Source organism: Bordetella tumbae (assembly GCF_054780995.1).
On sequence record NZ_BAAGVG010000018.1, the window covers coordinates 346,030 to 403,430 of the forward strand.

Genomic DNA, 57,401 nt, shown 5'->3' on the forward strand with positions numbered 1-57,401 from the left:
GACGGCGTGTCGGTATCAAGCCCGAGTGAGGAACTGGCCATGTGGAATCTTTCTTTTTCGCCGCCGGTCGTCATCGAGGCTGAAGTCATCGCCTCTGTGCCGCAGGAGCTGCGTTTGCAGCGCCGTAGTGCGTGGGCGGACGCCAACAAGGCGGGACATATTGTCGACTGCTTTCTGGAGGGGCCTGTCTTTGACAAGACGGGAGCGCTATATGTGACCGATATTCCTCATGGCCGCATATTCCGGGTGGACGGTGCGGATAGCTGGCATCTCGTTGCCGAAACTGGCGGATGGCCGAATGGGCTGGCGCTGCATGACGATGGCAGCTTGTGGGTGGCAGACTACCGCAAAGGCATTCTGCGTTGCGATCCCGCGACCGGCGCTGTCACGACAGTGCTTGGCCACCGCAATAGCGAGTCGTTCAAGGGCGTCAACGACCTGGTGTTTGATCGCGAGGGACGGCTGTACTTTACTGATCAAGGTCAGACCGGTTTGCATGACCCTCAAGGCCGAGTCTATCGATACGACGAGCGTAGCGGGCGACTGGACCTGTTGCTCAGTAATGCGCCCAGTCCTAACGGCATCGCATTGGATGCTGCACAAAAGGTGTTGTTCGTCGCCGTGACGCGCGCCAATCAGGTGTGGCGGGCTCCGATTCTGGATGACGGTTCGATCAGCAAAATGGGCGCCTTCCAGACATTTTTCGGCACCAGCGGACCGGACGGACTGGCGACATTGCCAAGCGGCGAATTGCTGGTCGCACATGCGAGTCTAGGTGGTGTTTTTGTCCTGAACTCGCGTGGCGAGATTACGCATTATCTGAAAAGTCCGATCGACGGCAGCACCGTGACCAATATCGCCGTGTGCCCCGAGGGCAAGCGCGTGGTGTTCACGGAGTCTGCGTCGGGTTCGATTTTGCAGGCGGAGCTGCCATAGGGCGCTATAGCCTGGCTCTCGATCACGTTGGGCAGAGACGTTTATCGTACTTTTCTTGAATGGCCCGCAGTCGCTTCGACAACGGTGTTGAGGGTGTCTGCCGGAACGGCTGCGGTGACTTTCTCGTGATGTCTTACAACCGGGTGACGTCGATAATCGCCTGGGCGAATTCCTTGGGCGCTTCTTGAGGCAGGTTGTGCCCAATGCCGCCATTGACGTTGCGATGCTGGTATTTGCCGGTGAATTTTTTCGCATAGGCTGCCGGCTGTGGATGCGGGGCGCCGTTAGCGTCGCCTTCCATCGTGATTGATGGGATGGTGATGACCGGTCCCTTTGCGAGTTGTTGTTCCAGATCGTCGTAGCGCGATTCGCCTTGAGCCAGGCCCAAGCGCCAACGATAGTTATGAATCACGATGGCGACATGGTCAGGGTTCTGGAAAGACTGGGCCGTGCGGTCAAAGGTCGCATCGTCGAAATCCCAATGGGGCGAGGCGAGTTTCCAGATGAGCTTGTTGAACGAATCACGGTTTGCATCGTAGCCGGCTTGGCCGCGCTCGGTGGCAAAGTAGAACTGATACCACCACGCCAATTCTGCCTCGGGGGGCAGGGGAGCTTTGTTGGCGGTTTGGCTGCCGATCAGATAGCCGCTGACCGACACCATGCCGGTGAATCGCTTTGGCCACAGCGCCGCCATGATGTTGACGGTGCGTGCACCCCAGTCGAACCCACCCAGGACGGCGGACTCAATTTTCAATGCGTCCAGTAATCCAATCAGATCCAGCGCAAACACGGCCTGCTGGCCATTTCGGGCCGTATCCGCCGACAGGAACGTGGTCGAACCCGAGCCGCGCAGATAGGGCACGATGACACGATAGCCAGCAGCCACGAGCCGCGGAGTGACTTCGGCAAAGCTGTAAATGTCGTAAGGCCAGCCATGCACCAAGAGGGCAACGGGGCCATTTCGCGGACCGGTATCTACGTAGCCGATGTTCAGCGGCCCGACCTGGATCTGCTTGATCTCGTCGAACGTCGCGCTTGGGTGCCCCGCGGCTGCGCCGGCTTTGGCGGCATGTGTTTGGGCTTGGGCCAGACTGCTCATGGTCAGTTCCATGAGGCCCAGACCGGCCACGGTGGTCTGGATCAGGCGGCGACGGCGGATATTGATGGGCTCCGACATGACTTTCACTCCTCAAAAAGTTGGTAGGAGCATTGAAAGCCTTGGGTGTATCTGCCTTGTGTCGCGTCCGAATGGGCTGAGAAACGTTGAGTATCCGTGTAGAGAAACGGATACAGTGCGGTACATAGTCGCTGCGCAGCTTGTCCTCAGATGGAAATCCTAGCCAGTCAGAGGAAAGGGATCAGCCCCATATAGCGAGGGCGAGGTGGACATGGAATGCAGCCGGGAGGGCGGTCCATGTCCATTCATACTGATCGATAAGCCTTATTTTTTCAGGGCCTCGTCGGCGCATTGTGCATCGAGATGTCCACCGGGCGCGCCAGCCACGCCAATGGCGCCGATGACCTCGTCACCTTGCTTCAGCGGGACTCCGCCGCCTAGCAACAGGAATCCCGGGATATCTTTCAGATTGGCTGCACCAGGGTTTTTCTGGGAATTTTCCATCATGGCCAGCGTGGGTTGCTTGGCCGATGCAGAGGTAAAGGCTTTGGCGCGGCTGGCTTCAATAGTGTGAGGACCAGCTTTATCGGCGCGTGCAAAGGCTTGCAATTGGCCACTGCCATCGACGACTGCGGCGCTCACGGCGTAGCCTTTGGCCTGGCAGACGGCTACGGTGTCAGCGGCGAGTTTCTGGGCATCTGCGAGCGCGAGTTTGTGCGTGGTGACCACGGCAGCGCTAGCGGCTTGGGACAGCGCGGCGAGGCAGAGCAGGGCGAGGGTTTTGCGGATCATGGTGGTGTCCTTGGTCTGTGTAGTTACGACAAGGACAGTGTATTGAGATACGCTGTGCACCGGTATGCGCACGAGCACGCTCCGGTCTCCGTAGCACTACGGAGCCTCAGGCGAGCAAAGCGGCATACTGACGTATCAATTGCGCCAGAGATTGCGCTTCGAGCTTGGTGAAGACATTCGCTCGATAGGTCTCTACGGTGCGGGGCGACAGGCCCAGTTCGCGCGCGATCTGTTTATTGCTGACACCTTCGACGACACGCCGCAGGACTTCTTCTTCGCGGCCGGATAATGTGCCCAGGCGCTCTGTGGCCTCGAGCGTGGCTGCGAGTTTTTCGCGGCTGGCGATGTGTTGACGTACGGCAGCCTGTACGGCATCCAGAAACACATCGTCGTCCACCGGCTTTTGCAGGAATTCGACAGCGCCGGTTTTGAATGCCCGCCGGCACAGATCGACGTTGGCATGGCCCGTCAGGATGATAGTCGGCAGGTCAGAGTGAGCGACGACTTGTTCGAGCACCTGCAGGCCGCTGATGCTGGGCATACGGATATCGAGAACCAGACAGCCGATTGCGTATTGATGGCCTTGGGCGAGAAAGGCTTGCGGGTCGCCGAACCCCTCACTGCGCAGCCCGACGCTCGAGAGCAGCATCGACAGGCCATCGCGCACGGCCTCGTCATCATCCACGATATATACGAGCGGTGATTGATTCGAATAGTCGTCCATGGCGTAGTCGCGTGGCTGCCTTAACCGTGAGCCTCGTGTTTTTGAGGAGAGGCGGGGGTGTCCTCACTCTGGCGTTCAGAATACAGTGGGAGTGCCAGTGTCGCACAGACTCCGCCTGCTGCGTGATTCTCAAGGTGCAGGTGCGCATCCATCGTGCCGGCCAGGGTCTCGCATAGTGTCAGGCCTAGTCCCATGCCTTGAGCTCGGGTAGTGTAGAACGGCTCGAAGATTCTCGGTAACTTGTCGGCAGGTATGCCAGGGCCGTTGTCACGAACGATGAATTCATAGCGTGATTCGCGTACACGGCCACGAATATCCAGCAGGCGAGGCCCCGTTTGTGAAGCGAGCGCGTCTGCGGCATTTTGCACCAGATTGTGCAGAATCTGTTCCAGGGCGACCCGATCACCCAGCGCACGTACGTCGGGGGCGTCGTTAGTCCAGCTGATTCGTATGCCGGCTCGCGCCAGTTCACTTTCTCGTAAAAAGCGCAGCGAAGCGATCAGCTCATCCGGGTTCAGTACCGAGCGTTGAGCGGGTTCGCCATGGGCCATCAGGGCGCGCAGGCGTTCGAGTATCTCGGCTGCCCGACGCGCCTGACCGGCCGTCGCCTGCAGGGCTCGACGCACCTGGGGCTGCTCGTCGGGATCGTCCAGCAAACGCTGGGCGGCGCCGGTTTGTGCCAGGATGGCGGTCAACGGTTGATTGAGTTCATGCGCGATACCCGCCGCCATTTCTCCCAGGGTGTTGAGCCGCCCGATCGCGGCCAGGCGCGACTGCTCCCGTTCGCGCAAAGCATAGGCTCGCGCGCGTTGCCACAATGTCCATCCGGCAACAAGCGCTGCGCTGGCCAACGCCCAGGTGAGCCAGGCCGTCCATGGCCAGGACACTGGCGTCAAGACCTGGACAGTACGCAAGGTAAACGGCTGACTCGCCGCGCCTAGTGGTTTGCTGCGGTGTAGCACCAAGCCCGTTGGATTTTGCGGCAACGCTGAACCCAGTAGATGGAGCTGCCCAGCGGGCAATGATAGTTCGACGGCGTTGAGCGTATGAGGGATGTCTTCGCGCGCGAGCCATTTCTGCGCATTGAGCAGGATGCTCCACCCCGATGGGTCCACGAGCCAATAGGATGCGGCGGCCGTTGCTGGTAATACGACAGGGCGATTGACTTGGCGGGCCTGTGCCAAGGCATCCGACATCCCCATAGGTGACGGGGAACTGCCATGCCATGTGCCGTCATCCAGGCCGATGGCCTCTAGTTGTGGCAATGCCGGCTGTAGGCTGGGAAACAGACGCTCAGGAGCGGGAGGATGCGATAGCGCTGCCAAGGTCGCGAGCACGGCTTCGTGTTGCACGGCCTTTTGGCTGAGCATGCGGTGCACGATGCTCGTATCCTGGACGAACCGATCGCGCTGGCTGGCGTAGTCTTGCAAACCAATGCCGACGACGCCGAAAATGAGGAGCAGCAGCCATATCAGGATCGGCCGCATGAGAGATCGGGGCATAGTGCACAGCATTATGGCACTGGAATCCGGGTCTTACACTCCGTAGTGCTACGGAATGGCGGCGTCTCGACTAAGATGCTGTCCAGGAATTAATCAGCAGGAGTCTCGCGATGACCAGTCATATTTCACCGGTGCCGTTAGCAAAAGCCTCGCGCCTGCTTCATCATGGTCCTACGGTCCTCGTCTCGGCTCACCATGAGGGGGTGAGCAACGTCATGGCGGTAGGCTGGGCATGCGCATTGGATTTTGCGCCGCCCAAGCTGACTGTGGTCTTGGACAAGATCACCAAGACGCGCCAGTTGGTCGAGCAAAGCGGGATATTTGTGGTTCAGGTGCCGACGGTGCCGCAGCTGCGTCTGACTCATGAGGTCGGCAATCGCAGCCTGATCAGCGATCCCGACAAGCTGGCCGAGAGCGGCGTAGAACTCTTTCATATGGATGGCTACGGCGATTTGCCCTTTGTGCAGGGCTGTTCGGCATGGATGGCATGCAAGCTTATTTCCGAGCCTCATAATCAGCAGACCTACGATTTGTTCATCGGCGAGGTTGTGGGTGCCTGGGCGGATGACCGCGTATTCAAGGATGGCCATTGGCATTTTGAATCTGCAGACCCCGCATGGCGTAGTCTGCACTACATCGCGGGCGGGCAGTTCTATGCCACAGGAGAGTCCATGGTCTATGGTGAGGAGCCCTGACCGCCGTGGAGAATTATGTCTACGTGCTGGTCGTTGCGCTGATTGCCGGTGCGTTCAGTGGCGTGGTGGGCACGGGATCGTCTCTGATGCTGTTGCCGGTATTGGTGCAGTCGTATGGGCCGAAGGCCGCCATGCCGATCATGGCGATGGCAGCCATCATGGGCAATCTGTCGCGCGTCATGGTCTGGTTCAAACAGATCGACTGGCGGGCGACGTTTGCCTATGGTTTGCCTGGTATTCCCGCTGCAGCGTTGGGCGCCCATACACTGTTAGCCTTGCCTGCGTGGGTGATCGACGCGACTCTCGGGTTTTTCTTTTGGTGCATGATCCCTATTCGGCACAAGCTGCGGCAATTGCAGTACCAAATGTCGTTGTTTCAGTTGGGTGTATGCGGTGTCGTGATTGGCTTTTTGACGGGCTTGGTGCTTTCTACCGGGCCCTTGAGTATTCCCGCATTCACTGCCTACGGGCTTAGCGGCGGGGCATTTCTGGGAACAGATGGCGCAACGTCAGTGCTGCTGTATATCAGCAAAGTGAGTACGTTTTTCGCTCAGGATGCTTTGTCAATGCAAACGGCGCTTCAGGGTGTGTTGGTGGGGGCGGGCATCATGCTCGGGACCTTTGCCAGCAAACCGCTGGTGCTGCGGCTTTCGTCAAACGCCTTTGCCGTCATGGTCGACGTGCTGCTCTTCGTCTCGGGGGCTGCGCTGCTGTACAGTGCGTGGTCGCACGGGTAAAACCATGCGGCGGTCCTTGATCGGTATGTGGTGGTCGGCCAGCGAGTCAGAGGATAAGCTCCCGGGACGTAGGTTAGGCACACGAATGCCATCGACTAACGTCCCGAGGCGTTACGTGCCTTAATCCGTCGACAATACGCCGCGGCGCACTTGATCGCGTTCGATGGATTCAAACAGCGCTTTGAAGTTGCCCTCGCCAAAACCGCTATCGCCCTTGCGCTGGATGAACTCAAAGAACACCGGGCCTAGCAGGGTCTCGGAGAAAATCTGGAGCAGCAAACGACGCTCTCCGCCCTCGGACGTACCGTCGAGCAAGATGCCGCGCGATTGCAACTCTGTGGTGGGCTCGCCGTGTGCTGGCAGACGACCCTCCAGCATCTCGTAGTAGGTTTCAGGCGGTGCAGTCATGAACTTCGTGCCTTGGGCTTTCAATGCATCCCAAGTCTTGATCAGATCATCGGTCAGAAACGCTACGTGTTGGATGCCTTCGCCGTTGAACTGCATCAGGAATTCTTCGATCTGGCCGGCGCCCTTTGAGGATTCTTCGTTCAGAGGGATGCGGATCATGCCATCGGGTGCCGTCATGGCCTTTGAGGTCAGGCCGGTATATTCACCCTTGATGTCGAAATAGCGAATCTCGCGAAAATTGAAGAGTTTTTCGTAGAAGTCGGCCCAATACGCCATGCGGCCACGATAGACGTTATGGGTCAGGTGATCGATGATCTTCAGGCCCGCGCCCACAGGGTGACGGTCCACGCCGTCGATGAATACGAAATCGATGTCGTAGATCGACGAGCCTTCGTCGAAACGGTCGATCAGGTAGAGCGGCGCGCCACCAATGCCCTTGATGGCAGGCAGGCGCAGTTCCATGAAACCGGTATGAATCTCGACCGGTTGCGCACCGAGTTCCAGGGCGCGCTGATGAGCTTCTTGCGCATTGCGCACGCGAAACGCCAGGCCGCATACAGAGGGGCCGTGCTCGGCCGCGAAGTACGCTGCGGGGCTCTGGGGCTCGTTATTGACGATGGCGTTGATGCCGCCTTGGCGAAACAGAGAGACGGCCTTGGAACGATGGTTCGCGACTTTGGTGAACCCCATGCTTTCGAGCACCGGCTCGATGACGTTGGGCGTGGGCGAGGCGAACTCAATGAACTCAAAACCCATGAGGCCCATGGGATTGTCGAAAAGGTCTGCCATTTTCTGGCTCCTGAATGTGCAAATGGTGAATGTGAAGCTTGCGAAGCAGCCAATTCACATTGGGGGCGCACAGGGGCGGCCCCGCACGCTGCGTGCCAGGTAGTCGCCAATCAGGAGTTGAAAACCCAGAATTTTCATAATGGTAGGGTCAGACGGGGTTGCCGCAGAGTTTCTTTGCTCTCGAACGGAAGAAACGCTGCTCTTCAGAGCATGGCATGCATGATCCCGCGGCGTCAAGCTAGCTCACCTGCTCAGGTGTATCTGACTATACTCCACCTGTGTTATCTCCACTATCCGGTATCGTCTTTGTACCTTGCCCTGTGCCTGATGCCGCTTCAGATTTATTACTTATCTAAGAAAATTTCCAGTCCATGACTAGCAGCAATCCTCAACCCCAAGCCGTTACCTGTCCTCTCACACGTAGTGCGATTTTCCTTGTTGCGACGTTGGGTGAGGACAGTCAAGCCGACAAGATCCGTGCCTTGTGCGGGAATCTCGCCGCGTTGGTGCGTTCCGTAGGCAAGCGCGTGCCAGATGGCAAATTGTCCTGTGTGCTGGGATTCAGCGCGCATGCCTGGGACACCTTGTTTGGTCATCCGCGTCCAGCACACCTGCATCCATTTCGTGAGTTTCACGCCGACAATCGCCATGCACCCGCGACGCCAGGAGATCTGCTGTTCCATATTCGCGCCGAGCAGATGGATTTGTGCTTCGAGCTGGAGACGCAGATTCTCAATCAGTTGGACGCGGCGGTGACCGTGGTAGATGAAGTCCAGGGCTTCCGCTATTTCGATATGCGCAGCATGGTGGGCTTTGTCGACGGCACCGAAAATCCAGAAGGCCAGGACGCCGTGGATTTTGCTTTGATCGGTGATGAAGATCCCGAGTTTGCCAATGGCAGCTATGTCCTCGTGCAGAAATACCTGCATGACATGGCAGGCTGGAATGCACTGCCTGTTGAGACTCAGGAACGCATTATCGGGCGCACCAAGCTATCGGATATCGAATTGGACGACTCGGTCAAGCCCTCGTCGTCTCATAGTTCACTGACCACGCTGACCGAGAACGGTGAAGAAGTCAAAATCTTGCGCGAAAACATGCCGTTCGGGCGGCCTGGCGCAGGCGAGTTTGGCACTTACTTTATTGGATATGCCAAATCCCCAGCCCCTATTGAGCAAATGTTGGAGAACATGATTGTCGGCCGGCCTGTAGGTAATTACGACCGTCTGCTGGACTTCAGCCGCGCTGTCACGGGCGGGTTGTTCTTTGTGCCCTCGGCAGCACTGTTGGAGGAATTGGAGGAGCGGCAAAAATAAAGGAGACGAACCGTCGTCTCCTTTATGACTGATCCCGTCGTTGTTGACGGGGTGGGTATTTGCACGTTTTGCTGTTACTTCATTGGATAGGCCAAGTCATCCGCCAACAGCGCGATGCAACACGCAGCCGAAGCCTGTACTGCCCGCGCGGGATCTGTCGCCAGGGTCAACGCTTGTGCGGCGGCTTGGGCCTGTTCGGCGCCGTAGTGGCTTTGCACCCAATTTACCAACAGCGCCGATAATGGCAGGCGCTCGGTGAGCGCCTGCGGCGCCAAGCGTTCAATGGCTTGCTGTGCGGCGTCGCTCCCGGTGATAGCGGCCAGCGCATCTGAACAACCCTCGGAGAATACGACTTCGTACAGTGAATCTATGTGTGCCTGCATGCGCGAGGTATGGATTTGCAGGCCCTCTGCGCTGTGCCGCAGCGCGGCCGCAGCGGCATAGACGTGACGCCATAGCGGCGCCCACATGGACAGCTCTGCCTGCCATTCTCCCATAGCCCGTTCGTGAGCCTGAGGCATTGCCGAAAGCAGATTTGCGGCGAGGCCTGGCACGGGCTGTGTTTGTGCAATGGCCTGCATGCAATAGACGGCATTGCGTTTATGCGGCATCGCACTGGACGTTCTGCCGCGAGGAGCTTCGGTCAGCTCTCCCACCTCGAACTGCGACATCAACGACCAGTCTTTCGCGAGCTTTGCCAGGCTGCCTGCGCAGACTGCCGCCTCCATGGCGAGTCGCATCCAGGTGTCGCGTTGGGTGTGCCAACTATGGCCGCAAGCCGTCAAGCCGAGTTCGGAGGCGAGTTCACGTTCCACGCGCAGGCCTTGCTCGCCTAACGTAGCGCGATTGCCTACAGCCCCGCCCAGTTGCACACACAGCGCGTGCTCGGACAGAACGCGTAGTTGTTCGATGCTGCGCTGTATGGCGCAGGCAGATTGCGCACATTTCAATCCGAAACTTGTGACTTGAGCTGGTTGCAGCAGGCTGCGCGCCAGAATCGGCGTGTGTGCATGGTTGCGAGCCAACGTGCACAAGGCAGCATGTAACCCGGTCAATTCCTGCAACAGCGCTGACACTGCTGTCTTGGTCAATAGGGCATGTGCCGTGTCGACGGCGTCCTGAGTTGTGGTGCCCCAATGCAAATAGGGCAAAGCATCCTTGGCATGCTGCGCCAAGAATGCCCGTAACGGGGCCACCAACCCTATGCCGAGTGCGCCCGTACGCTGTGCTCGTTCGATGAAGGCCGCGCGCTCCAGTTCGACATTGGCACATGCGTGAGAAATGGCCGCTGCCGCGCTGGTGGGAATGAGCCCGCAAGCCGCCTGTGCGTTGGCCAGCCCTGATTCAAAACGCAGCAGCGCATCGAACCACTGTGTATCCGTGAACAGTGCAGCGCTGCCGCTCGGGGTCAGACTTTCGTCGATCAGGGAAACCATCATGACAGGCTGACCCGCGGTCATACGGTGGCGCCAGAGGTGGTCACGACCTTGCCCCACTTGCGGCTTTCTTCCTGGATTTTTGCGCTGTATTCTTTTGCATTGCCCAGCAGCGGTTCGGCCCCTTCGACTTCGAGTTTGGATTGGAACCCGGGTTCGGCGGCGACTTTCAGGATTTCCGCTTCCAGCTGGCGTACTGTCTCGGCCGGTATGGTTTTAGGAGCCAATATCCCGTAGGTCAGGGTACTGTCGAAGTCCTTCAGCGCAGGAACACCCGATTCGGTCATGGTTGGAACGTCGGGCAGCAGTGCCATGCGTTTGGTGCTGGTGATGGCCAAGGCGCGCAGCTTTCCCGATTTGATCATGGGCATGGCAGCCGGAATCACGCTGAAGCTAAAGTCCACCAAGCCAGCTGCTACATCGGCGACTGCTGGTGCTGTGCCTTTGTAGGGGACATGTACGGCTTGCGCGCCCAGTGTCTGCAGGAACATTTCCCCAGTCAGATGGCCGCCCGTGCCGTTGCCGCTGGATGCATAATCCATATCGGAGTCTTTGCTCGATAGGGCCTTGGCCAACTCTGCGACGCTCTGAATAGGGGAACTGGCCGGTACAACCAGCAACAGCGCCGAGGAGGCAAACATCGCGACCGGCTGCAAATCGGTCGACGCATTAAACTTCAGGTTCTTGTACAGCGCCGGGTTGATAGAGATGGTGCCGGTATGCCCGAGCAAAAAAGTATTGCTTTGCGCGGATGCGCGCACGACCTGCTCGGTACCCAAGTTTCCGCCCGCGCCGGGTTTGTTTTCGACGATCACATCGCGCTTGAATGTCTCGGTCAGACCATGCGCCAGCTGCCGTGCAAGTACATCGTTCCCGCCGCCCGGCGAAAAGGGGACAATGATACGCATGACGGGGTTGCTTTGGGCCCAGGCGGGCGTCAAGGAGACGACCGTCAGCCCTAATGCCGTCGCCAGCGCGTGGCGACGGGAAGGGGAACGCAGGATAGGCGGGTGCATGGTGTCTCCTGGATTGGAATAGTTGGATTCACGGGTATTGTCGCTGTTAAGGGCTACCCGAATACAGTACGTGTTGCTTTCATCAATTAAAAGAAAATGCAGGCTTATGGATATCCGTTACCTACATAATTTTCTGAAAGTCGTCGACCTGGGCTCCATGTCCGAGGCCGCTCGTCAGTTGGACGTGAGCCCTGCTGCGATCGCACAACAGATGCGTACGCTTGAGCGCGAACTAGGAGCGTCGCTATTGGTGCGGCAGGGGCGCAGTGTGCAACCGACCGCCGCTGGGCAGCGCCTGCTGGAGCGGGGCCGCATCTTGGTGCAGGATGCCGATGCCTTGCGAGATTGGGTTGCGACCGACGAGGACGAGGGCGAATTGCGGCTGGGGACGGTCAATACGGCATTACATAGTTTCCTGCCCGATATTTTGCAGTCCTTTGCCGAGCATTATCCAGGTGTACGAATTGCACTGCGCAGTGCGATTACGCCTGCCTTGTATGGGGCGCTGACGCAATTCGAACTCGACGCGGCCTTGTGTTTGAAGTTGCCTTTTGAGCTGCCCAAGACGGTGTGCTGGGCGTCTCTGCGTCAAGAACCGCTGGTCGTGTTGGCGCACGTGCGCGACGCACAGCGTGATCCATTGGAATTACTGCGTACCGAGCCGTTGGTGCGTTACGACCGGCAATTGGCCGGTGGCAGTTTGGCTGATCGCTATTTGCAAGCTCAACGAATACAACCGCATGAGCGGGTAGAGCTGAACTCCATTATGGCCATCGCGCTACTGGTGCAACGCGGGTTGGGTGTGGGCTTGGTGCCTGATATTGGCCGGGGCCTGGAGGGGCCTGATTTGTGCAAATTGGCCGTCCCTGCGGTATCGGTGCCAGAGGATGGGCCGCCGTTGCCAGCACGTGAGCTGGGGTTGTTGTGGCGTCATCAGTCTCCACGGGGACATTGGGTGCAGACGCTGTTGCGGTGCGCGCGGGAAGTGATTGAGGCTTGACGCGTCAATTGACTCAGCCGATCTGTTAATGACGGTCTTTCCTGCTGATAAGTCATCGCAATAAAAAAATGCCCCACGCTGCGCCTCCGGCTTGCTGCCCCCTAAGGGGGCGTTTTTGTTTTGGGACGGCCGGCAAGAAAAAATGCCCCCACGCTGCGCCTGCGGCTTGCTGCCCCCAAGGGGGCGTTTTTGCCTTGGGACGGCCCGGCGGCAAAAAAAACGCGCCGGGATAACTCGGCGCGCTTTTTTTAGTGCAACATCAACGTGTGTCAGCGAACCGGCTGCGGCTTCGCGCCCACTTCCTCACGCACCTTTGCCACCTGATCTGCCGTCACTGCAGGTGCTTTATTGCCCCAGTTGGAGCGTACAAAGGTGAGCACCGAGGCGACTTCTTTATCGGTCAAGCGCCAATCAAACGCCGGCATGCCGTACTGCGTCGGCGCAGCAGTCGTACCCGGCAATTGCGCGCCCTTGAGCACGATGTGGATCAAGGAGGTCGGATCCTCCGAGTTCACGGTCGAGCTCAGTGCCAACTGCGGGAAGGTTTGCTCGTAACCCTTGCCGGTCGTACGGTGGCAGGCTGCGCAGTTGTTCAAGAAGTCCAGTGCACCTTCGCTGTTGGCTTTGCCGGAACGGAACGCCACGGAGGCGGTCTCGTCATAGGCCAAGGCTTGCGTCGCGTCCTTGTTCAACGGTGAGAGTGTTTTCAGGTAGGCCGCGATGGCGTTCAGATCGGCATCGTTCAGATGCTGGGTACTGTCGGCCACAACTTGTGACATGCCGCCAAACGTCGCAGAGTGCTTGTTCATGCCTCCCTTGAGAAAGGCGACGATGTCTTCTTTGGACCAACTGCCCAGACCGTCCGTGGCGTCGCCACGCAAGTTCTTGGCCAACCAGCCCTCGACGACGCCGCCCGACAGGAACTCCGACCCATCGGCGTCGGTGAGAGCCTTTTCCTGCAAGGCTACGCCACGCGGCGTGTGGCAGGTGCTGCAATGGCCCAGGCCTTCGACCAGGTATTTGCCGCGTAGAACTTCAGCCTGTCCTGCCTCGGTGGAAGCGCTTGCGGGTGCAGCGGCAGCTTCGACGGGATCCGGCGAGAACATCCAACGCCAGATGCCCAGGGGCCAACGCATGGATAGCGGCCAGACGATGTCGGTGTCTTTGTTGGCTTGGTTGACGGGCTCTACGCCATGCATGAAATACGCGTACAGAGCCTTTACATCATCCGGTGAGACTTTTGCGTAGGCGGTGTAAGGCATGGCCGGATACAGCGAGTGGCCGTCTTTTGCAACGCCGTGACGGACGGCCTGGTCGAAGTCTTCCAGCGTGTATTCACCGATACCGGTTTCCTTATCGGGTGTGATGTTGGTGGAATAGATCATTCCCAACGGAGAGTCGATGCCCAGACCGCCTGCAAAGGGTTTGCCGCCCTGTGCGGTGTGGCAGGCAATACAGTCGCCTGCGCGCGAGAGGTATTCACCTTGCTTGATGAGCTGTTGATCCGCCGTATCGGCGGCCCATGCGGAGCTGGCTGCCAGAGCAAGCAAGGCGGTGAGGGTGTGTTTAAGCATATTCATCTTCACCATCCTCTTATGCCTGCACCAAGGGGCGGCCCTGGTTCTTCATGTACTGTTCGCGGATGGCCTTGAGAGACCAATAGGCCAGTGCGCCAACCAGACCCGTCGGGTTGTAGCCCATGTTGTAGGGGAACGTGCTCGCGCCCATGACGAACAGGTTGGGCACATCCCAGCTTTGCAGATAGCGGTTGAGCACGCTGTCTTGCGGACTGGTGCCCATGATGGTTCCGCCGGTCAAATGAGTACTTTGATAGACACGAGTATCCCAGTGCGAGCCGGGCTTGCGCACGCTGACCACGTACTTCTCCGGATTCATGGCCTTGGCGACTTTTTCGACCTGACTGCCGACATAGTCGAGCATCTTGTACTCGTTGTCGTGCCAATCGAAGGTCATGCGCAGCAGCGGCAGGCCGTGCGAATCCTTGTAGGTCGGGTCCAGCGACATGTAGGCGTCGCGGTACGGCATTACCGAACCAGACATGCCGATGTTGAATGAACGCTGATAGGCGTCTGCCATGCCCGCTTTCCAGCCCGAGCCCCACGTGGGCGAGCCTGGCAGGGGCGATGCCTGCTTGATGGGCCGGCCACCGGTAGTGGCTTGGCGGACAACGGCGCCGCCGATAAAGCCCAGTGGTGCATGATCGAATTGATCGGCATTCAGGTCATCAAAAGCCCAGGCACTGGCGCCTGCGCCTTCGAAGGGATTGAAGTAGTTCCCCTTGGGCATGATGATGCGGATGCCGCCATTCATTTGATAGGCGAGGTTCTTGCCCACGACGCCCTCGCCCGTTGCCGGGTCGTAGGGAGTACCGATACCCGAGAGCAACATCAAGCGCGTGTTGTGTGTCTGGAACGCACACAGAATGACCAGATCGGCGGGCTGTTCGACTTCGCGGCCTTGTGCATCAACATAGGTGACGCCGGTGGCCATCTTGCCGGATTTGTCTACGTTAACCTTGGTCACGTAGGCATTCGTGCGCAATTCGAAATTGGATTTTTTTAACAGTACCGGCAGGATCGTTGTCTGTGGCGATGCCTTCGAGTACATGAAGCAGCCGTAGTTTTCGCAGAAGCCGCAGAAATTACAGGGGCCCAGGCGCACGCCGTACGGATTGGTGTAGGGACCGGATGCGTTGGAGGCCGGTGCGGCAAAGGGGTGGTAACCGACGTCGCGCGCGGCTTTTTCAAAAAGCGACTGCGCGTAGGTCTGTTGCAGCGGCGGCAGCGGAAATTCGTCCGTGCGCGCGCCTTCCAGCGGATTGCCGCTTTCCTGGATCTTGCCGTTGATGTTGCCGGCTTTGCCCGAAGTGCCGCAGACTTTTTCGAAGAAGTCGTAGTGAGGTTCCAGGTCTTCGTAAGTGACGCCGTGGTCTTGCAGCGTCATGTCTTTCGGGATGAAGTCCTTACCGTAGCGCTCTTCGGTGCGAGTGCGCAGGACGAGTTCTTCCGGCAGGTTGCGATAGTGCATGCCGTTCCAATGGAAGCCTGCGCCGCCTACGCCATTGCCCAACAGAAACGAGCCGTGTTGGCGATACGGCACTGCGGTTTCGCCGAGGCTGTGGCGGATGGTCACGGTCTCCTTGGACAGATCCTGGAACAGCTTGCCGCGCACTGAATACGCCAGTTCGTCCAAGACTTTCGGATACTCCGCATCATTGGGCGTGTCTTGCATGGGGCCGCGTTCCAGAGCCAGCACTTTCAGGCCGTCATTGGTGAGCTCTTGGCCCATGATGGCGCCAGTCCAGCCGAAACCGACCAGCACCACGTCAACTTTTTCTTTTTTGATGGATGCCATGGTGTTAAGCCTTTTCGCCAGAGATAGAAACCGGGCCGTACGGATACTTCACATTGCCCTGGGCAGGCCAGTCCATGAATTCGCCGCGTGCGCCGGGGAAGCCGATCATCTTCCAGCCCACCATGCCTTTGTTGCCACCATACTGAGGATCGGCGAAAAAGCCCTCCTTGGTATTGGCCCACAAGAAACTGAAGAAAGTCTTGGCGGGGACTTTCTCAAATTTGATCTTGCCGGTTTCCAGGTCTTTGAGGACTTGTTCCTGCGCGGTTTTATCCAGACTGGCGTAGGCTTTGCCGAATTGTTTTTGGCAATACTCGTTACAGGACGCGATGCCGTGACGGTACATATCGCGTGGCGGCACATTCAACTGGTAGCCATAGGTGGGGTCCACATCGGGATGAAACGGGCCTTGCATGTACCAGAGCTTGCCGTGACCGAATGGGGTCTCCATCTGGCGGTCGATGAACTCGGGTACCCCTGCCGCAATTGCACCGGGGCCGAGATCATCTGCCGGGATCAGGTGATCCACTGCGGCGTTGATGAACGCCCACTCGTCTTGAGTGAAATAGGTGGGGCTGTATGCCTTTTTAGCTGAGCCGCTTTCGGCTTCGCTGGCCTGTGCCGTTTGCGTGACGGCGACGCTGCTGGCTAACGTGGACGCGGGAACAAGCGCAATAGCCTGCTGCAGGAATCGTCTGCGAGGCCGGATTTCTTCTGTCATTGAGACTCTCCGATGTTTACGTCAGCTGTCTCGATCAGGCGGAGAACATGCATTGTTGAAAACACGGCTACGAGCTTGAGACAGCATCAGGAATGGCAAGTGACCATTTCCTCTTTTGGCAATAGAGGACACTGATTTTTTTATTATGCGCCCTCACTGCAACTTTAAATTGCAATCCTGAGTCGATTGCTGGGATTTCAGGACTTCGTAAAGTTATGTCTGTAAAGTCGGAAAAACCCGATGTTGTATGGCGTTTTCTTTACCGTGAATCCCGGCTATGACGCCGCAGGTTTGGACTGATTTCCAACCGTTCCACTGAGCTGCCGCAATGTCAGCGTAATATTCCGGCTGGACACATCTACCAAGTCCTTTTCGGATGGATTGCTACTGATATGCGTCGCTTCTCGTTCTTACTCGACGGCAGGCGTTGGCGTCGGCTGATGCGCGTTTTTTGGAGCGGTGTACTCCTTATAACCGTGGCGGGGTGCGCCATTCAGGGTGTTAAACCCACACCGCGTAGTACCAGCGACGTAAACGCTGATCTTCTACGAATGCTGCCGGCTCAAGTATCGGACCGGGAAGGGTGGGCACGGGATATCGCCGTTTCCTTTACCGCGCAAGGACTTGATGCGAGCCAAGAAAATCTGTGCGCCGTCGTGGCGGTGACGGCCCAAGAATCCACGTTTCAGGCGGACCCCGCCGTGCCGGATCTGCCCAATATCGCCAAGCGGGAAATCGAGCGCCGTACGCAAGCCATGCATCTGCCCGATTTTCTGGTCAACGCGGCGTTAGGGCTGAAGTCGCCAACGGGAAAAACGTACAAACAGCGGCTCGATACGGTACGCACCGAAAAGCAACTGAGCGAAATTTTTGACGATTTCATTGGCATGGTTCCGATGGGCCGCCAACTGTTTGGCGGTCTGAACCCCGTGCACACGGGTGGGCCCATGCAGGTAAGCATCGAGTTTGCGCAGACGCATGCACAGGATTACCCCTACACCGTTGACGACTCAATTCGACGCGAGGTATTTACCCGGCGTGGGGGAATGTATTTCGGAATCGCCCATCTGTTGGGATACCCCGCGCATTACGACTCGGTGCTGTACCGCTTTGCGGATTTCAATGCGGGATGGTATGCCAGCCGGAACGCTGCTTTCCAAGCGGCGGTGAGCCGATTGTCGGGAATTGACCTGGCGTTGGATGGGGATCTTTTGATACGCGGCGCCATTGATCCGAGCCAAACCGAACGTGCGGTACGCGCGATCAGACGTCAGCTGGATATCAACGAAACCCGGATTCGCCCCGAGCTCGAAAAAGGCGATAGCTTGGAATTCGAAGAAACTGCTCTCTATGAGCGGGTTTTCGAGATGGCAGATCGGGATGCCGGCAAACCCCTGCCGCGCGCGGTGTTGCCGGGCATCAAGTTGGAAAGCCCAAAAATCACTCGAAACTTGACCACCGCGTGGTTTGCCAATCGCGTTTACGAGCGCTGGCAGCAATGTATGTCTCGCGTCGCACCTAATTCGTAAAGAGACGAGAAAACATCGGGTATAAAGAGGGTGTCGGCCGGGGGCAGGCCGATGACGCCTTTAATCCGAATGCCAAACAAAGTGAGTGCTCTCAGGTGGAACGATGACACATGCACTAGCGTTAGCCGATTTTGGCAGTTTTTTTGCTGGCGGCCGGCCGGTGAAAATCGAGGGAGAGTCCTCGCGCACCGTGGCTTTTACGCGCACGGCATCGTTGCCATACGATCCCAACGGACACTACCATTTCGAACAGGCTTATGTGCAGTATTTCATTCCTGCACATCGCACCCAGCCATTGCCGCTAGTGTTGCTTCACGGTGGCGGAATGACGGGCGCCATGTGGGAGAACACGCCCGATGGCAGGCCGGGATGGCTGCAGCATTTTTTGCACCTGGGCCATGCTGTGTACGTCGTGGACAACGTCGAGCGCGGACGCGCGGGATGGGCGCCGTTCGAAAGTGTGTGGTCAGAGTCACCCGTTATTCGTAATGCCGAGGAGAGCTGGTCATTGTTTCGCTTTGGCAGGGCCGAGGATTTTGTGCGTCGCGAGGGTTTCAAGGGGCAGCGATTCCCCTTAGGTGCATTTGATACGTTTATCCAGCATGCAGTACCGCGCTGGATAGGGAATAATGACGCTGCGTTACGTGGTTTGTGCGCCGTGCTTGAGCGAGTCGGGCCGTGCCTGCTGGTCGCGCATAGTCATGGCGGTGAGGTCGCATTTCGTGCGTTAAAAGAGAAACCGGATCTCGTGCGAGGGGTGATCGGTATCGAACCTTCGGGGTTCGCTGAGCCTATCAGGTCCAAGACCGTAGCGGGCAAGCCTATTCTGTTGATGTATGGTGACTATCTCAACGCAACGCCGCTATGGGAGCGTTTGGTGGTTGCCGGTCGCGAATATGCCAACACCCTGCAGAGCAAGGGCGGCGACATAGAGACTTGGTGGTTGGCCGAGATGGGGATTCACGGTAATTCGCATATGTTGATGATGGATGACAACAATGGCGAGTTGGCGCGGCGGGTTTCCCAGTGGGTGCTGGCGCGGTTTTCATTTTGACCAGGCTTCGTGGCGCAAAGCCAATCTCTTACCGTAGTGGTGACACGTCAGAGCGCAGCCGCAGGCGCAATAGCCAGAGGGCTCAGCTCATCGGCCTGGCTGGCATAGATCGATAGCGCGGTGTGTCCGTTCCACCAGTACACGCGTGCCACGGGAACGAGACGCGCGATCTCCACTGCCTGTGCAAGTTCGCTTTCGATATAGTGGGTGTGATAACCCGCCATAATGGCTTGTGCCTTGTGCTGTGCAGTCTGTTCGGGGCGATGCTGAGCCTCGTCCCGCATGGCGAGCGGGCCGTGAAAACCATGGCGGTCCAGCCATCCTTGGGTGCGTGCCCGATCTTTTTCGGGACGTCCTGTGATGATAGGGAGCTGCCGTAAATCCCGTCCCGGCAGGATCGCGCTGGGCGCAAGCGCGTCGCGTTGCGATAGTGCGCCCGCGAGATCGGATTCGTACACATGGGCGGGAACGTCTGGCAATAAGATGCCATCGAGATCGATAGCCCAGGACGCATAGGTGTCAGTGGCTCGATCAGGCAGGTTGCCGGTGGCGTCATAGGCGGGCGTGATGGATTCGCGTTCCCAGGGAAACCAGGCACGAAAACCGTCGGGGACCTTGAAACCAAAATCTGGCCGTATCCGCGACTGATCGTCGTGGGCGAGCGTGAATACATGCAGTTTGTATCCGGCGCTCGACAGAAAATCGATGCTGTCCGAAAGTGTGGTGCCACGTCCGGCGATATCCTCGATCAGCAGCACGTGGGCACCGGCGGGGGGAATCTGCGACGTGAACCAGGATACCCTGCGGGCGCGACGATCGTACGACAGCGCATGCATGGGCAGATCCAACGCCGTGCTGGCCACGAGTGCAGGAGCCAAGCCGCCTCGTGCGATCGCCACGATCGCGTCAAAGGGCATGTTGCGCCATTGCGGGAGATACGCGGCGACGGCCTGTTCGACACGGGCGTAGTCGTAGGGAAACACGGCAGGAGAAATGGACATGGCAGATCAGGCGACAAAGAAGCGCGTGGAAATTTTGCCACAAACCTGAACGGGGAGGTACTGTGCAGCACGCTGCGCCCTGATTCAGGCGGGGCATACCACCCAGTGCTCGCATGGACGCCACGTCCCCGGGGGGCTCTGCCAGTTCAAATCAATGCCTGGCGGGCCGCCTGCAGACGGTGCAGCGTGATTTTCCGAACCTCGGCTTTGCTGATCTCGATGTGGGATTTCAACATGCGTATGGCTTCATCGGTTCTACGCGCGAGGATGGCTCGCAGGATGGCGCCGTGTTCCTGGTAGGTGGCGTCGACGCGATAGTCTTTGGTGAAATCCAGTTGGCGAATGATGCGGATTTTTTCCGTGACGTCGCGATGGATGCTGGCCATTTCCGGGTTGCCGGCCGCGGCCACCAAAGAACAATGAAAGGCTTCGTCCCGTTCGGCGACCTGTTTGCCGCTACGCAAGCGTTCATCGGGAGGCACCAGCCAGAACTGCTTGAGTGCGGAAAGCTCACCATTACTGTCCATATCTTGCAGTCCGCACAGACGCGTGACGGCGGCTTGCTCAAGCACGATGCGCACATCGTATAGCGCTTCGAAGCGTTCGAAATCAAAGGGATGTACGCGCCAACCGCTGCGTTGACGCAGCAGGACGAAGCCTTCGCGTTCGAGCCGGTAAAGCGCCTGCCGTACGGGGGTGCGGCTGACGCCGAGGCGTGCAACCAGATCGCTCTCGGTGAACTCGTCGCCGGGCAACAGGCGGAATTCGAAGAGATCGCGCTTGATGAGTTCGTAGGCCTGTCCGGCGAGCGTGATACCCGAGGTGCCGGCGGCAGGAGCGTTGGGGAGTGTGGTCAGGCTCAATCGCATATCAAGACGCCGCATACTGTATTTCACCGCCGGCTTGATTGCCGTCGTCTGCTGCGATGGCCGGGACGGCCTCGGTATCAATGACCACCAGCATATCCCCGCTATCGACGGGTTTGCCTTGCGTGCAACATATGGCTGTGACGGTGCCATTGAAAGCGGCCTTGATAGACAACTCCATTTTCATCGCTTCTACAATGACGAGTGTGTCGCCTGCTTCGACGTATTGACCCAGACTGACAGGGATCTTCCACACGTTACCGCACAGATCGGCCGAGACGGCGCGTTCCGTATCAGATAGCGTCAGAGCCGTGTCGTCCGTGACCTCATGCTCTATGGTGACGGACTCTTCTGATTGCCAGAGTGCGATTTCAGACTCAAATGCTGCCTGCTGTGTTGTTTTAAAGGCTTCGATGTCCGCCGCGTGTTCGGCCAGAAAGCGCTGGTGTGCGGCGAAATCGAATTCTTCTTCGTCGATGCGCAGTGTGGCGCGGCCCTCGCGGAAGTCCTCGCGAAGCACAGTTAGCTCGTCCTCAGAAACGGGGTAAAAGCGGACTTGATCGAAGAATCGCAACAGCCACGGCTCGCCATTTTGGAACACGGGGTTCTTTAGAAATTTGTTCCAGATGGGCAGGGTGCGCCCGACGAGTTGATATCCTCCAGGGGAATCCATGCCATAGATGCACATGTACACACCACCGATGCCTACGGTGCCTTCCGCGGTAAAGGTACGGGCCGGGTTGTATTTTGACGTTAATAGACGGTGCCGCGGATCGATGGGTACTGCGCAGGGAGCCCCGAGGTAGACATCGCCCAAACCCAGGATGAGGTAGCTCGCGTCGAATACGATACGGCGTACTTCTTCGCGTGAGTCGAGCCCGTTGATACGTTGAATAAAGTCCACATTGTTCGGTAACCAAGGTGCATTGGCGCGTACCGTTTCTTGGTAGCGCTGTACGGCGCTCAACGTGGCGCTGTCCTCGAAAGCCATCGGGAGGTATACCACCCGTGTCGGGATCTTCAGGGTAGAGACATCGGGCAGCGTGCCTTCGAGTTGCAGCAGGCGATCGATGAGTGCCTTTTGGCTGATCAGGTGGCTGTCGTACTGAATCTGCAGCGAACGCACGCCTGGCGAAAACTCCAGAATCCCTGTGACGGGTGTCTCGGTGAGGGCTTGCATCAGCAGATGCACGCGCATACGCAACGCCAGGTCCAGAACGTTGTCGCCGTATTCCAGCAAGAGGTAACTGTCGCCAGCTTGCCGATACGTGATGAGCGGTCGCGAGTCGCTCGCGGGTAATCGAATCAGGACGGGTGACAGATCAGTCGCCGATCCTGGTGAGGACAAGGATGTCGACGCAGTCGCTTGTGGAGGGACTGCGGATGGCAGTGTTGACCCACCGCTTTCGCTGGCGGGCGAGGCGGGGGCGTGTGCGCTCGATGCGAGCGTTGCAATTGCGGTTTCTTGATGCGCCTGCAGTCTCAGGGCATCGTCGATCGTCAACGGAGTAAAGCGAATGCGATCACCCGGACGGACCTGACCGACTTTCCATAACTCGGCTTTGGCAATGGTCACAGGGCACACGAACCCTCCCAGGCTCGGACCATCCCGAGTCAGGATCACGGGACTGTCTCCGGTGAAGTTGATGCTGCCAATCGCATATTCGCAATCGTGAATGTTGGAAGGATGCAAGCCGGCTTCGCCACCGTCTTGGCGAGTCCAGCTGGGTTTCGGACCCAGCAGGCGCACACCGAGCCGGTTGGAGTTGTAGTGCACCTCCCAATCGGCAGCAAAAAACTCCGCTACGGAGTCCGAGGTAAAGAAATCCGGGGCGCCGTGCGGACCGATCAGCACGCCGATCTGCCATTGCGTTGGATAGTCGGGTATCAGGGCAGGATCAAGCGCCGAGGGCGCTGCGGTGGGAGCGGGTGTCAGGCTGGCGGGCAGTTCGGGTTGCGCAATGGGCAACATATCACCTACGCGCAGGCAACGCCCCGCGTGACCGCCAAACTGGCCCAAGGCAAATGTGGAGCGGCTACCCAGATAACATGGCACATCCAAACCATTGCGGATAGCCAGATAGCTGCGGCAACCAGAAAGCGCACGGCCCGTCACGAGAACCTGGCCTTGACGTACGTGCAGCGGCTGCCACATGGCGACAGGCTGCTCATCGAGCCATGCATCCATCTTTGCGCCGGTCAGCGCGATGACCGTATCGGTGTGAAACTTCAGGCTTGGGCCGATCAGTGTGCATTCCAGGCCCGCCGCCTCGGGAGCATTGCCGACGATGCGGTTGGCCAACTGGAATGCGTAGTCGTCCATCGGGCCAGAAGGGGGCACCCCGATATTCCAATAGCCCACCCGCCCAGGATAATCCTGGACGCTGGTATAGGTGCCGGCCTCCAGAATTTCAATGGCGGTGGGCCGGAAATCAAAGTTCTCTAAGAACCGCGTCGAGAGCGCACCCGCCTCAAAACGTGGGTCTGCTGCGATCTGGCGCAGGAACTCCAGATTCGTGGCGATGCCGTGCAGCTGCGTATTCGCGAGTGCATTACGCAGTTTTTTCAGAGCATCGCTACGATTCGACCCATGCACGATCAGCTTGGCCAGCATGGGATCATAGAAAGACGCCACCTCGGTACCTGTTTCTACCCAGCCGTCCACGCGCGCTTCGTCCGGAAACGCCACATGCGTCAGTACCCCTGGTGACGGTTGGAAATCGCGAACAGGGTCCTCGGCGTAGAGGCGCACCTCAATCGCGGCGCCTGAGGGAGGACGGTGCAAGGCAGCCCAATCCAGTACATCTCCAGCCGCGACGCGCAGCATGCATTCGATCAGGTCCAGGCCCGTGACGGCCTCGGTGACGGGGTGCTCGACCTGCAGGCGAGTGTTGACCTCCAGAAAATAGAATGCATCACGTGCACTGTCGTAAATGAATTCGACCGTACCTGCGGATCGATAGGATACCGATTCGCCCAACATGACGGCAGCACGCAGCAGGGCCTCTCGCGTAGCCTTGGGCAGGCCGGGCGCAGGCGTTTCTTCGATGACCTTTTGGTTGCGGCGTTGGATGGAGCAGTCACGTTCGCCGAGGGCGACGACCTTGCCCAGGCCATCCCCGAAGATCTGGACTTCGATGTGGCGTGCTTGATCGACGTAGCGTTCCAGAAAGGCGCCGCTATCGCGAAAGAAAGTCTGTCCCTGGTGCTGTACCGCACTATAGGCGGCGGCCAACTCGTCTGCGTTGGCGCAGCGCGACAGGCCGATACCTCCACCGCCGGCGGTACTCTTCAGCATGACGGGATAACCGATATGCTCGGCCTTGGCCAAGGCTTCGGCGACATCACTGAGCAGACCCGTGCCAGGCGTCATCGGGACGCGGGCGGCAGCGGCGAGTTCGCGCGCGCGGTGTTTCAATCCGAACTCGCGCAATTGCTCTGCAGTCGGGCCGATGAATGCGATGCCGACGGTGTCACATGCCTCGGCAAACTCTGCGCTCTCGGAAAGGAACCCATAGCCAGGAAAGACGGCTTGTGCGCCCGTAGTTCGTGCTGCTTCCAGAATACGATCGATACGTAGATAACTATCGGAAGCCTTGTCTCCGCCTAGCGCAACGGCGACGTCGGCATCACGGACATGTGCCGCATTGCGATCCGCATCAGAGTAAACGGCGACGCTTTTGATGCCCAAACGCTTCAGTGTGCGGATGGCCCGCACGGCGATCTCGCCGCGGTTGGCAATGAGTACAGTATGGAACATATTGGTTTTCCCCTTGGAGTACTGCCGAGCGATGGGCTTTTTTTCAACCGGACACTGCCGCGATGCGAGTTTTATTGCGTGGCGGCGCTTTTCAGATGATCGAGATAAGCGCGCCAACCTCCGAACTCGGTGATATCGCGCGCACCGGCGATACCGCATGGCTCGCAGATAAATCCTTTGACGAGACGTCCGTCTGCGAGCTCTAGCGTGCCAATGCCTAGCGGTGCAGGGATTTCGGCTACGAACTCCCCAAATGCCGCGTGTGATAGTTCCCAGATCTCCAGGGCAATGGAGGCGCCATCGCTGACGCGAGCCATGCCGGGTTTGGGCGGCGTGCTGTTGGCCAGTGCATAGAGGCGATATGTTGGCGCGCTGTGCGTGGCCTCGACAAATCGCGCATTACGTGAGGTCAGCTGATGATTCAGCGGCATGCCACGCAGATGTGCGCCGACCACAGCCACCGTTACTGTCTGAGACGGCGCGGCAGGTGCCGTGGCTGCAACTGGCGCGTCGTGCGATTTCAACCGTCCAGTTGCGCCCAGCGTGCCAGACTGCGTATGTTCCCAGCGACGGCCCAGCTCGGCGAGTATGCGATCCTGCCATGCCAGTCCGATCAATGTGATGCCGCATGGCAGGCCATCTGCGCGTAGTCCAGCGGGGACTGCCAACGCGGACAGATCTGCCAGATTTGTGAAGTTGGTATAGGTCCCCAACCGTGTGTTCAGCGCAATCGGATCTTCGCGCAGTTGTGCGATGGTATAGATGGACGGAGCAGTGGGTACGGCTAATGCGTCGAAGCCGGACAAGGTTTGCTGAATAATGCGCGTCAATGAGGCCCGTCGGTATTCGGCTTCGAACGTGTCGACTGCGCTGTAATGTGTGGCCTGTTCAATAATGCTGCGTACCACGGGTTCGATCTCGCCTGGCGCTCGTTCGTATAGTTCGCGTACGGCGGCGTAGCGCTCGGCGACCCAGGGGCCTTGGTATAGCAGGTCGGCCAGTTCCCGAAAGGCGGAATAGTCGACAGGTTCCAGTGTGGCGCCCATGTCACGTAGCACCTGCAACGCATCTTCATAAGCAGTCTGCGCTTGGGCATCACCGTAGAACTCGAGTTGTGCGGGTATGGCGAGGCGTGGTTGGCGTGCCAAATGCGTAGGCATGGCCGGCGCGGGACGCGAGTACGGATCCAAGGCATCGTAGCCGCCAGCGATGGTCGCGATGCTGTCCGCGTCGTCCACGGTCAGAGCGAAGATCGACACGCAGTCCAGCGTGCGGCATGCAGGTACGACACCGCGCGTGCTGAACCACCCTTTAGTGGGCTTGAGGCCAACGATATTGTTAAAGCCGGCCGGAATACGGCCGGACCCTGCGGTGTCAGTGCCCAGCGAGAACACCGCCAGACCACGCGCGACGACGCTGGCCGAGCCTGAACTGGAGCCGCCGCTGACATAGGCCGCATCAAACGTGTTGGGCACCGCGCCATGTGGCGAGCGTGTGCCGACAAGTCCTGTCGCAAATTGATCGAGGTTTGTTTTGCCGATCAGAATGGCGCCGGCTGCGCGCAATCGCCGCACGATCTCGGCGTCTTCCGAGGCAGTGTAGGCGTAGGCGGGGCAAGCGGCAGTGGTGGGCCAACTTGCAGCATCGATGTTGTCTTTGATGGCGAACGGCACGCCATACAGAGGCAAGCGTGCTAACTCTCCGTTGACTGCCGCCAATCGCTGTGCGAGCGCATCCAGCTGACTATTCAGTCGTGCGTTGTCGGCGCAGCAAATCCAGGCCGGGTCGGTTGAATCAAGATCGGTGATGAGCTTGCCCAGCAAGTCAGCGGGCTGAGCGCCATGTACGCGATAGGCGGCTTGCCATTCGGCCAGTGTCCGGCCTCTAGGTTGATCAATGACAGCGTTGGGGTCCATCCCGGAATCCTCGTGGGTATACAAGTACTTCACATCAAGCAATCAACGTGCCAGTTATCGAGAATCGGCTGTAGAGCCAATAATGGCGCGGGTTCTGAGCGATTGAGTTGCTTTAGGTTGGTGGCCGCTAGGAGGATGGACTGGTGCATGACATCGGTGCGAACGCACTCTTATCGAGCATGACTGCACCGTTGTTGCGCATTTTTTATGCGCTCATGCGTTTGGGAATGGGCACTGTCAGGTCGCGATGGCTGCGGTGATCTGCAGGTCATATGGCTCGACAGCCTTATGGCTGCACCGTTTGACTGTCTTTGTGGTTCATCCCCTCATCCAGGTTGGCATAGGAATTGCTTGAGTCTCGAAGCGCATGTTGCCAAGGCGAAAGTGTTCTCTCGGAAATTCGCCGCGAAGCTGACTGCAAGCCGAAGGCGAGGTGTGAGGGTTTTGTTCGTTGCACAGGCAGATTACGCCGGCTTCGCCGGTCTAAAGAAAAGGATCCGAACGATGAAACGCAGACTTGTACTGAAGCAATTGACGGCTGCCAGCGTGTTGGCAATGGCTGGCTGGGTGCCCTCGGTGTTGGCCGCGGACACGATAAAGGTGGGCATTTTGCATTCCCTGTCGGGCACGATGGCGATTTCCGAAACGTCGTTGAAAGACGTGGCCTTGATGGCGATTGAAGAGATCAATGCGCAGGGTGGTGTATTGGGTAAAAAGTTGGAACCCGTGGTGGTCGATCCTGCATCGAACTGGCCGCTCTTTGCGGAAAAGGCGCGTCAATTGCTCACGCAAGACAAAGTCGCCGCCGTGTTTGGGTGCTGGACATCGGTGTCGCGCAAGTCCGTGTTGCCGGTGTTCAAGGAGTTGAACGGCCTGCTGTTTTATCCCGTGCAGTATGAAGGGGAGGAGCTGGAAAAGAACGTGTTCTACACCGGCGCCGCACCCAACCAGCAGGCCATTCCTGCCGTGGAATATCTGATGAGCGAAGATGGCGGCGGTGCCAAGCGCTTCGTGCTGTTGGGCACGGATTACGTCTATCCCCGTACGACCAACAAAATCCTGCGCGCGTTTCTGCATTCAAAAGGCGTGAAGGACGAAGATATCCAAGAGGTCTATACGCCATTCGGGCATTCGGATTATCAAACCATTGTGGCGGATATCAAGCGTTTCTCGACGGGAGGGCGTACCGCCGTGGTATCGACCATCAACGGAGATTCCAACGTCCCGTTCTATAAGGAGCTGGGCAATGCAGGCCTGAAAGCGACTGACGTGCCTGTCGTCGCATTCTCGGTCGGCGAGGAGGAACTGCGTGGTGTCGATACCAAACCGTTGGTGGGGCATCTGGCCGCATGGAATTACTTTGAGTCCATCAAGAATCCGGTCAACGCCAAGTTCATTGAAAAATGGAAGGCCTACGCCAAAGCGAAGAACCTGCCTAATGCCAACACTGTCGTGACCAATGATCCGATGGAGGCCACGTATATCGGCATTCACATGTGGAAGCAGGCGGTGGAGAAGGCCGGAACAATCGATGTTGATCCTGTGATCAACGCCATGGCGGGCCAGACCTTTGATGCGCCAGACGGCTTCAAGATCGAAATGGACAAGACCAATCATCATTTGCACAAACCGGTTTATATCGGCGAGATCAAGGCTGACGGTCAGTTCAATGTCGTGTGGAAGAGTAAAGGTCCGATCCGCGCTCAACCGTGGAGTCCGTACATCCCTGGTAACGAAGGCAAGCAGAACCTGTGAGCCAACGGGGATAAATGATGAGACGCAGCGCGTTTTTTGTACGGTTCCTGCTCGGTCTGGTTCTAGTCTGGATGTCGGGCTCCTGGATGCCGGCCGCCAACGCAACCGGGTTGGATCCGGCGCTGCTCGCGCCCTTGGCAGGCGATGAAACCGCTGCCAAGCTGGAGGCCATCGCCCGTCTTGGCACGGAATCATCGCCGCAGGCTGCTGTGGTGCTTGATGCTTTGGCCAATGATCGGCTGTATGTGACACCCGAGGCGCAGTTATTGGTGGAAACCTCGTCCGGCGCCGTCGATGCGGCAACGGGAGCATCAGTTCCCGCCATGCCGGCGCAGGCCGAGACGGTTTCAGTGAATAACCGCCTGCGACGTGCCATTGCAGCGGCCTTGTCAGCGGCGCGCTTGCATGCGCCAGATCCCGCCCAGCGTCTGGCTGCGGCCCGAGGCCTGCAACGTGGCGCAGATGCAGCGGTCTTGCCCACGTTGGAAAAGGCGCTGGCCGATGAGCAAAACGCAGAGGTGAAAGAGGCCTTGGCAATTGCGCTAGCCGCATTGCATTTGAAGAGCGATACCGCGTCGCTGCGCATTCAAGCTGCCGAGACATTGGGTAATACCGGCAATGCAGCATTCCGCCCGGTACTGCAGGCCTTGTTGCAGCAGGATGCGCAAGGAGCGTATGCGGAACCCGATGCGGGAGTCCGGGCCGCTGCGACAACCGCATTGCATCGTATCGAACGTCATCTTTCGATGCTGGAATGGATCGGGAATCTGTTCTATGGCGTGAGCTTGGGCAGTGTGTTGTTGCTCGCTGCATTGGGGTTGGCGATTACGTTCGGCCTCATGGGCGTTATCAATATGGCCCACGGCGAACTCCTGATGATCGGTGCATACGTCACGTATGCCGTGCAGGCGTTGTTCCGATCCTGGTTTCCGCAATGGCTGGACGCCTATGTGATTGCGGCGATGCCTGTGGCCTTTGTGGTGACAGCGTTGGTCGGGATGGCGCTGGAGCGCACGGTGATACGGTGGTTGTATGGCCGGCCATTGGAGACCTTATTGGCGACGTGGGGCATCAGCCTGATGTTGATGCAAGCTGTTCGTACGCTGTTTGGTGCGCAGAACGTCGAGGTCAGCAATCCGTCTTGGATGAGCGGTGGCGTGACGGTATTGGGTGGTTTGGTGTTGTCCTATAACCGTATTGCCATCATTGTGTTTGCGATCCTGGTTGTGGCGTTTGTCTGGGGATTGTTGAATCACACGCGATTGGGCTTGTTTGTACGGGCCATCACCCAGAATCGCCGCATGGCGGATTGTGTCGGCGTGCCGACAGGGCGCGTGGATATGTTGGCGTTCGGCCTGGGGGCAGGGATCGCAGGGCTGGCCGGTGTTGCCTTGTCTCAGTTGGGGAACGTGGGGCCCGACTTGGGGCGTGGCTATATCGTGGATTCGTTCATGGTGGTGGTGTTGGGCGGCGTGGGCCAATTGGCAGGAACGGTGGTAGCCGCCTTGGGGCTTGGGGCCGTCACGAAGTTTCTCGAGCCTTATTCTGGAGCCGTCATGGCCAAGATCGTGATCTTGGTGCTGATCGTGCTGTTCGTGCAAAAACGTCCGCAAGGCCTGTTTGCACCGCGAGGCAGGAGCGTAGATTGAGTAGTCACTTCACTGAACCACGCTGGGGCGCACCATGACTCCTGAATCGGAGCAAAGAATGAGTTCAGCAAACCCGAGAGCCGGCGAGTTATACACGGCCGCGTTGCGCCGGCCGTTGTTCAGCCCTAAGGCGTGGATCGCGTTGGCGATGGTCACTGCGATGCTGGCGTTATTGCCACTGCTAAATCTGATGTTTCCTGCCGGACATACCTTGCATGTTTCGGCTTACGCCGTGGCACTGCTCGGAAAGTTCATGTGCTATGCCTTGGCCGCGTTGGCATTGGATCTGGTGTGGGGCTATGCCGGGATTCTTTCATTAGGTCATGGCCTGTTCTTCGCACTAGGTGGTTATGCGCATGGCATGTATTTGATGCGCGCCATTGGTCAGGATGGCGTGTATCAAAGCAACGTGCCGGACTTTATGGTGTTCCTGAACTGGAAGGATTACCCCTGGTACTGGGCTTTTACCGAGCATTTCTGGTACGCCATGCTGTTGGTGGTGCTGGTGCCGGGCGGACTCGCATTTCTGTTCGGCTATTTCGCGTTTCGTTCGCGTATCAAGGGCGTTTATTTTTCCATCATCACCCAGGCGCTGACCTTTGCGGCCATGTTGCTGTTCTTTCGCAACGATACGGGGTTTGGCGGGAATAACGGTTTTACTGACTTCAAACGGATTCTCGGTTTCGATATCACGGCGCCGGGTACGCGTGCCACCTTGTATTGGGTGACGTTGGCGGTGCTGTTCGGCGCGTTGATATTGGCGCGCGCCGTGACGCAATCCAAATTGGGCAGGGTGCTGACGGCGGTGCGCGATGCGGAAAGCCGTGTACGGTTCATTGGTTATGAGCCGCTGGGCTTCAAGCTGTTTGTCTGGACGTTGTCGGCTGTGATGTGCGGGATCGCGGGTGCGTTGTATGTGCCGCAGGTGGGCATCATCAACCCTGGAGAAATGTCGACCGAGAACTCGATCGAGATGGTGATCTGGGTGGCAACGGGAGGACGCGGCACGTTGATCGGCCCGATCATCGGGGCCGGCACGGTCAATGGCTTGAAGACCTGGTTTACCAGTGTATTTCCGGAGTTCTGGCTGTATGCCTTGGGATTGATCTTTGTGCTGGTGACGCTGTTCTTGCCGCAGGGGATCGTAGGGTTGGCGCGTCGTTGGATGACACGCCGTCAGGAGCGTGTGATATGAGTGCTGAGTGGCGGGCATTACATCAGGTCGATGCCGAGGATCCGAATGATGACGGAGGCCCTAGCGGACAGCCCTCGTATGGGCGAGTCAACCCGGCAGGGGTCGATACCACGCACGGTGCGATCTTGTATCTGGATGGGATCACGGTCAGCTTTGATGGGTTCAAGGCATTGAACGATCTGACATTGGATATCGGCGTGGGAGAGCTACGATGCATCATCGGCCCTAATGGCGCCGGCAAGACCACCATGATGGACGTCATCACGGGCAAGACACGTCCGACTGCCGGATCTGCTTTTTTTGGCCAGAATATCGATCTGACGACGCTGAACGAAGCGCAGATCGCCCATGCAGGTATCGGACGCAAGTTTCAGCGACCCACGGTTTTCGAGCAGCACACCGTCCTGGAGAATCTCGAACTGGCGATGAAAACGGACAAGCGCGTACGGCCGACTTTATTTTCGCGGTTGACGTCAGAGCAAGCCGATCGTATCGCGCAGACCTTGGCTTTGATTCGGTTGACGGGCGAGGTATATCGCGTGGCCGGCCTGTTGTCACATGGACAAAAGCAGTGGCTGGAGATCGGTATGTTATTGATGCAAGAGCCCCAACTACTGCTGCTGGATGAACCGGTCGCCGGCATGACCGACGCTGAAACCGAACGCACAGGAGAGTTGCTGCATGAATTGCGCGGCCATCATTCTTTGATGGTTGTTGAACACGATATGGACTTTGTCTCGCAGATCGCCGATGGGGGCAAAGTGACCGTGCTGCATGAGGGGGCAGTGTTGGCTGAAGGAACGATGGCACAGGTACAAGCGGATGCGCGGGTTATTGAAGTGTATCTGGGGCGCTGATCCCTCGCGGGCTTTGCTCCTCTATTGCCATTGCTGAATGCGTCGCGGGTTTTTCGCAGGAATCCCAGAAAGGAAGCCAAATGTTGGAAGTTCAAGCCATTGATCAATACTATGGTGGCAGCCATACGCTGCGGCAGGTGTCGCTGTCCTTACAGCAGGGCGAATGTCTGGGCCTCTTGGGACGCAACGGCGTAGGCAAAACGACTTTGCTGAAATGTCTGATGGGCGTATTACCCATCGCCGGGGGCAAAGTGATGTTTGACGGACAGGATATTTCCCGTTTATCACCGCACAAACGGGCGGCACTGGGAATCGCGTATGTGCCTCAGGGACGCGATGTGTTTGCGCGATTGACCGTCGAGGAAAACATTATCATGGGGATGGCTCGCTTTCCGGGGGGCAGGGCTCGCCGTGTCAAGGAAGAGGTCTTCGAGCTGTTTCCTGTGCTGAAAACCATGCTGGGTCGCCGAGGCGGAGATCTGTCAGGTGGACAACAGCAGCAATTGGCCATCGCCCGCGCCTTGGTAGCCGAGCCGCGGTTGATTATTCTGGATGAGCCGACCGAGGGCATTCAGCCATCCATTATCAAAGACATCGGCCGAGTGATCCGGTTGCTGCGCGAGCGCGGCAACATCGGTATCCTGCTATGCGAACAGTATTTCGATTTTGCGCGCGAGCTGGCCGACCATTTCGTGGTCCTATCACGCGGCGAGGTAGTCGCCCACGGGCCGCGCACGGAGATGGATGGCGAGGACGTGCGGCGGCACTTGTCGGTATAACGGGGCAGAGTGGTGAGAAGCGAGGCGGACTCAGATTCAAATGCATCAGCCTGTTACATCGTTTCTTGGTACCCTTCAGGGCGGGGTATTTTTTACCGTGTCCCTATCTTCCTAGCCACTTATCCGATACTTTGTCAGTGTTTGCCATTTCCACCCCTTCCGTCTCGTACGCGGTCTCCAACCGTGATTGGGCAATGCCCGCCTGGCACCGTGTTTGTGTGGTGCTGTGTCTTTGTTTGGTCATGGTATTGGCGGGATGTAGTAGTACGGGTTCCGGCAAGGTCGAGGCCGGGTATTACCGCGTACAGGCCGGTGACACGCTGAATAAGATCGCCCGTCAGCACAATACCAGTGTGTCGGCGTTGATGCGGTTGAATAATCTGTCCAATCCTGATCGCATCAGCAAGGGGCAGTTGCTGCGTGTGGATGGCTCTGGCGGCGCTGCCTCGACGGGCAGCACGAGTGAAACGACCAGCAGCCGCACCAGTGGCACTCGCGCCCCGGCGGCGTCATCGTCGTCGTCTGCAGCGGTGGTGCGGGGATTGAAACTGGTATGGCCCGCCGAGGGAACGCTGACGCAACGGTATAACGGCAACTCGTCCAAGGGGCTGACGATCGTCAACAAGGCCGGTACGCCGATCAAAGCCGCAGCGGCCGGAAGCGTGGTCTACGCAGGTAACCGCCTACGTGGCTACGGCAATCTCGTGATCGTGCAACACTCGGGTGATTTCCTGAGCATCTATGCCCATAACAGCAAGCTGCTGGTCAAAGAGGGCCAAAAGGTTTCCCAGGGGCAACAGATCGCCGAGATGGGTAATACGGACCGTAAAGGGCCCGGCCTCTATTTTGAGCTGCGGCATCGCGGCCAACCTGTTGATCCGTCGGCCGCATTGCCGCCGCGCTGATCATCTGCTGGCGACAGTTTTTCCTTCTATATAGCGTCCTGCAATAGCTCGAGCATGAGCAGGCGAAGCCGTGTGCGGTTTCGTGATAGTTCGCAGGCTTCAATTGGTCTGAAAAAGTCCGCACTCCCTGGTTAAGCCGTGCGTTTAGATTACGTGGAGATCATGATTATCACCATGTGCTTTTCACTTATGTGCTTTTTGCCAAGGAGATCTCATGCACACCGCAGTTGAATCTATCATTATTCAAGACCAACAGCCTCGTTTGCCGCATCTGTTGGCCGGTTTGGCTGCCCAGGGTTGGGTGGTCCGCGCCTGCAAGACGACGAATGCTTTGGCAGATCTGGTCGAAGTTTGCGTGCCGCAGGTGTTGTTTCTGGAGAACGGGGAAAGTGACTTGCGCACCGCTGTGGGGATAGCGCGTTATGCGGCACCCAATGCGGCATTGATCGTCCTGGTCGATGATGCTGACGTGGACGCCCGCATTGTTGCCTTGGACGCGGGAGCCGATGCTTGCTGCCTGATGTCGACCGATGTGCGCGAACTCTGCGCGTTGGGGCGCTCCTTAAGCCGGTTGCGTACCCTTTCGCCTGAGCGCTCTGCCCGAGAGACGCCGTTATGGCGGCTGACGCATTCCGGACGCGTGCTGGCGGGGCCGCGTGGTCAACACTTGCCGCTGACGTTCACCGAAAGCGCGTTTTTCCTGCGTTTGCTGTCTTCGCCAGGGCATCGGTTGCCGCGCGAGCGTCTGGTAGCCGCGTCGGTAGCAGCAGGACCACGCAGCCGTCACTCGGCGCGCAGTGTGGACGTCATGGTGTCGCGTCTACGAGCCAAGGCGGAGCGGTTGGGAGTAGGACTGCCGCTACTGGCCGTACGGCAGTGGGGCTACATTTTTCTGGCGGATGTGGTGCCCGACGGTGGCGCCTTTGACGAAACGCCGAAGGCATCACCAGCCAGCTATGTCAACTAAGTAATGACCAGATTGTCGCGATGCATTAATTCTGGGTCGCTCATGCTGCCCAGAATTGATGCAATTCGAGACGACGGCTGACGCAAGATGCGTCGCGTATCGGTTGACGAGTAATTGATCAAGCCGCGTGCGCACTCGGTGCCTTGCGCGTCCAGGCACGCCACCACATCGCCTCGTTCGAATTCGCCTTGTACATCGACGACCCCGATCGAAAGCAGGCTCTTGCCGTCATGGAGCAGTGCTCTGACTGCACCCTCGTCCAGAATGACTCGCCCGCGCAGGCGCAGGTGGTCTGCCAGCCATTGTTTGCGGGCCGACCAGACGGGCAATACGGCGCGTAGTTCGGTGCCGATACATTCCCCTTGTGCCAGGCGCGTCAGTACGTCACGTTCGCGGCCGGAGGCGATGACCGTGTGTGCTCCGCTGTGTGCGGCGCGCTTGGCGGCCAGGATCTTGGTGAGCATGCCGCCCGTACCGATGCCCGAACCGGCGCCGCCGGCCATGGCTTCCAACGTCAGATCGCCGGCCTGTGCATGTGAGACAAAGACCGCGTTGGGATTTTTGCGCGGGTCAGAGTCGTAAAGACCGCGCTGATCAGTCAGGATGACCAGCGTGTCCGCTTCGATCAAGTTGGTGACCAACGCCCCCAGGGTGTCGTTGTCGCCCAAGCGGATTTCATCGGTGACGACCGTGTCATTTTCATTGACGATCGGCACCACGCCCATGCGCAACAGGGAAAACAGCGTGCTGCGTGCATTCAAATAGCGGCGGCGATCGGCCAGATCCTCGTGGGTGAGCAGAATCTGCGCGGTGCGCAGGCCATGCTCTGCGAATGCAGCCTCGTACGCCTGGCACAGCCCCATCTGGCCCACGGCTGCTGCCGCCTGGAGCTCATGCATGACGGAGGGGCGCTTGCGCCAGCCCAGCCGGGCCATGCCTTCGGCAATGGCGCCGCTCGATACGAGAATGACTTGCTTGCCTTGCTGGCGCAGCGTGGCAATCTGGGCTGCCCAGTGTGCGACGGCAATGCGGTCCAGTCCTCGGCCTTCGTTGGTGACTAGAGAGGATCCGACTTTGGCTACCAGACGGGTGGCCGAAGCAACAACAGAAACAGCGGTGTGATCAGCAGTCATGGCAATGACCGAAGTGTCGCGATGATGAGAGTAGTGGCCGCCATATGCGATGCGCGGCGGCCCGCGGAAAACGAAAATGCGATTATGGCTTATTCGTCACCGCTACGCGGCGCCTGAGTGATGGATGCGTCACTGCGTGTGGCGTCAAAACGCGGGTCTTCGGCGACGTAGGTGCCGTCCGCCTGGTCCTGGGCGACATGATCTTTGCGCTGTTCGGCGTCCAGGTAGTCCTGGAGCGCCCAGATCAGCTCTTGGGTGCCATCGCCGCTGAGGCCCGAAATGGCGTAAACCGGACCTTGCCAGCCGAACTGCTCGATAAAGCGTTCGCGTGCGGACTCGGGGTCGGCGACCACGTCCAGCTTGTTCAGCACCAGCCAGCGCGGTTTGTCGGCCAATTCTGGGTCGTAACGGCGTAATTCCTCGACAATGGCGCGAGCGTCAGTCACGGCCTGGTCGATAGGATCCACGTCGGGATCGACAGGTGAAATGTCGACCAGATGCAGCAATACCCGCGTGCGAGCCAAGTGCCGCAGGAACAAATGTCCCAGGCCTGCACCCTCGGAGGCGCCCTCGATCAGGCCGGGGATATCTGCCACGACAAAGCTGCGCGACGGCGAGGTGCGTACGACGCCCAGATTGGGGTGCAGTGTCGTGAAAGGATAGTCGGCGACTTTGGGGCGCGCATTGGAGATGCGGCTGATCAGCGTCGATTTGCCGGCATTGGGCAGCCCGAGCAGGCCTACGTCGGCCAGGACTTTCAGTTCCAGGCGCAGACGGCGTTGTTCGCCTTCTTTGCCGGGCGTCCATTGGCGTGGCGCGCGGTTGACGCTGGATTTGAAATGGATATTGCCCATGCCGCCTTGGCCACCCGCAGCCAGCGTGACCTTTTGGTCGTGACGGCTGAGGTCGAACAAGAGTTCGCCGGTATCGGCATCATGGATGACGGTGCCTACGGGCACTCGCAGCGTGATATCGGGTGCGGCGGCGCCGTATTGATCCGAGCCGCGGCCGTTTTCACCGTTTTTGCCACGATGCAAACGGGCGTAGCGGAAATCGATCAGCGTGTTGATGTTGCGATCCGCAACGGCAAAAATGCTGCCGCCGCGTCCACCATCGCCGCCGTCGGGGCCGCCCTTGGGGATAAATTTTTCGCGGCGAAAGCTCGCCACGCCATTCCCGCCTTTGCCGGCGATGACCTCGATGGTGGCTTCGTCTACGAATTTCATAAGTATCTGCCTGAAGCAAAAAAGCCCTGCCGCGTGCGACAGGGCTTTTGCCGTTTGTGAAACGGTTGCCGTTATCCGGTAACCGTTATTCGGCTGCCACGATCGACACGGTCTGCTTGTTCAATGCGCCTTTGAAGCCGAATTGAACCTTGCCGTCGACCAGCGCGAACAAGGTGTGATCCTTGCCGATGCCGACGTTGGTGCCGGGGTGGAAACGGGTGCCGCGCTGGCGCACGATGATCGAGCCAGCCGGGATGAGTTGGCCGCCAAATGCCTTGACGCCCAGTCGCTTCGATTCTGAGTCGCGACCGTTTCGCGTAGAGCCGCCGCCCTTTTTCTGTGCCATTTTTGATTAGCTCCTGCTATTCAATTAACCGAGTCGCTTACGCCGTGATGACGTCGATGCGGATTTCGGTGTAGTTCTGACGGTGGCCCTGGTGCTTCTGATAGTGCTTGCGACGGCGCATCTTGAAGATCTTGACCTTGTCATGCCGGCCATGCGCAAGAACCGTTGCCTTGACCACGGCGCCAGCGACGATCGGAGTACCAACTTTCAGTTGGTCGCCTTCGCCCACCGACAGGACCTGGTCCAGGGTGATTTCTTGCCCAATGTCAGCCGGTATCTGTTCTACCTTGAGTTTTTCGCCAGCGGCAACACGATACTGCTTGCCACCGGTTTTTACGACCGCGTACATGGGGTATTCCTTAAAAATAGGGATTTCGGTATTGACCGAACCAAAGATTCTAGCGCGCGGCTGTGGAAAAGTCAAAATTTCCTTATGGGGCAGGTGGTTAGGCCGATCAGGGCGCTCGGTTCGAGGGGAGGCCCGGGGCCTGCCAGGCGTTTTATTTGTTGAGGGCCAGTGTACTGGTGATACCTCGTATAATTTGCGAGGCCCCCGACAGCAGCGCGATTGCCTGCGTTGATACATCACAGAGCCTCGGGTCGGCTCTCCCTAATACCTGCCGGATACGTTTTGAATCTCCCTGAGCTGATCGCCCCTATTTCCGATGATATGAAGGCTGTCGATGCGGTTATCCGCGGACGCCTGGATTCGGAGGTCGTACTGATCCGGACGATTGCCGATTACATCATCGGTGCGGGTGGCAAGCGCATGCGGCCGGCCATGGTGCTGATGATGGCACGGGCGCTGAACTACCAAGGAGACCATCATCATCTGCTGGCGGCTGTTGTAGAGTTCATTCACACGGCGACCCTGCTGCATGACGATGTGGTCGATGAGTCTGATTTGCGCCGGGGGCGAGAGACGGCGAATGCCATGTTCGGCAATGCGGCCAGCGTATTGGTGGGCGATTACCTGTATTCGCGCTCGTTCGAGATGATGGTCGAGGCGGGGTCGATGCGCATTATGCAGATATTGTCCGAGGCGACCACTGTGATCGCCGAGGGCGAGGTGTTGCAATTGCTCAACGTTCACGACCCTGACGTTTCGCAAGAGCGCTATTTGCAGGTCGTGCGTTACAAAACCGCAAAGCTCTTCGAGGCGGCTGCCCAGGTGGGCGCCGTGCTGGCGGGAGCAACGGCCGAACAGGAGGCTGCGGCGGCTGCCTATGGGCGCCATATCGGCACCGCATTTCAGCTGGTGGATGATGTGCTGGACTACAGCGGGGATGCTCAGGCCCTGGGTAAAAACGTCGGAGACGACTTGCGCGAGGGCAAACCCACGCTGCCGTTGATCTGGGTGATGGAGCAGGGCACGCCCGCCCAGCGCGAGCTGATTCGTAACGCGATTCAGACAGGTGACGCAGACTTTGCCGCGGTGGCCGAAGCCATCCGGGCTACCGGCGCGCTGGAACACGCGCAGCAGGCTGCTTTAGCCGAGGCAGATATCGCCCGACGGGCGCTCGATATTCTGCCGATTTCCGTTTATCAGAAATCCCTGTTAGAATTCTGCGCTTTCGCGGTTAATCGAGATCGCTGAAGAAAAACGCTGCATAAGCAAATCGGGGCGTAGCTCAGCCTGGTAGAGTACTGCGTTCGGGACGCAGGAGTCGGAGGTTCGAATCCTCTCGCCCCGACCACTGATTGGTGGTCGAATTTTTACTGGTGTGCCCGACACCCGTAGCAAGAGCCGGAACTGTGAATACAGTGTCCGGCTTTTTTGTTGCCGGGTCGCCCCAAAACAAAAAACGCCCCCTTGGGGGGCAGCAGGCCGAAGGCGCAGCGTGGGGGTCTTTTTTGCTTCGGCAGCGGCGGCCTGATCGTGAAACAAAGAGCGCAAATATCGCGGCCGTCACTATGCTTTGATGAAGCCCGCGGCGGCGGTTTTGATGATTCCTTCGGCCAATCCCACGCCTGCCCCCAGGATAAAGCATCCGCACATGGCGGCGCCCGTGCTGTCTGCCGGGTTATTTCCCGGATGATCCCACATCGAATGCGTGGCCCATTTGGCGATGGTTGCTGCGCTGGCGGCGCCCATTGTTGTTTCGCGGCCGAGCGACCCCCACCGTTGCAGTGTGCGTATGGCTGTCACGTAGCCGAATGTCGAATTAATGGTTCCAATCGCGCGCAGTGTTGCGCCGCGTGTGTCAAATCCGCCCGAAACGAGCTGGAGGTCCGAGGACGATAAGTCGCGCATGGTGTTTTCGGTGATGAGGGTTCAGGTATTGTCGGCTGACAAAATGGGAGGACTGCGCGTCAGTCGTTTTGCATGGCGTCCGAAATGGCGGTCTTGGCGAGTTCCTCGAATAAGCCGACGGCCGCGCCGCAAAGCAAACTCGTCTTTAAACCTGAACCTATGCGCTCATCGACACGAAGGTTTTGGTCGTCCCATACTGAATGACTGAGGAACCCGCTAATGACGTTCGCGCCTGTGACGCCTTCGACTGTTCCCGATACGTTGATTCCCGTGATCCGCTGTATCTGTATGGCAAGCATATAGCCCACTGTCGAACCAACGGCGCCCAGTGCATGCAGTGTGGCACTGCCTACATTGAATCCGCCGGAAACGAATCGAAGGTCTGACGATGGCAATTCTTTCATGATATTTATTCGTGAAAAGGGTTAGCTAGCAATGGCCGGGATGTGTGGAAATATCGATTTTTCTCCATGATGTTCGCGCATGATGTCCTTGTTTATGAGAGAAGGTACGTGTATTGATGAGGCTGAACAGGAAGATATGAAATCAAGGAAATGCCCAGGGATCCGGCTGTGTTCAGCTGCATACAACCCACGTATCCCGGTCATCAGTTGCGGACACCGCGACCGCGAAAGCGATGCCAAATGTCACAATGGCCGCCTTTAATGTCCACCGCAAAAATGGGTTTTCCACATCCTCGATGATGGGTCCGAAGGACATGAATTCGGTTGATAGGTTGCTGTCGTAATCGTGTCGGTGCTGGAATCCGTCTGGCGTCATCGCAGCATTGGGCCGCGGCAGCATACGCATTGTGATACGCCAATAGTCTCCGTTGCGTGGCTCGCTGAATCCGCCTGATATCCATACAAGTTCATGCCGTGATAGTGTGCGCACGTGATAACTCCAAGGCCAGATAAGCCAATGCGTTTGTCTGAACTGTTTGATGCAAGATGGGGGCATCCATAGAACAGTGTTAATGATCATCAACGTGAGCAGCGGGCAATGCATCTAGCGCAATTGCGATACGGAACTGTGCCGCGAGTAATTCGTAATGCACGTCGATGACGGCCTGTTGAATGTTGGCGAGTTCGTCTTGCGCCTTGAGGAGTTCGACGGCGGTGCCTACGCCTTGCTGGTAGCGGATCTGGGCGCTGCGGTAAGCTTGTTCAGCGCTGGTTTCAGCGTCTCTGAGCAGCGTGTTTTTTTGGGCAGCGCTGCTCATGTGATTGAAATCCGTGAGGAGCTTCAGTTCTTCTTCGAGCTGCACCGTGCGTTCGGTCTCGCGGGCGGCTCGGGTTCGAGCGCGAGCGGCATCCGTGGCGTATCGGGTAGCTTGGCCGTCAAAAATGGGGATATGCACGGTGAGGCCGACGGACCAACTGTTGACGTTTTCTCTGGCGACGGCGTTGGCTGGAGGGGTGATGCCGAGGTGACGATCGGCTTGCAGGCTGATCTTGGGCTGATGCTGGGCCTCAATGGCTTGGGCTTCTGCTTTGGCAGCCTGTGTATTGGCGCGTGCGGCAGCGAGTCTTGGGTGATTGCGAATGGCGGCAGTGATTTGCTCGTCGATGGTGGAGCGGGTCGTTGCAGGTCTCGCGGTGGTAATTGCCGCGGCTGCATCATTCGAGACAGCCAGGCTGATGCGAGTCTGACCGGGCAGGCCTATCGCGGTGACGAGGGCGATCTTAGTGACTTCAGCTGCCGTGGCTTTGGTTTCGCTGTCGACGAGGTGTCGTTGCCACGCGACTTTGGCAAGAAGCTCGTCGGAGATGGAGCCGACTCCGCCCTCACGCAGGCGCTGGGTGGCGTGGAAATTTTTCTCGGCGCGAGTGGCGGCTGCGCGGGCTGCTGTGGCGCTGGCTGTGGCGCTGCGAGCCTTGTAATAGCTGTCAGCGACGGTGATGGCCTGATCGCGACTGACGAGCACTTTACTGTATAAGGCCGCGCTCAGTTTGGCATGTGCGTTGTCGTATTGTGCGCTGCGCTGTCCCGAGTCGAACAGCAGCCAGTTCAGCCCGAGCCGGGCATTGCCGCTGTACGCATGGAGATCATAGTTGCGCGCTGCGTGATCAGGATACTTGACGTGTTTGCCGATACGGCTGACATCGGCATTGGCATTCAACGTGGGCAGATATTTGGCGTTTGCGGCATCCAGGTTGGCGAGACTCTCTTCGATCGCGATGGCAGCCTGTTGCACGTTGGGCGCTTTGCAAAGCGCGACTTGGACCGCGTCGCGCAGACCCAGCTCCGTTAACGCAGGAGGCATTTCGCAGACGTCAGGCTCAAGGTTGAGCACGAGTGGCGGTGGCAGATCAAGCGATGTCTCTAGTGCAATGGCCGAGCCTGCCGTCGTCATCAGGCTGGCAGCCAAAAGAAGCGCATGCGATGAATGCATCATGCGTGTCAGTTGGGGGTTAATCATGATCGGGCGGGGATAGAATGTATTCGTGGATCCGTCCGTTCTTGAGCTCTAGTACGCGCTCCGCCGAGGCAATGGTCTGGGGCCTGTGGGCGACGACGATGCGGGTGATATTGAGCATTTTCAGCATGTGGACGACACGTGCCTCGACCGCGAGATCGAGATGGCAGGTCGCCTCGTCCAGAATGAGAATCTTGGGGCGGCGGTAGAGGGCGCGGGCAATCAATAACCGCTGTTTCTGACCGCCGGAAAGCATGGTGCCCATGTCGCCGACCAGCGTGTGATAGCCCATGGGTAGCGCCGCAATTTCGCTATGGATGGCGGCGTGCTTGCAACAGGTTTCAATCCAGTCACGATCCGTGTTGTGGTCAAAGAAACTGACGTTGTCTGCAATGGAGCCCGCGAATAAAACATCGTCCTGGAGTACAGAGGCGGAGATGGATCGTATACCGCGAGCCCCTAGCACGTGATAGGGAACACCGCCAATCGTTGCTTCGCCCTGCGTGGGCTGAAGAATGCCCAGCATGAGTTTGAGCAACGTCGATTTTCCGGCCCCCGTGGTGCCGACGATAGCGACGGATTGCCCCTCTGCGATCTGGAACGAGGCTTGGTCCAGCACCATGGGATCCGCGTCGCCATAGCGAAAACTGACATCGGAAAAGGCCAGCGTGCCGGAGATCTGGTCCAACGGGCGTTGTGGATCCCGTCCTGGGTCTTCGGGCGAGGTGAGCACGATGTCGGATAGCCGTTCGCCCTGAATGCGCAACATGCGCAACTCGAACAAGTTGTCGATCAGCGCGCCCACTCGTTGGTTGAACTGCGACTTGTAGGCGAGAAAGGCCATCAGCATGCCCACACTAAAGCCGCCGGCGATGACGAGGTGGGCGCCCGCCCACAGGATGATCAAGCCTTCCAGGCCAAAGATGACAGCGTTGAACTGTTGGAGGACAAGCTTGAGTTTTTGGATCTTGATGCCGGCATTGAATTGATCGACGAGCAGGGTCTGCCAGGCGGCACAGCGATCCTGCGCCTTTTGAAAGACCTGCAAGGTGCGTATGCCGCGCAGCGTTTCGAGAAAATGAGATTGCGTTTGTGCACCCTTGATGATGGCATCGTGTGAGCGCGCTTTGAGCGGCGGATAGGAGACGACACGAATGATGCCGTACAGCACCATGGCGACGATCGCGACGAGGGACAGCTGCCAGCTGTAAAGCCACATCAATACCAAGGTGATGACCGTCATCAACCCATCAAGGATGCCTGCGATCAAGGAGGCATTGAGCGTTTGCTGAATAGTGTCTATCGAGCCAAATCGCGAAACGATATCGCCAATGTGGCGCCGCTCAAAGAACGAGGTAGGCAGCTTGACCAAATGCGCAAACAGATTGCTCTTGCTCTGAAATGACAGGCTGGTGCTCAATTGCATGCCAACATAGGCACGCAGCGTGGAGACTGCCGTTTGCATGATCAGCAGCAAGGCAAATCCGATCAACAGCGTCGTCAATAGATCGATGTCTGCGGAAACGATGACATCGTCTATCACCCACTGCGTAAGCACGGGAGTTGTCAGTGACAGCATTTCCAGAACCAGCGCCAGGACGATGATTTGCAGTAGCGCGCGTTTCAGCCCAAAAACGGTACCCACCAGTTTGCGCAACGGCATGGGAGGTTGGGGAGGCGATATCTGGAAAGTCTGTGTAGGCCAGATCTCAAGCGCAACGCCTGTAAAGGCCTCGCTAAGTTCGGTGTGAGAGATCTTTCGCTGTCCTGTGGACGGATCATGAATGACCGCCGTTCGTCCGTTTGTCGAGCAAAGCACGACGAAATGGTTGAAGCGCCAATGCAGAATGCAGGGCGTACGCAGCTTGCTGAGATCATTGAGTTCGAGGGTGACAGCACGGTACTGTAAGCCCAGCTGTTCGCACATATTGGCGACCTGCAATAGGGTCACGCCCTTTAGCGAGATCGGGAATCGTTGCCGTAATTGATGAATAGTGAGTGAGTGGCCGTAATAGCCCGCTACCATGGCGATGCAGGCATTGGCGCATTCTGCGGCTTCGCCCTGAAGAATGACGGGCACTGTGGGGTGCCCTGACATCAAGCGTTTGAGATCTGTCAGTGTGAACGCGCTCATCAGGATACCTTTCCGCTGATGCTGTACAACGGTTCTAAGACCCATTCGTAGATTGCGCGTGTTTCCCGCAAGATGTCGACCTCCAGGGCCATGCCAGTGGCTAGCGGTTGCGCGTCGCCATAAGCGAGGATGTGTTGCGCATCCAGACGGAGCGCGGCACGGTAGTACAAGTCTTGGGCCGTGTTTTGATCCAGACCGGGAATGGCGCCGGAGATGTTCACGATTTCTGCAGCAGGCACGGCGGCAGTGGAAATAGAGACGACTTTGGCGCCGTGCATGCCAAACTTCTGATAGGGATAGGATGCATAGCGAATCATCGCTCGGTCGCCTACGCGGGTGAAACCGATGTCCCTGTTTTTGATATAGATGTCTGCAATCAACTCGGCGTGTTGGGGAACCAGGCTGAGCAGTGCCTTGCTGGGTTCGGCGTGCTGTCCGATCTCGACAAGAAGGCTGCTGACCTGGCCGGCTTCAGGGGCGAGTATGACGAGATGGCGTTTGGCTTCGCTTTCGGCGAGCTCTTGTGTGATGGCGAGAATCTCGCGTTCGATTTGCGTGGCGGCGGCCTGTTGTTTTAGTGGCAACGTGCGTTGTTCGCTTTCGTGTCTGGTCAGTTCTTTGACGGTTTCCGCGCGTTGTTGAGTCAGGTCGGCAAGCCTGGTCTGTTGTTCAAGGTGCATGGCTTGCTTTTCTTGGAGCTGATCACGTGAGACGTAACTTTCGGACGACAGCGTTTTGTATCGACGTGCGCTGTCTTGTGCGAGGGCTACTCGCTTGTGTTGCAGCAGGATCTGTTTATCGATGCGATCCAACGTTTGCGAGAGCGTGGCAATGGTGTTGGCCAGCGAGGCGGATTCCTCTTGGTGGATGGTGTCGAGCTTTTCCCGCTCGCGTTGCATCAGATCCAGGCGGCGTTGCATGCGGCTGCTGATCGTCTCCTGTGTGGCTGTGCCGGTCTGGGTGTAGCGCTCGCTGGAGATGGTAAGCAAGGGCTCGCCCTTTTTGACGAGCGCGCCTTCGGTGGTGTGTTTGGCCACGACGATGCCGGGCTGCGGGGCATAGACTTTGACTAGCCCGCTGGCGGGGATGAGTTGTCCATAGACTTTGACGCGTTTAGTGTAGGAACCAAAACAGAAGAACAGCGCGAGACTTAGACCGAACGCTGTGAATAAGCTCACCAATAGAGAGGTCGACAGGGGCCGCAGGGCAACGACGGATCCCAGGGGATGCGTTTTGGCGGCTTCAAGGGCGGCTTTGCGAAACATGAGGGAAAAGTTGATCAGATAACGCAATGTGAACAACAGGGGCTGTCATCCAAATGGGTCAAGTGATGTGTTGCGGTAGCTGCGCACGCCCGTCAGCGACGGCCACCCAGGCTTGCGTAAATGAGATGGTTAAAAGAGATGAAGGGCTGGGTCAGTAGGTATCGCTGTCACCATTGATTTTTGCCATTATCGCGGCCACGCTTAACAAGATGGCGGCTGAGTGCAAAGTCACCTTTAGGGCTGCCCGGAGATAGAGGTTTTCGACGTGATTGTCGATAAATTTGGGGCCTTCTGTAGTGAGAAAGTCAGCATCTTTCAAAACTAGGAGATGACGATCGTCCTCGTAGTGGTCGATAAAGGAGGAGCTGCTGAATCCACCCGATATCAGTGTGAGGTCTTGAGGCGCTAAGGTCCGCATGGTTGTGTCCATTTGTGGGTATTGGTATGCCGAAGGTTGTGGGGAACGTGTCAGTCACGAGATTGGTGGTTTGTTCTACTGTTTGACAGTGGTGCTGATGGGGGGGCGCCCGTCATCGCACGCAACACACGCTGCGCAGATTCTCGAGCGAGTGCAATCGTCAACAGCAGGTACGGAGAGATAGGAGGGCGCTCATCCTCTGGTCATTCTAGATAGACCGTCTCGGGATGAAACGAACAATGCCGCATTGGAGGGGCAATATCAGACTATTCTGATATGAGAATTTTCAGAATGTCGTGCGAGATGAACGACGGTGCGAGATATATGACCTCGAACACCGTCGTTTAAAAGGGCGCTATCGCGAGTAGCTGAGGAGAGGACTTAGATTTCAGTGGGAACGCAATAGCGTTCTTCGCGGTAGGCCCAGCTGGGCCAGAGCGCGTGTGCCAGGGCTTCTTCGGCGAGTGCGGCGTTGGTGTCGACCGCGGTGAAGGTTTCAGGCATGCCATAGCGGAATTGCACGGGGTTTTTGCCCGGCAGCAGCACCAGCAGATCATCGCCCTTTAGGTAGCCGTAGTGGTTTTCATATTGCATGATGGCGCGATTTGGAGCGCTGCGCGTCAGATCATGGCCCAGCATCGGATGGGTGCAAGTGACGCCGGCTAGTGAGAGCAGCGTGGGTGGCAGATCGATTTGGCTGATGATGCCCTCGTCGCGTCGCGCTTCGATGCCACCGCCGAGAATGACGGCGGGAATATGAAAGTGGCGTACCGGCACGAGGGTGTCGCCAAATACGCGCGAGTCGTGATCAGCGACCACCAGGAAAATGGTGTTGTCCCAGTAGGGGGCTTGGCGTGCGCGTTCGAAGAACTGTCCGATGGCCCAATCCGCGTAGCGGACGGTGTTTTCGACGGTGGCAGGGTTGCCGTCGACGGTGATGCGCCCGGCAGGATATTCCCATGGGGAGTGGTTGGATACGCTGAATGCCAGCGTGAACGACGGTTGGTTATTGTCGGAGTCGGCGCGCAGTCGCGCATCCAACTGGGTGAACATATCTTCGTCTGATGCGCCCCACGTGCCGACGAAGGCAGGGTTGGTGAAGTCCGGAAGGTCAATGATTTCGTCGAAACCATTTCCCAGGAAAAAGCCTTTCATGTTGTCGAAGTGCGATTCACCGCCGTAGATGAAACGAGAGTGATAGCCGTGACGGCCCAGCACGTCGGCCAAGGTAAAGAACCCGCGTTGCGCGGCAGGCAGTTTCAGAACTGCCTGCGCCGGGGTGGGCAGAAAGCCCGCCGTAACGGCCTCGAGTCCGCGTACCGAGCGCGTGCCGGTGGCATACGTGCGCGTGAAGGCCCAGCCCTCGCGTGCCAGCGCATCCAGATGCGGTGTGAGATCTTTGTCGCCGCCTAATGCCGCGCTGTACTGAGCCCCCAGGCTTTCTTCGAGAATGATGACGATATTGGCCGGACGGGAGCGTGTGCGTGTGGGGGTCTGCTGGTGCACGCTGGGATGAGTTTCCAGCGCGGGGGGGTGGGGTAGTCCTGCGCTGGATAAGACGATCTCTTGCATGCGCTCGCCCGGCATGCGTCCGTAGACAGCCGCTGCCGATTTTTCGTATTTCATGCTGTAGATCGCATAGGACACGTTATAGAGGGAATTCAATGCGAGCGTATTGAGCAGGCCGTCGTTGCTGTATGCCACGGTCGATGGGTTGATTGGCCGGTGTCCCAGGGTGCCCCGTATGGCGAGGATGATGGCAGCGAGGATGACCAGGCTGCCCAGCGCCATTTGCCACCAGGACCAACGGGCTTCGACGGGAGGATCGCCGAACAGGGCATGGCCAATGGCCAGTAACACGACGACTGCGACCAGTGCGCCTGCGAGCTCTAGTTTGTAGCCGCGCCAAAGCATGCCGGAAACCTCTCGCGGATGCTTCAGGTATTCCACGAACAGGCGATTGGGACGCGTGTCGTATTCCATGATGAAGGCCGGAGTCGCCACCTCCAGGAAGCCCAGCAGGATCCAGCATACCTGCAGCCATATTCCCGTTGCGGCCGCAGCCGCCGGCAAGTGGGCGAATAATGGCGAAAGCACCGCGGGCAGTGCGACCAGAACGGCGATTTGGTTCGTGTCGATGCGCAGCCCGCCCAGCAGCAGGGGGCGCAAGCCACCGGCCTTGGTGACGCGGCGCCATTGCCAGGCTGCCAACGCCAGCCGGCTGACAACGAGCAGCACGAAGGCGGCGATGATGAATATAAGAGTGGAATGTCGCATGAGAGATTTCCGCTGTCTGCGGCACCGATAGTCAGGCGCCGCAGGCGGGCGGCATGGATATCAGGAGCTTGTACCTGCGGGTAAATTGGCGCGGACCAGGCGGCCGGCAATGGATTCACGCATAGGAATTTCGGGCAGCGTGTCGCCAGGGCCGTACCAGTGGGCTTCTGCGATCTCGTCTTCTTGTATTCGGATCTCGCCATCCACGTATTCGGCGGTAAAGGCAATCATCAGCGAATGGGGGAAGGGCCAGGATTGGCTGCCGAAGTAGCGCAGGTCTTTCACGCGCAGGCCGACTTCCTCGTAGACCTCGCGATGGATGGCGTCTTCGATGCTTTCTCCTGCCTCGACAAAGCCTGCCAATGCGGTGTGACGCGCCGTGGCATAGGTCGCGTGGCGCGCCAGCAGAATGCTGTCGCCTTTGCGCACCAGCACCATCATGGCGGGGGAAATGCGGGGGTACGCAGACATCCCGCAAGCCGGGCAACGCATGCAGAGCTCGTGGCCGACCGGTTCCATGGGAGTTGCGCAGACTCCGCAAAACCGATGGGTACGAGCCCATTCTGCAACTTGGAAGGCGCGTCCGGCGAGTGCGGTGCGATCGCCCAATTCGCTGTACAGCGCGCGCAGTTTGAGGAAAGCGTAGCCGGCGGGCGGCTCGGTCGTCAGCGGGACATGGGTGGTTCGGATATGCGGGTTGTCCAGCCACACTTGCTGCAGGCTTTCAGGTTGCAGGCTGAGTGCAGCGCAGACCACGGCATCAGGGAGTTCAAGGCCGGTCTCTTGGACTAGAAGTTCGTTGCCTCGGAAAATGAAATTCAAGATGCTTCCTTGATGCCCGCAGGCTATTTTGCAGTCGCTACTTTACTGCGGGAATGGGTCCCAAGGAAACGCCGGGCCGCCCCAAGTTTCCTTGGCCCCTGGGGGAGGGTGAGCGAAGCTCAGCCCAGGGGGGGTATCGGTTTGAAACGCCGGGCCGCCCCAAGTTTCCTTGGCCCCTGGGGGAGGGTGAGTGACTCCCGGGCTCGTTTGGTGGTTCAGGCGCCATTCCCCGGCTGAGTCAGGCGGGCGATGGCGATGTCCAGTGGCCAGGCCAGGGTCTCGACCAGATCGGCGATGGCTTCGATGTCGTCCAGTGCGACGTGCGGCAAGGGATGCTCGTTCGACTCCGTATCGCTGGCAATGGCCCCGATACTGGGATCATCGGGGTAGAGCCAGGGCTTGTTGTTCACTCGGCGGTGGACTTCGATCTTGATGTGCGCATTGCGCTTGAACCCCTCGACGAGAATGAAGTCGACGGGACTCATGGCGCCGAGTAATTCCCCCAATTCGGGTTCGGGCGCACCACGCAGCTCATGCATCAGTGCCCACCGGGCGGATGAAGCGACCAGGACTTCCGTTGCGCCGGATGCGCGGTGCAGAAACGAGTCTTTACCGGGGGTATCGATGTCGAACGCGTGGTGGGCGTGCTTGACCGTAGAGACGCTATAGCCCCGGGCTTTCAGGCAGGGGATGAGTTTGGTCAGTAATGAGGTCTTGCCCGCACCGCTCCATCCGGCAAAACCGATAATTTTTGTCATGTGGGGATTCGTCACAGGGAATCAGGTCTGGAAACGGCTTAAATCAGGCCGTCAAAAGGCATCACGTCGACGAAGTCGCCGGCGGCGACGTTGCCTTGGTCGTGGTGCAATACCATCAGGCCATTGGCCTCGCTCATACTGCGCAAAATGCCCGAGCCTTGTGAACCGGTGATGCTGGCTTGCCACCCGCCGCCCGTCGCCGGGGTCACGATGGCGCGTTGATATTCCGTGCGGCCCGGTTTTTTCCGAATGGGTTGTGCGGCCGTGCAGCGCAGCAAGGGGAGCGTATTCGATGTGGCGCCCGACATGGTCAATAACGCATCACGTACCAGGGCGTAGAACGTCACCATGACGGCAACGGGATTCCCCGGCAAACCAAACAGAATGGCGTCGCCATGGTCGGCGCGGATGCGGCCGATGGCCATGGGCCGGCCCGGACGCATGGCGATCCGCCAGAACAGCACATCGCCCAGTTCGGCCATGACAGTCTTTGTGTGGTCGGCTTCGCCGACGCTGACGCCTCCCGAGGTGATGACGGCATCTGCGTTGGCGGCCGCGGCGCTGAAGGCGGCGGCGAGCGCCTGCGGGTCGTCGCGTACGACGCCCAGATCCAGGATCTCGACACCTAGCCGCTGCAACATGCTCCACAAGGTATAGCGGTTGCTGTCGTAGACGCAGCCTTCGTCCAGCGGTTCGCCAATGGAGCGTAATTCGTTGCCGGTAGAGAAAAAGGCGACGCGCAGCCGTCTTTGTACCGGGACTTCAGCTTGGCCCAGTGAGGCCAGCAGGCCAATGTCGGCGGGACGCAGTACGCGGCCCGCCGACAGGGCACTGTCGCCGATGGCCAAGTCTTCGCCTGCCAAGCGTCGGTTGTCTCCAGTGCGCAAGACATTTGCGGGAATAATGATTCGATCGCCATCCTGTTGGACGAATTCCTGAGGGACGACGGTGTCCAGACCGGCGGGCATGACGGCGCCCGTCATGATGCGTACGCACTGGCCCGCGCCGACGGCGCGGGCGGAGGAGTCTCCTGCCAGCAGAGCGCCGGTCACTTGCAACACCGTGTCGGCATCCTCGGCCAACTCGCTGCCGGCGAATGCGTAGCCGTCCATGGCCGAGTTGTCGTGCGCCGGGACATTCAGATGCGACACGATATCGCGTGCCAGCACGCGTCCCAGCGCCGAACGCAACGGCAGCATTTCCACTGTGTTCAGACGCGGCACCAGTTGGTCAATAAAGGCGCGGGCCTGCGGAATCGGCAGGGCATTGGGGTCGTAGCCGCTGATACAGGAAACGATGGAGGCCAGACTGGGGGGCAGGGGACGAGTCATCAGGAAAGTTGGTGCAATTCGGCCAGGGTGTTGGCGCCGGCAAAGGCCTGCGCATCCTCGAAGGTTACGTCGATGCAGCGGTGTTGCGCCGTCCAGATGTCGATTTTGCGCTGGCCGCTATGTAAAAACTCCAGCAGACTGGATAGCAGCGACGTTTTCATCAAGCAGAAAACCGGCTGGGTACGTAATTTGCCGTCTTGCTGCGTGGCGGCCATGGCGATGTCGGCGTCTTGTTCGGTTAGCGCTTGCGCCAGGCGCTGTACCAGATCGAGCGGAAACCGGGGGCAGTCGCACGGCACCGTGACCAGGTAGGGGGTTTCGCAGCGTTCCAGTCCGGTGGCCAATCCCGCCAAGGGACCGGCGAAATCCGGCAGATTGTCTGGCCAGACGGCCACCCCCATGGCCTCGTAGGCGCCCAGGTTGCGGTTGGCGTTGATCATGGTTTCGCCGACCTGAGGTGCGAGACGCATCAACGCATGCAGAGCCATGGGCATGCCTTGGTAGTTCTGCAGTCCTTTGTCTACGCCGCCCATGCGGCTGCCCCGTCCACCCGCGAGAATGAGGCCCGTAATATCGTTAGTATGGATCATGGCACGCGATAAAACGCGCCGCGCTCAGCGCCGCGCAATGGCGGCCAGTATAGACCAGCCTCATCGCGTGGGCAGAGCAGAGGCTAGACCCAACTGCCGCTCTGCTAACATGCCCGAAGGTAGCCGCCTAGCCGCTTTGGCGTGAAATCGCTCCCGTGGGAGCAGCAAACCAAAGGCGCGGCCTTCGTCGTTTTTATTAACGACTCCTTTCTCTTTCGCTGATTTCAGAGACAGACCCTTCATGGTCACTTCCGATACTTTGCTTCAGGCCCTGCAGGCCGTCATTGATCCCAACACGGGCAAGCCCTTGGCCGAAGCCAAGGCAGTGAAAAACCTTCAGATCGATGGCGCCGATGTGGCGTTCGATGTGGAACTGGGTTACCCGGCCAAAAGCCAGATCCCGGCATTGCGCAGCGCATTGATTGCGGCAGCGAAATCGGTGCCGGGTGTGGGTAATGTATCCATCAACCTGCGTTCAGTGATTGTGGCGCATGCCGCACAGCGCGGGGTGGCATTGTTGCCCAACATCAAAAACATCATTGCCGTAGCGTCGGGCAAAGGCGGTGTGGGCAAGAGCACCACGGCCGTGAATCTGGCGCTGGCCCTGGCGGCCGAAGGCGCCCGGGTCGGGATTCTGGATGCGGATATCTATGGCCCCAGCCAGTCCATGATGATGGGCATCAATGCGCGCCCGCAGAGCGAAGACGGCAACACGATGGAACCCCTGGAAAACTATGGGGTGCAGGTGATGTCTATCGGCTTTTTGGTCGATGCCGACGAGGCCATGATCTGGCGCGGCCCGATGGCAGTGCAGGCGTTGGAACAGCTATTGCGCCAGACAAATTGGAAAGATCTGGATTATCTGGTGGTGGATATGCCGCCGGGCACAGGGGATATTCACCTGTCGTTGAGCCAAAAAGTGCCGGTGACGGGGGCCGTCATCGTGACGACGCCTCAGGACATTGCCTTGCTGGATGCGCGCAAGGGCGTCAAAATGTTCGAGAAAGTCGGGGTGCCGATCCTGGGCGTGGTCGAAAACATGGCGGTCCACGTCTGTAGCCAGTGCGGTCACGCCGAGCATATTTTCGGGTCGGGCGGCGGCCAGAAAATGGCGGCGGATTATCAGTTGCCGTATTTGGGCGCCTTGCCTTTGGATATCAATATTCGCCTGCAGGCCGATGGCGGTCAGCCGTCCGTGATTGCAGACCCGGATGGCGAGGTCGCGGGCTTGTACAAGTCCGTGGCGCGCCAGGTGGCGCTCTCGGTCGCCGGCATGGCCAAAGACCATTCTTCGAAACTGTCGGCGATTTCGGTTAGTCGAGCGAAGTAGGTAAAGCGCTATGAGCGATTCCTTTCCTGTCAGTCTGGATGTAGCGGTGGTGATGCGCAAGGAGCGCATCACGGGCCCGATGAGCCGCTGGCAGGAGTGGCGTTGGGTGCTGGACGATGTGGTCGCCAACGAGACGGCGTTCGGGCCGACGGCTCGTCTTTTATATAAAGACGATACGCAAGAGCGCTGGCTGCACCCGGGCTATACGGTGCGCTTGTTCAAAGACGACGCCGAAGGCTATGTGTTGAACGCTACGACGGCGGCACCCTGTTGGTTTGTGTTGTGGCGTATGCACGATGCCGAAGACGGCAGCGAGCCTCAGGCTCGGCCTGAAATTGTGACGCTCAGCTATCACGATGCGGGCCGCTGGCTGGATGCTCAGGAAACGGTGGAACAGGTACCGGCGCCACCGTCGGTGGTGCAATGGATGAACGCCTTTATTGCCGAGCATTATGTGCCTGAACCCAAGCGGCGCAAGCGCCCGGCCAGTTTCCAGTCACTGCAGGACCGTTTTGGCAATCCTGCGTCGGTGTCGACACTGAAGAAGTTTCGGGGCGAGGGTTCGTCATGACTGCGGAAAATCGGGACGGTTTTCTGCATCGTTGGTCGCGACGCAAGATCGAGGCCCGCGAGGGGGGCGTCCCGGATGAGGACCGTCCGCAGCAGGAAGCGCCTGCGGCGGGGGGTGAGCTTGCGCAGGATTGCGCTACGGACGAATTTTCGCAGCGGACCTCTGCAGCCTCGCCTGCAGAGGCCGTTTCGCACACGGGCAACGATGGCATAGGGAACGAAGCGCCGCCGTTGACGCTGGAGGACGTGCAGGCGTTGACGCGCGATTCGGATTTCGCACCATTCATGACTCGGCAGGTCTCGCCCGAGGTCAAAAACGCGGCATTGAAAAAGCTGTTTTCCGACCCGCATTACAACGTCATGGACGGGTTGGACATCTATATCGATGACTATTCGAACCTGGAGCCGTTACCGGCGCCCATGTTGCGGCGGTTGGTGAGTGCGCAGGCGCTGAAGATGTTTGAGGCTGTCAGCGAGGATAGCGCCGAGAGTTCCTGCACTGAGGACCGGGCGGTAGACGCGAATGTGCAGGACAGTGAGACAACGCCCGCGGCGGGGCAAGCCGAGATGGAAGACGAGGGCGAGGCCGATCGCCCACAGGCAGCATCTGAATCAGAGTAGTGCGGGCAGCAGAGAGGCCATGATGCTAATGAGTCTCGGTTCTTTATTCAGCATTGCGTCAGCGTAAACTCCACTCGTTGGACCTTTTATTTTTTGCGCTCATGACGACTCTAATCTGTGACTGCAACCGCACCATGCCGCTGGCTCCCGATGAGTTGAGCCGCGCGTTGGGCGAGCCTCTGGCACCTCATTCGTTGCTGTGCCGCGGCCAGGCGGGCGATTTTCAGCAAGCGATCCGTGGCACGGACCAGGTGGTGGTGGCCTGTACGCAGGAAACACGGCTGTTTGATGAGCTCGGGCGCAGCACTGAAGGCGCGATCGCGCCGGTGCGTTTTGTGAATATTCGGGAGACAGGCGGTTGGAGCCGCGATGCCAGACAGGCCATGCCTAAATTGGCCGCCTTGCTCGCCGCCGCCCATCTGCCCGAACCGGATCCGGTGGCTACGGTGACGTATCGCAGCGCTGGCCGCTTGTTGATCATAGGGCCGTTGGATCGAGCCGAACAGGCGGCGGCGCTGCTGGATGATGTGCTGGAAGTCACCTTGTTTGCGGATGGCCACGGCCATGCGGGCGGCACTCAGGCACGTCAGTACCCTGTGCTCGCGGGCCAGCTTGACCGTCTGCAGGGCAGGTTGGGGGCATTTGAGCTGTCCTGGTCGCAGCACAATCCGATTGATCTGGATCTGTGCACCCGCTGCAATGCGTGCGTGGCGGCCTGTCCCGAAGGAGCGATCGGCCTGGATTATCAGGTTGACCTGACGCGTTGCACAGGGCATCGAAACTGTACGGCATCCTGTACGGTGGCGGGCGCCATTGATTTTCAGCGTCCGCCGAGGCAACTGACAGAGGTCTTTGATCTGGTGCTGGATCTGGGTGCGACGCCGCAGTTCCGTCGTCATGAGCCGCCGCAGGGCTATTTCACCTGGGCTGATAATGCGCCGGGGACGCTGTTGAAACTGCGCGAGATGGTGGGCGAGTTCGAAAAGCCCAAGTTTTTCGACTACAAACAATCTCTCTGCGCGCATAGCCGTAACGAAACGGTAGGCTGCCGGGCCTGTGTGGACGTGTGTTCGGCCGAGGCCATCAGCAGCGACAAGCATCATCAACGGATTGTGGTGGATCCACATTTATGCGTGGGCTGTGGCGCCTGCACGACCGCATGCCCGAGCGGCGCGCTGTCCTATACATATCCGCGCAATCCCGATCAGGGGCTGAAACTGCGTACGCTGCTGGGTACCTATGCCCAGGCTGGCGGAAGCCGCGCCGTACTGCTGCTGCATAGTCAGCAAGCGGGCCAGCAACTGGTCGAGGGGCTGGGCCGTGCGGCACAGTTGAAGCAGGCCCACGGCGTGCCTGCGAATGTGATTCCGGTTTCTCTGTGGCATACCGCTGGTGTGGGGGCGGATCTGTGGTTGTCGGCCATCGCGTTTGGCGCGGCCCAGGTGGCAGTATTGCTGACCGGCGAAGAGGCGCCGCAGTATCAGGATGCCCTGAGGGCCCAGATGGACATCGCGCAGCGTATTCTGAATGGCTTGGGTTATGCAGGGCAGCATTTGCATTTGCTGCAGGCTACCGAGGTCGCTGCGCTGGATGGCGCTTTGCAGGAGGTAGCGAGCCTGCGTCCCGTCGCGCCTGCCGAGCCCGCTCGTTTTGCGGTGGCACCGGAAAAACGGACGACGCTGAGTCTGGCGTTGGATCATTTGGTGGCGTTGGCTCCCGAGCCTTTACCCGAGACTATCGATCTGCCGGGCGGCGCTCCAGGCAGTGGGTCGCCGTTCGGCGCGGTCACCGTTGACCCTGACGCCTGCACGCTGTGCATGAGCTGTGTGAGCGCTTGCCCGGCCAATGCGTTAAAGGACAACTCACAGCTTCCGCAGCTGCGGTTCATCGAAAAAAATTGCGTGCAGTGCGGCCTGTGCGAGCAGACTTGCCCCGAAGACGCAATTCAGTTGGTTCCCCGGCTGTTGTTGTCCGAGCGTCGCAAGGAAGCCGTGGTTCTGCATGAGGCCCAGCCATTCCATTGCATTCGCTGTAACAAGGCCTTTGGTACGCAAAAAGGCGTGGAAACCATGTTGCAGCGTTTGGGCGGGCACGCGATGTTCCAGGGCGCCGCGCTTGAGCGCTTGAAAATGTGCGGCGATTGCCGCGTTATCGACATGTATTCGTCTTCTAACGAGACACGCATTACCGACCTATGACGATTATTCCGCCTACCGCCACTGAACCGGCCAGCCATGACGAAGACTTTGCGCGGGCAGAGATTTATAGCCTGCTGGCGCATTTGTTCTATGCGCCGCCTGCGCCGGCGTTATTGGCACAGTTGCGGGAGGCGGATGAGGACGATTCGGGCAGTGTGCTGGCGCTATCGTGGAACGCCTTGCTGGCTTGCGCACGCGAACTGGACGTGACGGCGATACAGGCCGAGCACGATACCTTGTTCGGCGGGGTCGGCAAGCCAGATGTTTATTTGTTCGGGTCGCATTACCTGGCAGGGTTTCTCAATGAAAAGCCCTTGGTTCGCTTGCGCGATGACTTGACTGCGCTGGGACTTACACGTGACCCTGCCATGCCTGAAACCGAAGATCACATCGCGTATTTGTGCGAAGTCATGCGCTTTCTGATCACAGGCGCGGATACCAATACGTCGAATCTGGCCCAGCAACGGGAGTTCTTTTCGACGCATATCCGCCCGTGGGCAGACGATTTGTGCGCTGCGATCGTGCAGCAACCGGCTGCACGATTTTATGCGCGCCTGGCTGAATTTTTCCGGGATTTCAACAACATAGAAGCACAGGGCTTCGATATGCTGTCCTAGCCCGTGCCGTCTGGGCAGCTGTTTTTGATGCTGCGCGGCTAATAGCCTTACTTATGAAAGGGGATTGGCCCTTTGTGCGTTATCGCGGTACAGTATGCAAAGAGTTTCATATCTAGTAGCCCCGGAGGGGATCGTCATGTCACAAAAGAATCCTCGACTTTCGCGCAGGATGTTCTTGGCCGGCGCTGCCACAGCAGGTGCGGCGGCCGCGGGTGCGGCTGTTCTGCCTGAAAACCGCCAGACTGCTCAGACCCAAGCGGATGCCAAACCGGCGCCCAAAAACGGGGGCGGCTAC

General features: G+C 58.6%; 50 protein-coding genes, 1 tRNA gene and 1 pseudogene (2 of these 52 only partly in view). 23 read left to right on the top strand and 29 right to left on the bottom strand.

Going from position 1 to position 57,401, the window contains the following annotated elements:
• Positions 1-29, top strand: the 3' end of a protein-coding gene (locus tag ACYVI2_RS16455; protein ID WP_415815506.1) for a Bug family tripartite tricarboxylate transporter substrate binding protein. 982 nt of this gene lie to the left of the window's left edge; only the last 29 of its 1,011 coding nucleotides appear in the window; its start codon lies off the left edge, out of view; its stop codon occupies positions 27-29.
• 10 nt (positions 30-39) lie between these two features.
• The gene (locus tag ACYVI2_RS16460; RefSeq protein WP_415815508.1) at positions 40-936 is read left to right on the top strand and encodes an SMP-30/gluconolactonase/LRE family protein; all 897 of its coding nucleotides are present in this window, start codon (positions 40-42) and stop codon (positions 934-936) included.
• A gap of 133 nt (positions 937-1,069) precedes the next feature.
• Here ACYVI2_RS16460 and ACYVI2_RS16465 read toward each other — a convergent pair whose 3' ends face one another.
• The 4 genes from ACYVI2_RS16465 to ACYVI2_RS16480 form a co-directional block, all read right to left on the bottom strand.
• Positions 1,070-2,113, bottom strand: coding sequence for an alpha/beta fold hydrolase (locus ACYVI2_RS16465; protein ID WP_415815510.1), 1,044 nt, complete (start codon positions 2,111-2,113; stop codon positions 1,070-1,072).
• A gap of 264 nt (positions 2,114-2,377) precedes the next feature.
• The gene (locus ACYVI2_RS16470; protein WP_415815512.1) at positions 2,378-2,845 is read right to left on the bottom strand and encodes a GlcG/HbpS family heme-binding protein; all 468 of its coding nucleotides are present in this window, start codon (positions 2,843-2,845) and stop codon (positions 2,378-2,380) included.
• 106 nt (positions 2,846-2,951) lie between these two features.
• Positions 2,952-3,569, bottom strand: a complete 618-nt coding sequence (locus ACYVI2_RS16475) for a response regulator transcription factor (RefSeq protein ID WP_094819565.1) — start codon at positions 3,567-3,569, stop codon at positions 2,952-2,954.
• 20 nt (positions 3,570-3,589) lie between these two features.
• On the bottom strand, positions 3,590-5,071 hold the full coding sequence (locus tag ACYVI2_RS16480; RefSeq protein WP_415815515.1) for a sensor histidine kinase: 1,482 nt from the start codon (positions 5,069-5,071) through the stop codon (positions 3,590-3,592).
• Between the two features lie 110 nt (positions 5,072-5,181).
• On the opposite strand from ACYVI2_RS16480, the gene ACYVI2_RS16485 reads away from it, so the two are divergent.
• Both ACYVI2_RS16485 and ACYVI2_RS16490 read left to right on the top strand, forming a co-directional pair.
• On the top strand, positions 5,182-5,766 hold the full coding sequence (locus tag ACYVI2_RS16485; protein ID WP_415815517.1) for a flavin reductase family protein: 585 nt from the start codon (positions 5,182-5,184) through the stop codon (positions 5,764-5,766).
• A gap of 5 nt (positions 5,767-5,771) precedes the next feature.
• The gene (locus ACYVI2_RS16490; RefSeq protein WP_415815519.1) at positions 5,772-6,503 is read left to right on the top strand and encodes a sulfite exporter TauE/SafE family protein; all 732 of its coding nucleotides are present in this window, start codon (positions 5,772-5,774) and stop codon (positions 6,501-6,503) included.
• A gap of 120 nt (positions 6,504-6,623) precedes the next feature.
• Here ACYVI2_RS16490 and hppD read toward each other — a convergent pair whose 3' ends face one another.
• Entirely contained in the window at positions 6,624-7,700 is a 1,077-nt protein-coding gene (gene hppD, locus ACYVI2_RS16495; protein WP_415815521.1) for a 4-hydroxyphenylpyruvate dioxygenase, read from the bottom strand.
• Between the two features lie 371 nt (positions 7,701-8,071).
• Here hppD and ACYVI2_RS16500 point away from each other — a divergent pair.
• A pseudogene (locus ACYVI2_RS16500) lies at positions 8,072-9,007 on the top strand (Dyp-type peroxidase); the annotation flags it as partial.
• A gap of 83 nt (positions 9,008-9,090) precedes the next feature.
• Here ACYVI2_RS16500 and ACYVI2_RS16505 read toward each other — a convergent pair.
• Positions 9,091-10,476, bottom strand: a complete 1,386-nt coding sequence (locus tag ACYVI2_RS16505) for a lyase family protein (RefSeq protein WP_415815523.1) — start codon at positions 10,474-10,476, stop codon at positions 9,091-9,093.
• Positions 10,473-11,468 carry a Bug family tripartite tricarboxylate transporter substrate binding protein gene (locus ACYVI2_RS16510; RefSeq protein WP_415815525.1) on the bottom strand — a complete coding sequence of 332 codons (996 nt, stop codon included), beginning with the start codon at positions 11,466-11,468 and terminating at the stop codon, positions 10,473-10,475. The genes ACYVI2_RS16505 and ACYVI2_RS16510 overlap by 4 nt, the downstream gene beginning before the upstream one ends.
• Before the next feature lie 106 nt (positions 11,469-11,574).
• Between ACYVI2_RS16510 and ACYVI2_RS16515 the strand changes: the two genes are divergently transcribed.
• Positions 11,575-12,468, top strand: a complete 894-nt coding sequence (locus tag ACYVI2_RS16515) for a LysR family transcriptional regulator (protein WP_415815527.1) — start codon at positions 11,575-11,577, stop codon at positions 12,466-12,468.
• Between the two features lie 269 nt (positions 12,469-12,737).
• Here ACYVI2_RS16515 and ACYVI2_RS16520 read toward each other — a convergent pair whose 3' ends face one another.
• From ACYVI2_RS16520 to ACYVI2_RS16530, 3 genes are read right to left on the bottom strand one after another with little or no spacing between them, the layout of a single operon-like run.
• Complete coding sequence (locus ACYVI2_RS16520; protein WP_415816479.1) at positions 12,738-14,042, bottom strand: c-type cytochrome; 1,305 nt, start codon at positions 14,040-14,042, stop codon at positions 12,738-12,740.
• Positions 14,043-14,061: 19 nt separating this feature from the next.
• Entirely contained in the window at positions 14,062-15,843 is a 1,782-nt protein-coding gene (locus tag ACYVI2_RS16525) for a GMC family oxidoreductase (RefSeq protein ID WP_415815529.1), read from the bottom strand.
• A gap of 4 nt (positions 15,844-15,847) precedes the next feature.
• Positions 15,848-16,564, bottom strand: coding sequence for a gluconate 2-dehydrogenase subunit 3 family protein (locus ACYVI2_RS16530; RefSeq protein WP_415815531.1), 717 nt, complete (start codon positions 16,562-16,564; stop codon positions 15,848-15,850).
• Positions 16,565-17,115: 551 nt separating this feature from the next.
• Here ACYVI2_RS16530 and ACYVI2_RS16535 point away from each other — a divergent pair.
• Both ACYVI2_RS16535 and ACYVI2_RS16540 read left to right on the top strand, forming a co-directional pair.
• Positions 17,116-18,093 (top strand): DUF1615 domain-containing protein, encoded by a 978-nt coding sequence (locus tag ACYVI2_RS16535; protein ID WP_415815533.1) that lies wholly within the window; start codon positions 17,116-17,118, stop codon positions 18,091-18,093.
• Between the two features lie 103 nt (positions 18,094-18,196).
• The gene (locus ACYVI2_RS16540) at positions 18,197-19,147 is read left to right on the top strand and encodes an alpha/beta hydrolase (protein ID WP_415815535.1); all 951 of its coding nucleotides are present in this window, start codon (positions 18,197-18,199) and stop codon (positions 19,145-19,147) included.
• 47 nt (positions 19,148-19,194) lie between these two features.
• Here ACYVI2_RS16540 and ACYVI2_RS16545 read toward each other — a convergent pair whose 3' ends face one another.
• The 4 genes from ACYVI2_RS16545 to atzF all read right to left on the bottom strand — a co-directional run bounded on the left by ACYVI2_RS16545 (position 19,195) and on the right by atzF (position 26,690).
• Positions 19,195-20,148 carry a phosphoribosyltransferase gene (locus ACYVI2_RS16545; protein WP_415815537.1) on the bottom strand — a complete coding sequence of 318 codons (954 nt, stop codon included), beginning with the start codon at positions 20,146-20,148 and terminating at the stop codon, positions 19,195-19,197.
• Between the two features lie 146 nt (positions 20,149-20,294).
• A complete protein-coding gene (locus ACYVI2_RS16550; protein ID WP_415815539.1) occupies positions 20,295-21,032 on the bottom strand; it encodes a GntR family transcriptional regulator in 738 nt (245 codons plus the stop codon).
• Complete coding sequence (gene uca / locus ACYVI2_RS16555) at positions 21,019-24,774, bottom strand: urea carboxylase (RefSeq protein WP_415815541.1); 3,756 nt, start codon at positions 24,772-24,774, stop codon at positions 21,019-21,021. Before uca ends, ACYVI2_RS16550 begins: the two co-directional genes overlap by 14 nt.
• A gap of 71 nt (positions 24,775-24,845) precedes the next feature.
• A complete protein-coding gene (gene atzF / locus ACYVI2_RS16560; RefSeq protein WP_415815543.1) occupies positions 24,846-26,690 on the bottom strand; it encodes an allophanate hydrolase in 1,845 nt (614 codons plus the stop codon).
• A gap of 504 nt (positions 26,691-27,194) precedes the next feature.
• Between atzF and urtA the strand changes: the two genes are divergently transcribed.
• The 7 genes from urtA (at position 27,195) to ACYVI2_RS16595 (ending at position 34,797) form a co-directional block, all read left to right on the top strand.
• Positions 27,195-28,445, top strand: a complete 1,251-nt coding sequence (urtA, locus tag ACYVI2_RS16565; protein ID WP_415815545.1) for an urea ABC transporter substrate-binding protein — start codon at positions 27,195-27,197, stop codon at positions 28,443-28,445.
• 71 nt (positions 28,446-28,516) lie between these two features.
• Positions 28,517-30,094 (top strand): urea ABC transporter permease subunit UrtB, encoded by a 1,578-nt coding sequence (gene urtB / locus ACYVI2_RS16570; RefSeq protein WP_415816481.1) that lies wholly within the window; start codon positions 28,517-28,519, stop codon positions 30,092-30,094.
• Between the two features lie 148 nt (positions 30,095-30,242).
• The gene (gene urtC, locus ACYVI2_RS16575; protein WP_415816483.1) at positions 30,243-31,289 is read left to right on the top strand and encodes an urea ABC transporter permease subunit UrtC; all 1,047 of its coding nucleotides are present in this window, start codon (positions 30,243-30,245) and stop codon (positions 31,287-31,289) included.
• On the top strand, positions 31,286-32,146 hold the full coding sequence (urtD, locus tag ACYVI2_RS16580; RefSeq protein WP_415815547.1) for an urea ABC transporter ATP-binding protein UrtD: 861 nt from the start codon (positions 31,286-31,288) through the stop codon (positions 32,144-32,146). Before urtC ends, urtD begins: the two co-directional genes overlap by 4 nt.
• 80 nt (positions 32,147-32,226) lie before the next feature.
• The gene (gene urtE / locus ACYVI2_RS16585; protein WP_415815548.1) at positions 32,227-32,925 is read left to right on the top strand and encodes an urea ABC transporter ATP-binding subunit UrtE; all 699 of its coding nucleotides are present in this window, start codon (positions 32,227-32,229) and stop codon (positions 32,923-32,925) included.
• A gap of 194 nt (positions 32,926-33,119) precedes the next feature.
• A complete protein-coding gene (locus ACYVI2_RS16590) occupies positions 33,120-33,830 on the top strand; it encodes a peptidoglycan DD-metalloendopeptidase family protein (RefSeq protein ID WP_415815550.1) in 711 nt (236 codons plus the stop codon).
• Positions 33,831-34,044: 214 nt separating this feature from the next.
• Entirely contained in the window at positions 34,045-34,797 is a 753-nt protein-coding gene (locus ACYVI2_RS16595) for a response regulator transcription factor (RefSeq protein ID WP_415815552.1), read from the top strand.
• Here the strand turns inward: ACYVI2_RS16595 and proB are convergent.
• The 4 genes from proB to rplU all read right to left on the bottom strand — a co-directional run bounded on the left by proB (position 34,794) and on the right by rplU (position 37,851).
• A complete protein-coding gene (gene proB / locus ACYVI2_RS16600; RefSeq protein ID WP_415815554.1) occupies positions 34,794-35,930 on the bottom strand; it encodes a glutamate 5-kinase in 1,137 nt (378 codons plus the stop codon). The two genes, ACYVI2_RS16595 and proB, sit on opposite strands and share 4 nt — an antisense overlap.
• Before the next feature lie 89 nt (positions 35,931-36,019).
• Entirely contained in the window at positions 36,020-37,156 is a 1,137-nt protein-coding gene (obgE, locus tag ACYVI2_RS16605; protein WP_415815556.1) for a GTPase ObgE, read from the bottom strand.
• Positions 37,157-37,241: 85 nt separating this feature from the next.
• Positions 37,242-37,502 (bottom strand): 50S ribosomal protein L27, encoded by a 261-nt coding sequence (rpmA, locus tag ACYVI2_RS16610; RefSeq protein ID WP_160351036.1) that lies wholly within the window; start codon positions 37,500-37,502, stop codon positions 37,242-37,244.
• Positions 37,503-37,539: 37 nt separating this feature from the next.
• Positions 37,540-37,851, bottom strand: a complete 312-nt coding sequence (gene rplU, locus ACYVI2_RS16615) for a 50S ribosomal protein L21 (RefSeq protein ID WP_415815559.1) — start codon at positions 37,849-37,851, stop codon at positions 37,540-37,542.
• A 282-nt stretch (positions 37,852-38,133) separates the two neighbouring features.
• Here rplU and ispB point away from each other — a divergent pair, with 282 nt between their 5' ends.
• Together ispB and ACYVI2_RS16625 are read left to right on the top strand one after the other, a co-directional pair.
• Positions 38,134-39,099, top strand: a complete 966-nt coding sequence (ispB, locus tag ACYVI2_RS16620) for an octaprenyl diphosphate synthase (protein WP_415815561.1) — start codon at positions 38,134-38,136, stop codon at positions 39,097-39,099.
• Positions 39,100-39,122: 23 nt separating this feature from the next.
• A tRNA-Pro gene (locus ACYVI2_RS16625) sits at positions 39,123-39,199 on the top strand.
• Between the two features lie 215 nt (positions 39,200-39,414).
• Here the strand turns inward: ACYVI2_RS16625 and ACYVI2_RS16630 are convergent.
• The 11 genes from ACYVI2_RS16630 to mobA form a co-directional block, all read right to left on the bottom strand.
• On the bottom strand, positions 39,415-39,756 hold the full coding sequence (locus ACYVI2_RS16630; protein ID WP_415815563.1) for a hypothetical protein: 342 nt from the start codon (positions 39,754-39,756) through the stop codon (positions 39,415-39,417).
• A gap of 59 nt (positions 39,757-39,815) precedes the next feature.
• A complete protein-coding gene (locus ACYVI2_RS16635) occupies positions 39,816-40,160 on the bottom strand; it encodes a hypothetical protein (RefSeq protein WP_415815565.1) in 345 nt (114 codons plus the stop codon).
• A 569-nt stretch (positions 40,161-40,729) separates the two neighbouring features.
• The gene (locus ACYVI2_RS16640) at positions 40,730-42,154 is read right to left on the bottom strand and encodes a TolC family protein (protein ID WP_415815567.1); all 1,425 of its coding nucleotides are present in this window, start codon (positions 42,152-42,154) and stop codon (positions 40,730-40,732) included.
• A 16-nt stretch (positions 42,155-42,170) separates the two neighbouring features.
• Positions 42,171-44,309, bottom strand: a complete 2,139-nt coding sequence (locus ACYVI2_RS16645; RefSeq protein ID WP_415815569.1) for a peptidase domain-containing ABC transporter — start codon at positions 44,307-44,309, stop codon at positions 42,171-42,173.
• Positions 44,309-45,610, bottom strand: a complete 1,302-nt coding sequence (locus ACYVI2_RS16650; protein ID WP_415815571.1) for an HlyD family secretion protein — start codon at positions 45,608-45,610, stop codon at positions 44,309-44,311. Before ACYVI2_RS16650 ends, ACYVI2_RS16645 begins: the two co-directional genes overlap by 1 nt.
• A gap of 115 nt (positions 45,611-45,725) precedes the next feature.
• Positions 45,726-45,992, bottom strand: coding sequence for a hypothetical protein (locus tag ACYVI2_RS16655; RefSeq protein ID WP_415815573.1), 267 nt, complete (start codon positions 45,990-45,992; stop codon positions 45,726-45,728).
• A 381-nt stretch (positions 45,993-46,373) separates the two neighbouring features.
• The gene (locus ACYVI2_RS16660; RefSeq protein WP_415815575.1) at positions 46,374-48,269 is read right to left on the bottom strand and encodes an LTA synthase family protein; all 1,896 of its coding nucleotides are present in this window, start codon (positions 48,267-48,269) and stop codon (positions 46,374-46,376) included.
• A gap of 60 nt (positions 48,270-48,329) precedes the next feature.
• On the bottom strand, positions 48,330-49,091 hold the full coding sequence (gene nudC, locus ACYVI2_RS16665) for an NAD(+) diphosphatase (protein ID WP_415815577.1): 762 nt from the start codon (positions 49,089-49,091) through the stop codon (positions 48,330-48,332).
• A gap of 215 nt (positions 49,092-49,306) precedes the next feature.
• Complete coding sequence (gene mobB / locus ACYVI2_RS16670) at positions 49,307-49,849, bottom strand: molybdopterin-guanine dinucleotide biosynthesis protein B (RefSeq protein WP_415815579.1); 543 nt, start codon at positions 49,847-49,849, stop codon at positions 49,307-49,309.
• Positions 49,850-49,887: 38 nt separating this feature from the next.
• Entirely contained in the window at positions 49,888-51,180 is a 1,293-nt protein-coding gene (gene moeA, locus ACYVI2_RS16675) for a molybdopterin molybdotransferase MoeA (RefSeq protein WP_460490325.1), read from the bottom strand.
• Complete coding sequence (gene mobA / locus ACYVI2_RS16680; protein WP_415815583.1) at positions 51,180-51,770, bottom strand: molybdenum cofactor guanylyltransferase MobA; 591 nt, start codon at positions 51,768-51,770, stop codon at positions 51,180-51,182. The genes moeA and mobA overlap by 1 nt, the downstream gene beginning before the upstream one ends.
• Positions 51,771-52,011: 241 nt before the next feature.
• Between mobA and apbC the strand changes: the two genes are divergently transcribed.
• From apbC to ACYVI2_RS16710, 6 genes are all read left to right on the top strand, one after another.
• Positions 52,012-53,100, top strand: a complete 1,089-nt coding sequence (gene apbC / locus ACYVI2_RS16685; RefSeq protein WP_415815585.1) for an iron-sulfur cluster carrier protein ApbC — start codon at positions 52,012-52,014, stop codon at positions 53,098-53,100.
• 10 nt (positions 53,101-53,110) lie between these two features.
• A complete protein-coding gene (locus ACYVI2_RS16690) occupies positions 53,111-53,671 on the top strand; it encodes a DUF3305 domain-containing protein (protein ID WP_460490326.1) in 561 nt (186 codons plus the stop codon).
• Complete coding sequence (locus ACYVI2_RS16695) at positions 53,668-54,291, top strand: DUF3306 domain-containing protein (protein WP_415815587.1); 624 nt, start codon at positions 53,668-53,670, stop codon at positions 54,289-54,291. Before ACYVI2_RS16690 ends, ACYVI2_RS16695 begins: the two co-directional genes overlap by 4 nt.
• Positions 54,292-54,392: 101 nt before the next feature.
• Positions 54,393-56,489: a 4Fe-4S binding protein gene (locus ACYVI2_RS16700; RefSeq protein WP_415815589.1), complete on the top strand. Its 2,097-nt coding sequence runs from the start codon at positions 54,393-54,395 to the stop codon at positions 56,487-56,489.
• Positions 56,486-57,106: a TorD/DmsD family molecular chaperone gene (locus tag ACYVI2_RS16705; RefSeq protein WP_415815591.1), complete on the top strand. Its 621-nt coding sequence runs from the start codon at positions 56,486-56,488 to the stop codon at positions 57,104-57,106. Before ACYVI2_RS16700 ends, ACYVI2_RS16705 begins: the two co-directional genes overlap by 4 nt.
• A gap of 136 nt (positions 57,107-57,242) precedes the next feature.
• Positions 57,243-57,401, top strand: the 5' portion of a protein-coding gene (locus tag ACYVI2_RS16710; RefSeq protein WP_415815593.1) for a twin-arginine translocation signal domain-containing protein. It continues 48 nt past the right edge of the window; only the first 159 of its 207 coding nucleotides appear in the window; the start codon lies at positions 57,243-57,245; its stop codon lies beyond the right edge, outside the window.

Bases quoted from the DNA above. Each gene is read 5' to 3' on its own strand.
- ACYVI2_RS16535 (WP_415815533.1), top strand. From the start codon at position 17,116: ATGCTGCCGGCTCAAGTATCGGACCGGGAAGGGTGGGCACGGGATATC.
- urtD (WP_415815547.1), top strand. From the start codon at position 31,286: ATGAGTGCTGAGTGGCGGGCATTACATCAGGTCGATGCCGAGGATCCG.
- proB (WP_415815554.1), bottom strand. From the start codon at position 35,930: ATGACTGCTGATCACACCGCTGTTTCTGTTGTTGCTTCGGCCACCCGT.
- urtC (WP_415816483.1), top strand. From the start codon at position 30,243: ATGGTCACTGCGATGCTGGCGTTATTGCCACTGCTAAATCTGATGTTT.
- ACYVI2_RS16510 (WP_415815525.1), bottom strand. From the start codon at position 11,468: ATGCACCCGCCTATCCTGCGTTCCCCTTCCCGTCGCCACGCGCTGGCG.
- urtA (WP_415815545.1), top strand. From the start codon at position 27,195: ATGAAACGCAGACTTGTACTGAAGCAATTGACGGCTGCCAGCGTGTTG.
- ACYVI2_RS16540 (WP_415815535.1), top strand. From the start codon at position 18,197: ATGACACATGCACTAGCGTTAGCCGATTTTGGCAGTTTTTTTGCTGGC.
- hppD (WP_415815521.1), bottom strand. From the start codon at position 7,700: ATGGCAGACCTTTTCGACAATCCCATGGGCCTCATGGGTTTTGAGTTC.
- ACYVI2_RS16465 (WP_415815510.1), bottom strand. From the start codon at position 2,113: ATGTCGGAGCCCATCAATATCCGCCGTCGCCGCCTGATCCAGACCACC.
- ACYVI2_RS16480 (WP_415815515.1), bottom strand. From the start codon at position 5,071: ATGCCCCGATCTCTCATGCGGCCGATCCTGATATGGCTGCTGCTCCTC.
- ACYVI2_RS16695 (WP_415815587.1), top strand. From the start codon at position 53,668: ATGACTGCGGAAAATCGGGACGGTTTTCTGCATCGTTGGTCGCGACGC.
- ACYVI2_RS16485 (WP_415815517.1), top strand. From the start codon at position 5,182: ATGACCAGTCATATTTCACCGGTGCCGTTAGCAAAAGCCTCGCGCCTG.
- ACYVI2_RS16520 (WP_415816479.1), bottom strand. From the start codon at position 14,042: ATGCTTAAACACACCCTCACCGCCTTGCTTGCTCTGGCAGCCAGCTCC.
- ACYVI2_RS16550 (WP_415815539.1), bottom strand. From the start codon at position 21,032: ATGCGGCGTCTTGATATGCGATTGAGCCTGACCACACTCCCCAACGCT.
- mobA (WP_415815583.1), bottom strand. From the start codon at position 51,770: ATGATCCATACTAACGATATTACGGGCCTCATTCTCGCGGGTGGACGG.
- moeA (WP_460490325.1), bottom strand. From the start codon at position 51,180: ATGACTCGTCCCCTGCCCCCCAGTCTGGCCTCCATCGTTTCCTGTATC.
- ACYVI2_RS16460 (WP_415815508.1), top strand. From the start codon at position 40: ATGTGGAATCTTTCTTTTTCGCCGCCGGTCGTCATCGAGGCTGAAGTC.
- ACYVI2_RS16705 (WP_415815591.1), top strand. From the start codon at position 56,486: ATGACGATTATTCCGCCTACCGCCACTGAACCGGCCAGCCATGACGAA.
- apbC (WP_415815585.1), top strand. From the start codon at position 52,012: ATGGTCACTTCCGATACTTTGCTTCAGGCCCTGCAGGCCGTCATTGAT.
- ACYVI2_RS16640 (WP_415815567.1), bottom strand. From the start codon at position 42,154: ATGATGCATTCATCGCATGCGCTTCTTTTGGCTGCCAGCCTGATGACG.
- ACYVI2_RS16630 (WP_415815563.1), bottom strand. From the start codon at position 39,756: ATGCGCGACTTATCGTCCTCGGACCTCCAGCTCGTTTCGGGCGGATTT.
- rpmA (WP_160351036.1), bottom strand. From the start codon at position 37,502: ATGGCACAGAAAAAGGGCGGCGGCTCTACGCGAAACGGTCGCGACTCA.
- ACYVI2_RS16525 (WP_415815529.1), bottom strand. From the start codon at position 15,843: ATGGCATCCATCAAAAAAGAAAAAGTTGACGTGGTGCTGGTCGGTTTC.
- ACYVI2_RS16530 (WP_415815531.1), bottom strand. From the start codon at position 16,564: ATGACAGAAGAAATCCGGCCTCGCAGACGATTCCTGCAGCAGGCTATT.
- ACYVI2_RS16660 (WP_415815575.1), bottom strand. From the start codon at position 48,269: ATGCGACATTCCACTCTTATATTCATCATCGCCGCCTTCGTGCTGCTC.
- ACYVI2_RS16595 (WP_415815552.1), top strand. From the start codon at position 34,045: ATGCACACCGCAGTTGAATCTATCATTATTCAAGACCAACAGCCTCGT.
- ACYVI2_RS16690 (WP_460490326.1), top strand. From the start codon at position 53,111: ATGAGCGATTCCTTTCCTGTCAGTCTGGATGTAGCGGTGGTGATGCGC.
- urtE (WP_415815548.1), top strand. From the start codon at position 32,227: ATGTTGGAAGTTCAAGCCATTGATCAATACTATGGTGGCAGCCATACG.
- obgE (WP_415815556.1), bottom strand. From the start codon at position 37,156: ATGAAATTCGTAGACGAAGCCACCATCGAGGTCATCGCCGGCAAAGGC.
- ACYVI2_RS16505 (WP_415815523.1), bottom strand. From the start codon at position 10,476: ATGACCGCGGGTCAGCCTGTCATGATGGTTTCCCTGATCGACGAAAGT.
- rplU (WP_415815559.1), bottom strand. From the start codon at position 37,851: ATGTACGCGGTCGTAAAAACCGGTGGCAAGCAGTATCGTGTTGCCGCT.
- ACYVI2_RS16655 (WP_415815573.1), bottom strand. From the start codon at position 45,992: ATGCGGACCTTAGCGCCTCAAGACCTCACACTGATATCGGGTGGATTC.
- atzF (WP_415815543.1), bottom strand. From the start codon at position 26,690: ATGGACCCCAACGCTGTCATTGATCAACCTAGAGGCCGGACACTGGCC.
- ACYVI2_RS16700 (WP_415815589.1), top strand. From the start codon at position 54,393: ATGACGACTCTAATCTGTGACTGCAACCGCACCATGCCGCTGGCTCCC.
- uca (WP_415815541.1), bottom strand. From the start codon at position 24,774: ATGTTCCATACTGTACTCATTGCCAACCGCGGCGAGATCGCCGTGCGG.
- urtB (WP_415816481.1), top strand. From the start codon at position 28,517: ATGTCGGGCTCCTGGATGCCGGCCGCCAACGCAACCGGGTTGGATCCG.
- ACYVI2_RS16635 (WP_415815565.1), bottom strand. From the start codon at position 40,160: ATGAAAGAATTGCCATCGTCAGACCTTCGATTCGTTTCCGGCGGATTC.
- mobB (WP_415815579.1), bottom strand. From the start codon at position 49,849: ATGACAAAAATTATCGGTTTTGCCGGATGGAGCGGTGCGGGCAAGACC.
- ACYVI2_RS16515 (WP_415815527.1), top strand. From the start codon at position 11,575: ATGGATATCCGTTACCTACATAATTTTCTGAAAGTCGTCGACCTGGGC.
- ACYVI2_RS16545 (WP_415815537.1), bottom strand. From the start codon at position 20,148: ATGTCCATTTCTCCTGCCGTGTTTCCCTACGACTACGCCCGTGTCGAA.
- ACYVI2_RS16475 (WP_094819565.1), bottom strand. From the start codon at position 3,569: ATGGACGACTATTCGAATCAATCACCGCTCGTATATATCGTGGATGAT.
- ACYVI2_RS16470 (WP_415815512.1), bottom strand. From the start codon at position 2,845: ATGATCCGCAAAACCCTCGCCCTGCTCTGCCTCGCCGCGCTGTCCCAA.
- ACYVI2_RS16645 (WP_415815569.1), bottom strand. From the start codon at position 44,309: ATGAGCGCGTTCACACTGACAGATCTCAAACGCTTGATGTCAGGGCAC.
- ACYVI2_RS16590 (WP_415815550.1), top strand. From the start codon at position 33,120: ATGCCCGCCTGGCACCGTGTTTGTGTGGTGCTGTGTCTTTGTTTGGTC.